This window comes from Streptomyces sp. NBC_01571 (assembly GCF_026339875.1).
Classification (GTDB): Bacteria; Actinomycetota; Actinomycetes; order Streptomycetales; family Streptomycetaceae; genus Streptomyces.
Map to the genome: position 1 here is coordinate 7,023,386 of NZ_JAPEPZ010000001.1, position 57,671 is coordinate 7,081,056.

Sequence of the window (57,671 nt, forward strand, 5' to 3'; positions counted from 1 at the left end):
CCCCGCCAGGGACGCGGGGAACTGCGCGCTCAGCCACGGCCGGTCCGCAGGTTTTTCACGGTGGGGTTGGCGTCCCCGCCAGGGGCGCGGGGAACTGCGCGCTCAGCCACGGCCGGTCCGCAGGTTTTTCACGGTGGGGTTGGCGTCCCCGCCAGGGGCGCGGGGAACTGCGCGCTCAGCCACGGCCGGTCCGCGGCTTCTTCGCGGCGTGGTAGGCGTCCCCGCCATGGGCGCGCTCAGCCACGGCCGGTCCGCGGCTTCTTCCCGGCGGGGGGCGCGGCTCCGCGACGGCGGTGTGGGGCCCCGCCGGCGACTCCCCCCTCGTATACGAACCGTCACCGTCCGCACGTGCGGGAAGGCCCCCCGGGCAAACCCGGGCGCGGGCATCGGCCCCGGCCCCATAGGATTGGGCCAAACCACACACTCTCACCCAGAGGATCGCTGCATGCCTGGCATCACGCGCGAGGAGGTCGCCCACCTCGCACGGCTGGCGCGTCTGGAGCTGAAGGCGGAAGAGCTCGACCACTTCGCCGGCCAGCTCGACGACATCATCGGCGCGGTCGCCCGCGTCAGCGAGGTCGCCGACCAAGACGTACCGCCGACCTCCCACCCGCTGCCGCTGACGAACGTCATGCGCGCGGACGAGGTCCGCCCGTCGCTCACCCCCGAGCAGGCGCTCTCCGGCGCCCCGGCCCAGGAGCAGCAGCGTTTCAAGGTGCCGCAGATCCTGGGGGAGGACTAATCACCATGACGGACACCAACGTCAACATCATCAGGCTGACGGCGGCCGAGATCGCCGCGCGGATCGCCGCCGGCGAGCTCACGGCCGTCGAGGTCACCGAGGCCCACCTCGCCCGTATCGAGGCCGTCGACGAGAAGGTGCACGCCTTCCTGCACGTCGACCGCGAGGGCGCCCTCGCGCAGGCCCGCGCCGTCGACGCGAAGCGGGAGCGCGGCGAGAAGCTCGGACCGCTCGCCGGCGTGCCCCTCGCGCTCAAGGACATCTTCACCACCGAGGGGGTCCCGACCACCGTCGGTTCCAAGATCCTCGAAGGCTGGATCCCGCCCTACGACGCCACGGTCACCAAGCGCCTGAAGGCCGCCGACGTCGTCATCCTCGGCAAGACCAACATGGACGAGTTCGCCATGGGGTCCTCCACCGAGAACAGCGCGTACGGACCCACGGGCAACCCCTGGGACCTCAGCCGCATCCCCGGCGGCTCGGGTGGCGGCTCGTCCGCCGCGCTCGCCTCCTTCGAGGCGCCGCTCGCCATCGGCACCGACACGGGCGGCTCCATCCGCCAGCCCGCGGCCGTCACCGGCACGGTCGGCGTCAAGCCCACCTACGGCGGCGTCTCCCGCTACGGCATGGTGGCGTTCTCCTCCTCCCTCGACCAGGGCGGCCCCTGCGCCCGTACGGTCCTGGACGCGGCGCTGCTGCACGAGGTCATCGCCGGTCACGACCCGCTCGACTCGACCTCCATCGACGCGCCGGTCCCCCCGGTCGTCGAGGCCGCCCGCAACGGCTCCGTCGCGGGCATGCGCGTCGGTGTCGTCAAGCAGTTCCGCGGCGAGGGCTACCAGGCCGGTGTCGTGCAGCGCTTCGACGAGGCCGTCGCCCTGCTCAAGGACCTCGGCGCCGAGATCGTCGAGCTGGACTGCCCGTCCTTCGACCTGGCGCTCTCCGCGTACTACCTGATCGCGCCGTCCGAGTGCTCGTCCAACCTCGCCCGCTTCGACGCCATGCGCTACGGCCTGCGCGTCGGGGACGACGGCACGCGCTCCGCCGAGGAGGTCACCTCCCTCACCCGCGAGGCCGGCTTCGGGGACGAGGTCAAGCGCCGCATCATGCTCGGCACGTACGCCCTCAGCTCCGGCTACTACGACGCGTACTACGGCTCGGCGCAGAAGGTCCGCACGCTCATCACCCGCGACTTCGAGAAGTCGTTCGAGCAGGTGGACGTGATCGTCTCGCCGACCACGCCCACCACCGCCTTCCCGATCGGCGAGCGCGCCGACGACCCGATGGCGATGTACCTCGCGGACCTGTGCACCATCCCGACCAACCTGGCGGGCAACTCGGCCATGTCGCTGCCCTGCGGTCTCGCGCCGGAGGACAACCTCCCGGTCGGCCTGCAGATCATCGCCCCCGCGATGAAGGACGACAGGCTGTACAAGGTCGGCGCCGCCGTCGAGGCCGCCTTCGTGGAAAAGTGGGGGCACCCGCTGATCGAGGAGGCTCCGTCGTTGTGAGTAAGGCTCTGACCAAGGCCAAGGGCTTCAAGAAGTCCAAGTCCGGCACGTACCTGTCCATCGCGACCACCGCGTTCGGTGCCCTCGGCGTCGCCAAGCAGGCCAAGAAGGCCCGCACGGAGCACGACACGCTGCGCCTGATCGACGCGGCCGTGTCCGCCGCCGCCATCGTCACCGGCCTCGCCATCCTCTACCGGGAGCTCAAGCGCCTGGGCGACGACGACGTCCTGCTGGGCTGAGAGGGAAGTTTTCACCGTGACCACCACGACCGACGAGCTGGTGTCGTACGAGGACGCCCTGGCGACGTACGACCCCGTCATGGGCCTCGAAGTCCATGTCGAGCTCGGCACCAAGACCAAGATGTTCTGCGGGTGCTCCACCGAGCTGGGCGCCGAGCCCAACTCGCAGACCTGCCCCACCTGCCTCGGCATGCCCGGCTCGCTGCCCGTCGTCAACGCGACCGGCGTCGAGTCCGCCATCAAGATCGGTCTCGCACTGCACTGCGAGATCGCCGAGTGGTGCCGCTTCGCCCGGAAGAACTACTTCTATCCGGACATGCCGAAGAACTTCCAGACCTCCCAGTACGACGAGCCGATCGCCTTCAACGGCTACCTCGACGTACAGCTGGAGGACGGCGAGGTCTTCCGCGTGGAGATCGAGCGCGCCCACATGGAGGAGGACACCGGCAAGTCCACGCACGTCGGTGGCGCGACCGGCCGTATCCACGGCGCCTCGCACTCCCTGCTCGACTACAACCGCGCGGGCATCCCCCTCATCGAGATCGTCACCAAGCCGATCGAGGGCGCGGGCGAACGCGCTCCCGAGGTCGCCAAGGCGTACGTCGCCGAACTGCGCGAGCTCATCAAGGCGCTCGGCGTCTCGGAAGCCCGCATGGAGATGGGGCAGATGCGCTGCGACGTGAACCTGTCGCTGCGCCCGCACGGCCGGGAGAAGTTCGGCACGCGCTCCGAGACGAAGAACGTCAACTCGCTTCGCTCGGTGGAGCGCGCCGCCCGCTTCGAGATCCAGCGGCACGCCGCGGTCCTCGACAGCGGCGGCACGATCATCCAGGAGACGCGCCACTTCCACGAGGACACCGGGTCCACGACCTCGGGCCGCGTGAAGGAGGAGGCCGAGGACTACCGGTACTTCCCGGAGCCCGACCTCGTCCCCGTCGCTCCGTCCCGCGACTGGGTCGAGGAGCTGCGCGCGGGTCTGCCCGAGCAGCCGCTGGCCCGCCGCAACCGGCTGCGCGAGGAGTGGGGCGTCAGTGCCCACGACATGCAGTCGATCCTCAACGCCGGTGCCATCGACGCGATCGTCGCCACGATCGAGGCCGGCGCGGACGCCACGTCCGCCCGCAAGTGGTGGATGGGCGAACTGGCCCGCAGCGCCAACGAGTCGGGCAAGGCCCTCGAGGACCTGCCCATCACCCCGGCGCAGGTCGCCCGGGTGGCGCAGCTCGTGGCCTCCGGTGACCTGAACGACAAGCTCGCCCGTCAGGTCATCGAGGGCGTGCTCGCGGGCGAGGGCACCCCGGACGAGGTCGTCGACAAGCGCGGCCTCAAGGTCGTCTCGGACGAGGGCGCGCTGACCGCCGCCGTCGACGAGGCCATCGCCGGCAACCCGGGCGTCGCGGACAAGATCCGCGGCGGCAAGGTGGCCGCCGCCGGCGCCCTGGTCGGCGCGGTCATGAAGGCCACCCGGGGCCAGGCCGACGCGGCCCGCGTCAAGGAGCTCATCCTGGAGAAGCTGGGCGTCAGCGAGGGCTGAGCCGTCCACCACCCACCTGGGGGGACGCACCGGGACCGGTGCGTCCCCCCAGGCCTGTCGCGGGCACCCCGTTGCGACCGGGGCCCACCGGCCCGGCCGGCGCCCGCCCCCGTAGGCATCCCGAGCCGCCGGAGTGCCCATGAGAGGTCGGCCTCCACAAGAGGCCGGCCGCCGCGACGGACACAGAGCCGGCGGACGCAACGGAGAAGGAGCAGCAGCAGGATGTACGCGATATCCCTGGGTGACGACGGCGCGGAACTGCGCCCCCTGGAGCCCTGGCACGCCGAGGAGTTCCTCGCGCATCTGGACCGGGGGCGGGAGTTCATCGGGCAGTACATCCCGTTCGGTTCGGGCGCCACGGACGTGGCGTCCGCGCGGGAGCTGCTCCAGCGGTACGCCGACAACCGGGCCGCCGACACCGGATCCCTGCACGGCCTGTGGCTGGAGGGAAGGCTCGTCGGCGGGGTGCTCTTCCTGAACTTCGACGCGGCCCGGGGCAACTGCGAGGTCGGCTGCTGGCTGGAACCCGCCGGTACCGGACGGGGCCTGGTCACGCGCGCGATGCGACTGCTCATCGACTGGGCCGTCGAGGAACGCGGGATCCACCGGGTCGAGTGGATCGCCGCCTCGGCGAACGAACCGAGTGTGAACGGCGCCCGTCGGCTGGGGATGACCCGGGACGCGGTACTGCGGGAGAGCTTCCCCCACCGGGGCGTACGCCTCGACATGGAGGTCTGGTCGGTGCTCGCGCGGGACTGGCGGGCAACGCGCGCGCGGACGAGCGACTGAGCGTTGCCCGACGGTCACGCACGCGTACGCCGATCGTTACCCGCGGGCACAGGGATCATTAAGAGACTTCTCAGACTCCGTCCGTACGGTGCGGGACATGGGAACCAAGACAGTTGACGAAGCCGTGGACGCGAACGGCACCGAGGCGAAGAGCGACGAGGAGACCGTGGACGGCACCGGTACCGAGGAGAAGCCGGACGGCGCGGCCGTGACCGAGGCCGAGACGGAGACCGCGGCCGAGGCCGAGGAGCAGGACGACACCGAGGACGACGCCCCGGTGGACGAGGACCTCCCCGCGGCCGGGGAGAAGAACGCCCCCGGCGTCGGTCAGGGCGCCGCCGCCGTCGTCTCCGCCGGACTCGGCATCGTGTCGCTCACCGGCAGCTGGGTCGCCACCGTGGCCGCCGCCCGCGAGACCCTTGTCGGACAGCTGCAGACCTCGTCGTCCGCGAGCGTCGCCACGCAGGTCAAGGAGGTGTACGGCGACGCCTGGGCGACCACCGCGCTCGTCGGCGGCCTCTTCGCGCTGGCCGCGCTGATCGTCGGCGTCGTGGTCCTGGCCCGGCCCGCCTTCGGGGCGCCCGGCAGGCCGCAGGCCGCCTGGATCAAGTCCGTCGCCTGGGCGGGCGTCTCGCTCGGCGTCGTCGGCCTCGTGCTCGCGGTCGCCAAGTACTCCGACCTCCTGCTCGGACTGCCCTCCACCAAGTGAACCTCCGTACCTCTGAGGGGCCTTAGAGCCGGCGCAGGTGATGTGCCGCCGCTCTAAGGCCCTTCGCGTGCGCAAGATGCGGCACTCTCCCGATGTGACGCACCCCCCTGGGAGACGAAGGTTGAGGCATCGCACAGAGCGAGGCCGAAACCGGCTCTTCACGAGGGGTACGACATGTTCGAGTACGAGCTCCACCAGATCCGATCCGCCGAGCTGATCCGCGAGGCGCAGAACCACCGACTGGTACGAGACGCCCTCCGCGGCCGCCGTGCCGACCGCCGCACCGCCGCGCGCGAGTCCGGCCAGAACGACACGGAGGGGCAGGCGCATAGCCCGCGTCCCCGCCGGCACCGGTTCGCCCGCGCCGCGTGAGCGCCGGGCCCGAGGGGGCCGCCCGCCCCGCGGGCGGCCCCCTTCCGACGCCGGGGGAGGCCGGCCGCACGGGGGTCGGCCGGCCTCCCGGGAGAGCGCCCGCCGCTCTCCCGGCACCCGGCCCGGCACTGATGGCCATCCGCCCGATAACCAGTGCCGCTCCCACGGACCGTTGTGCGATGCTCGGGCCCGTGGAGACCAGATCCGTCAGCCCCGTGTTCGTCGGCCGCGCGGACGAACTGGGCGTCCTGCGCGAGGCGCTCGCCCGCGCCGCCGGCGGTGGCGCCCAGGCGTCGAGCACCGGGGGCGAACCGCAGGCGCTGCTCCTCGGAGGCGAGGCCGGGGTCGGGAAGACGCGCCTGATCGAGGAGTTCGCCGCCGTGGCCGGCCGCGAGGGCGCCGTCTTCGCGTGCGGAGGCTGTGTCGAGATCGGCGCCGACGGACTGCCCTTCGCCCCGTTCTCCACCGCTCTGCGCGCCCTGCGCCGCCTGCTCCCGGACGAGTTCGCCGCGGCCGCCGCCGGACAGGAGGACGAGCTGGCCCGGCTGCTGCCCGAGCTGGGCGAGACCGACCGTGGCCGGCGCCCCGACGAGGAGGGCATGGCCCGCCTCTTCGAACTCACCGCCCGCCTCCTGGAGCGCGTCGCCGCGGACCGTACGGTCGTCGTGGCCCTGGAGGACCTGCACTGGGCCGACGCCTCCACCCGCCACCTGCTGGCCTACCTCTTCCGTACGCTGCGCAGCGGACGCCTCGTCGTCGTCGCCACGTACCGCGCCGACGACATCCACCGCCGCCACCCGCTGCGCCCCCTCCTCGCCGAGCTGGACCGCCTGCGCACCGTCCGCCGCATCGAACTCGGCCGCTTCACACGCGCCGAGGTCGGCCGCCAGATCGCCGGAATCCTCGCCCACGAACCCGAACCGGCCCAGGTCGACGACATCTTCGAACGCTCCGACGGCAACGCGTTCTTCGTGGAGGAGCTCGCAGTCGCCGCCCGCCAGGGCTGCCGCACGGGCCTCACGGACTCGCTGCGCGACCTGCTCCTCGTACGCGTCGAGGGGCTGCCCGAGAGCGCCCAGCGCATCGCCCGGATCGTCGCCGAAGGCGGCTCCACCGTCGAGTACCGACTGCTCGCCGCCGTGGCCCGGCTCGCCGAGGACGACCTCATCGACGCGCTGCGCGCCACCGTCGGCGCCAACATCCTGCTCGCCTCACCCGGCGGCGACGGCTACCGCTTCCGCCACTCCCTGGTCCGCGAGGCCGTCAGTGACGACCTGCTGCCCGGCGAGCGCTCCCGCTTCAGCCGGCGCTACGCCGAAGCCCTGGAGGCCGACCCCACACTCGTACCGGCCGACGAGCGCGCCACGCGCCTGGCCAGCTACTGGTACCACGCGCACGACGCCGCCAAGGCTCTGCCCGCCGTCCTGGACGCCTCCGTCGAGGCCCGCTGCCGGCACGCCCACTCCGAACAGCTCCGGCTCCTGGAACGGGCGATGGAGCTGTGGGAGGTCGCCCCGGAAGCCGTACGGGCCGCACTGCGCCCCATCGACTACGTGGAGGTGTTCCCGCCCTGCGGCCACGACCCGGCAGCCCAGGGACCCCCGGACGTCCCGGCGCCCCTGCGCTATCTCGACCTGATGGCCGAGGCCGCCGTCGCCGGCCGGCTGTCGGGGGAGCGCGAGAGGGCCCTGAAGATCACCAAACGGGCGCTGCACGTCCTGGAGGACGGGAGCGATCCGCTGCGCGCCGCCTGGTTCTGGGTCCAGCGCTCGCGTCTGATCACGGCCCAGGCCCGCGGCGACGGGTGGCAGGAACTCGCCACCGCCCGGGACCTGGTGCGCGGCCTGCCCCCGTCGGCGGTCCACGCCGAGGTGCTGTCGCTGGTCGCCGCCTGGTGCATGCTGCACGAACCGGGCCCCGGCGCCCTCTTCGCCGCCGAGCGCGCCGTGGAGTACGCGCGCATGGTCGGCGCCCGGGACATCGAGCTGAACGCCCGGCTCACCCTCGGCGGCCTCATGGTCGACGCGGGGGACATCGAGGCGGGCATCACGGAGATGTACGAGGTCAAGGAGCAGGTGCCGCCGCACGGCGCGTCCCTCGTCGCGGGACGCCTCCACATCAACCTGCCGTCCCACCTGGAGTCGGTCGGACGCTCCCGCGAGGCCGTCCCGATCCTGCGGCAGGGCACCGAACTCGCCCGGAAGAACAGCCTGCTGGACACCGAGGCCTGGGTGTGGGGCAACCTCGCCGAGTCGCTCTGCTCACTCGGCCAGTGGGACGAAGCCGTCGAGGCGGCACGGAACGCGCTGGGTCGGCCTCAGCGGCAAACCGTCCGGCAGCGGGGCCATGCGCCTGGCCGACCTCGCCCTCGACCGCGGCGACCTCGCCGAAGCGGCACGTCAACTGGCCGCCGCCCGCGGCCACTTCGGCACGCACGACCCCATGCCGCAGCACGCCCTGCCGCTGGCGCGCAGCACGATCCGCATCGCCGCGGGAGAGGGCCGCCTCCTCGACGCCCGCACCGTGCTGGAACAGGCACTGGACACGGGCTTCCCGCCCGGCACCCAGCGCTACGGCTGGCCCCTGCTGCTCGCCGCCGCCACCGCGGAGGCCGACGCCCGCGGACTGCCCGCCGCCGAGGCAGGGCGCGACCAGATCGTGCGCGGCCTCCGGGAGGCGGCCAGGAAGCTGGCCACCGGAGCGCCGGTCTGGCACGCGCACGAGCGGTGGGTGCGCGCCGAACTCCGCCGGGCCGAGGGCGTGTCCGACCCGCACGAGTGGGCCGAGGTGGTCTCGTCCTTCGAATGCCTGGAACGCCCCTACGACCTCGCCCGCGTCCGCCACCGCCTCGCCGACTCCCTGTTGACCACGGGCGCCGACGAGGACGAGCGGGCCCGCGCCACCGAGCTCCTGCGGCTGGCCCGGGCGGCGGCCGACCACCTCGGCGCCCGCCCGCTCGCCGACGCCGTCGCGCTGCTCGCCCAGCGGGCCCGCCTCGCCCTGGGCAGGGCCCCCGGGCCGTACGCCCCGACCCCGGTCGACCCGGCCCAGGCCCTCGGCCTCACCAGCCGTGAGCGCGACGTGCTGCGCCTGGTCGCGGCCGGCCGCAGCAACCGCCAGATCGCCGAGGAACTCTTCATCTCCCCGAAGACCGCCAGCGTCCATGTGTCGAACATCCTGGCCAAGCTCGACGTCTCGGGAAGGGGAGAGGCGGCGGCACTGGCCCATCGGCTCCGGCTGTTCCCCCAGGAGACCCCCACTGCCAGGACCGCGGGCTGAGGCATACGCTGGCAGGGATCCGGGCCGAGGGAGGCGCCGTGTTCAACATGTTCGAGGAGATTTTCGCTCCAGGCCGCAAGCACACCGACGACGAACGCAAACGGCTCGAACTGAGCCGCGTGGACCTGAACGACGGTGATCCGGGACGCGGCCCCATAGATCTGTCCTCGGGCAAGGTGGTCGTACGGCCGCCGGGACGGGAACGCGGTGGGGCGGACCCTGCGGAGGAACCCGTGTCCGAGCCGGACGAACCCTGAGGCCGCGGACCTACTTCACCTCCAGCTCCAGGATCCGGTCGTCCCCCTTCCCGGGGCTGCCCCGCCCGTCCGTCTCGCTGGTGACCAGCCAGAGCTTGTCGCCGCCCGCCGAGACCACCGTGCGCAGCCGCCCGTACCTGCCGTTCAGGAAGGACTGCGGAGCGGCGGCGGCCCGTGTGCCCTTCAGCGGCACCCGCCACAGACGCTCGCCCTTGAGCCCCGCCATCCAGACGGAACCCTCGGCGTAGGCGATGCCGCTGGGCGAGGCGTCGTCGGTGTGCCACTGGGCGACCGGGTTGTGGTACTTCGGGTCGTCGCTCCTGCCCTCGACCACCGGCCAGCCGTAGTTGTCGCCCGGCTTGATCTGGTTCAGCTCGTCCCAGGTGTCCTGCCCGAACTCGGAGGCCCACAGGCGCTGTCTGTCGTCCCAGGCGAGCCCCTGCACGTTGCGGTGCCCGTACGAGTACACGACCGAGTCGCCGAAGGGGTTGCCCGGCGCCGGGTCGCCGTCCGGCGTCATCCGCAGGATCTTGCCGCCCAGCGCCTTCTTGTCCTGGGCCAGACCCCGGGTGCCCGTCTCGCCCGCTCCCGCGTACAGCATCCCGTCCGGACCGAAGGCGATCCGGCCGCCGTTGTGGATCACTCCCTTGGGGATGCCCTTGAAGATCGTGTCAGGCGCGCCCAGCTGCTCGCCGGGCGGCTTCTTCGCGTCGTACAACATACGGACGATCCGGTTGTCCGACGCCGTCGTGAAGTACGCGTAGACCATGTGGTCCGAGGCGTAGGCGGGGGAGAGCGCGATACCGAGCAGGCCGCCCTCCCCGGCGGGGGCCACCCCCGGCACCTGGCCCAGCTCCGTCGTCCTCCCGGTCCTCTCGTCCACCCGGGTGATCGTCCCCTCGTCCCGCGAGGAGACCAGCAGACCGCCCTCCGGCAGCGGCGCCAGGCCCCAGGGCGACTTGAGGCCCTCGGCGAGGGTGCGCACCACCCTCACCGAACCCTTGGCGGGCGCGGCCGTCCCGGTCGACCGTCCCGAGGACGCCGGCCCCGTCACCGGACCGCTCGACGACGGGTTCAGACCGTCCTTCGGCGATCCGCCTCCCGAGCCGCCGGAGGAACAGCCGGCCGTCACAACCAGCGCTGCCGCGGCCAACGCGGCCTTCACCACTCGACGTTGCACGATCAGAGGTCCCTTCGACGTGGCGGTCCTACTGTTCATACACCGCTCGCGTCCCGCGGGTTCCCGATCAGGAACACCCGATGCGCGAGCGCCGGCCGCGGGAGGCGTCAGTCCCACGACCCCTGAGCCCCGGGCAGCCCCGCCACCTCCGCCAGATCCTCCGCCGTCAGCAGCAGCCCGGCCGCTCCCGCGTTCTCCGCCGCCCAGCGCGCCCGCTTGGCCCCCGGCACCGGAACCACGTGCCGGCCCTGGGACAGCACCCAGGCCAGCGCCACCTGCGCCGGAGTGACCCCGTCCCCGTGCCGTCGGGCCACCCGCCGCAACCCGGCGACGATCGGCTGGTTGGCGGCCATCATCTCGGCGGTGAAGCGGGGATGGCGGGCCCGCACGTCGTCGGGCTCGAAGCCCCCGCCCGGCGTCAGCGTGCCGGTCAGGAAGCCGTTGCCGAGCGGCATCGCCGCCAGGAAACCCACGCCGCGCGCGGCGCACCACGGCAGCAGCGCGTCCAGGGCCTCCGTCGACCACACCGACAGCTCGGCCTCCACCGCGCTCACCGGGAAGACCTGCTGCACCCGCTCCAACTGCCGGATCGTTCCGTCATGCAGCCGCCCGGCGTGCGAGCGCGCCCCCGGCCGGCGGGCGGAACGGGCGCCGACCGCGCACAGCCCGAGCGAACGCACCTTTCCGGCCGCCACCAGATCGGCCATCGCGCCCCAGGTCTCCTCGACCGGCACCTCGGGGTCCGCGCGGTGCAGCTGGTAGAGGTCGATCACGTCGGTCTGCAGCCGGCGCAGCGAGGCGTCGCAGGCCCGCCGCACATAACCGGGACGCCCGTTGGCCACGATGTGCTGCTCGCCCACCAGCAGCCCCACCTTCGTCGACACGAAGGCCTCCGGACGCCGTTCCCGCAGCGCCCGGCCCACCAGCAGCTCATTGGTGAAGGGTCCGTACATGTCGGCCGTGTCGAGCAGCGTCGACCCCAGGTCGAGGGCCGCGTGCACCGTGCGCAGCGACTCCTCGCCGCGCTGCCGTGACCCGGTGTACGCCCAGCTCATCGGCATGCACCCGAGCCCGATCGCCCCCACATCGAGCGTTGCCGCGCCGATCGTCCTGCGCTCCACCTGGCCGTGACCCTCCCTCTCCTGCAACCCCAACCTAACCTCTGTACGTCCCGCTGCCTGACATAGCCTCCCGAGCATGACTTCCGATGTGTGGCTCCCCTTTCATGCCGACGAGATCAAGGGTCTGCCCGAAGGCCTCGACTACCGCTTCTGGGACGGCGGCCAGGAGTTTCCCGCGGACCCGGCCGACTGCGTGTTCTACGTCGTGCCCTACATGAAGCCGCCCGCCGTCGCCCAGCGGCCGATGGCCGAAATGACCTCCCTGCAGGCCGTGCAGACCCTCTCCGCCGGAGTCGACCACGTCCAGCCGAGCCTGAAGTCCCTGCGCCCGGGGGTGCAGTTGTGCAACGCCAGGGGGGTGCACGAGGCGAGCACCGGTGAGCTCGCCCTCGCCCTGATCCTCGCCTCGCTGCGGGGCATCCCCGACTTCGTGCGCGCGCAGGACAAGGGGGAGTGGCGCTCCGGGTTCCGTCCGGCGCTGGCCGACAAGTCCGTTCTGATCGTGGGGTACGGGTCGATCGGGTCCGCGATCGAGGACCGGCTCGTGCCCTTCGAGGTGGCGCGGGTGGCGCGCGTCGCGCGCTCTGAGCGCACCACGGCGCGCGGTCCGGTGCACCCATTCACGGAACTGCCCGCGTTGCTCCCCGAGGCCGACATCGTGGTGCTCTCCACCCCCCTCACCGACAGCACGCGCGGCATGGTGGACGCCGACTTCCTGGCCCGCATGAAGGACGGCGCGCTCCTGGTCAACGTCGCCCGCGGCCCCGTCGTCGACACCAAGGCCCTGCTCGCCGAGCTGGACGGCGGACGCCTCACCGCGGCCCTCGACGTCACCGATCCCGAGCCGCTGCCTCTGGGGCATCCCTTGTGGCAGGCGCCCGGCGTGCTCATCAGCCCCCACGTCGGCGGCCCCACGTCGGCGTTCCTGCCCCGTGCCGAGCGGTTGCTGGTCACGCAGTTGAATCGTTTCGTGAACCGGGAGCCGCTCGGCAACGTGGTCCTCACCACAGGCACGTAATCCGCTGCCGTCCGCGGCCGCGCCCGGGAAGGGGACACTCTCCGCATTCCCCCGGATGCGGGTCGTGTCCGCATCCCCGCTGGTCGTCACGGAGCGTAGAGGAACTATGTCCCTGAGTGACGAGACTGGTGTATCGTCCCGACAGGGGCTGCGCCGCGCACCGTTCGGCGCCGGGGATGGACATTCGGACTGCGAGGGGGGCGACGGGCGATGCACGGCCTATGGACGAACGATCCGACGCGGCGGGGCCGCCGACGACCCTGGCGCGCGGCCACGCGCAGCCGAGCCCACGGCGGACATCACCACCGCAGGCACGGCGCCCGCAGGAGGCATGCGCACCCAGCGTGCCCGGAGCAGCGGGACCCCGCTGTGCGGACCTGGTGGGACCGGTGAGTTCCCCCGGGGCGCTGCTGACCCGCCGTCCGGTACTCGGTGGCGGGACGGGTATGGTCTCGCAGCTCGTGCTGGCCACGGTGTGCGCGGGATACGCGGTCGGTTCCGCCTTCGGCTGGGGATCGGCGAACCTGGCGCTGATCATGGGCGACTTCGGGCTGAGCGCCGCCGCGGGCACCGCGGCCGTCTCCTGCTTCCTCTACGCCCACCACCGGCGCAGCCCCTTTCGACCCGCGTGGATGCTCTTCGCGGTCTCCTCCGCCATGGCCTCGCTGGGCAACGGCGTCTGGGGGTGGTACGAGATCGTCCTCGAGCGTCAGGTCCCGAGCCCCAGTGTCGCCGACATCTTCTTCCTGTGCTTCGCGCCGCCGGCCATCGTTGGACTGCTGGTGCTCGCCAAGAGGCCGGTGACCAAGGCCGGTTGGATGTGCCTGGCGCTCGACTCCTGGCTGATCGGCGGTTCCCTGCTCACGCTGTCCTGGAGTCTCGCGCTCGCCCAGGCGGCGAAGTTCGACGGTCCGAGCGTCGCGCACACCGCGCTCTCCCTGGCGTACCCCCTGCTGGACATCGCCCTGGTGAGCATGGTGCTGGCGCTGCACTTCAGGCGCTCCTCGCTGAACCGCTCGGCGGTGAACACCGCGATCGGCGCACTCGCCCTGACCGTCATGTGCGACGCCTTGTTCACGTCGCCCCTCCTGCACAACAACTACCACTCGGGGCAGCTTCTCGACGCGGGCTGGTTCGCCGGCTCGCTGCTCCTCGCCTACGCTCCCTGGGCCGGCACCCGGCACGGACAGCCGGACGCCGACGAACACGAAGGGAACGGGCCGCGCGGGCAAGGGCACGAACGGAGCGGGCACGGAAGGGACGGCTACCGCGAGGACGGGTACGCGCGCGTGGTGCACGAACACATCCCGGGCCGGCGGCCGGACGGCGGACACCCCGTCCCGCAGGGCGCGGACCACCACCGGTACGCGGCGCCCCGCCCGATCGCCGGATCCCTCGGCGCGCTCACGCCCTACCTGGCCGCCGCGGTCTGCACGCTGGGGATTCTCTACAACGTGCTCAACGGCCGCAGCGTCGACCGCGTGGTGCTCCTCACCGCGGGCCTGGTCGTGCTGGCCCTCGTGGTGCGCCAGGGCATCATGCTCCTCGACAACATCACCCTCACCCAGGAGCTGGCCCAGAAGGAGAACCACTTCCGCTCCCTGGTGCAGGGCTCCAGCGACGTCATCATGATCGCGGCGCCCAACGGCATCCTGAAGTACGTCAGCCCGGCAGCCGCCGGGGTCTACGGCCGCAGTGCGGAGGACCTCGTCGGCTCCGAGCTCGCCTCGCTCATCCACCCCGAGGACCTCGGCTGCGTGGTGCACGAGGTGCGCCGCTTCCTGGCCGCCAGTCATCTGCAGGAGCCCACCACGCGCATCGAGTGCCGCTTCAAGTCCGGCGAGGGCGGCTGGCTCAACGTGGAGTCCACCGTCAACCGGCACCACGGCGGCCTCATCTTCAACAGCCGGGACGTGACGGAGCGCGTGCGTCTACAGGCGCAACTGCAGCACAACGCCGAGCACGACCCGCTCACCGACCTGCCCAACCGCGCCCTGTTCACGCGGCGCGTCCAGCAGGCACTGTCCGGCCGCCGCTCCACCGACCGCGGCGCGGCCGTTCTCTTCATCGACCTCGACGGCTTCAAGGCGGTCAACGACACCATCGGGCACCAGGCCGGTGACGAGCTCCTCGTCCAGGCCGCCCGCAGACTCCAGGACTCGGTACGGCACGGCGACACCGCCGCCCGGCTCGGCGGAGACGAGTTCGCGGCCCTGATCGTCGGCGACGGCAACCGCGACCGTGCCGCGCGTGAGCAACAGATCATGGAACTGGCCGACCGGCTGCGGATCAAGCTCTCGCAGCCCTACGCCATCGACGGCAACGATGTCCGGGTGGCCGCGTCCATCGGCGTCGGCTTCGCCGAACCGGGGCTGGGCGCGGGCGAGTTGCTGCGCAACGCCGACCTGGCCATGTACCGCGCCAAGGCGGCGGGCAAGGGGCGCGTCGAGCTGTACGCACCCCAGATGCAGCAGGATGTCGTACGCAAGGCGGAGCTGGCGACGCGGCTGCGCTCCGCTCTTCAGGACGGCGAGTTCGCGCTGCTGCACCAGCCCGTGGTCTGCCTGGAGAACGGCCGGATCGCGACCGTCACCGCCCAGGCCCGCTGGCGTTCCTCCCAAGGGGTGCTCTTCACGCCCGCCGAGTTCCTGCGCGTCGCCGAGGACAGCGACCGGACCGCCGAGCTGGGCCGCTGGATCCTGGAGGAGGCGGTCGAGCAGGCCGCCGAGCGGGCCGCCGCGGGGGTCACGGTGCCCGTCGCCGTCCGGATGAGCGCCCGGCGCCTGCTGGACCGCTCGGCACCCCTCGGCTCCGTGGAGGCCCTCCTGACCCGGCACGGGCTCTCCTCGGGTGCCCTGATCGTCGAGCTGTCCGACGCCGATCCGCGGGTCCCCCTGGACGAGCTGGAGCGCCGGCTGAACGCGCTGCGGAGGGTCGGGGTCCGGATCGCCCTGGACGGCTTCGGGGGCGGCTGCGCCGCCATCACGGCACTCAGAAGGCTGCCCGTCGACTTCCTCAGGCTCGACCGGGGCCTGGTCGAGGGCGTCGTCGAGTCCGCCCGGTTGCACAAGATCACCAGCGGGCTGCTGCGGATCGCCACGGACCTCGGGCTGCAGTCCGTGGCCGACGGAGTGGACCTTCCCGAGCAGGTCGTGGCCCTGCGCGCGATGGGCTGTACGCACGGCCAGGGGATGGCTTTCTCCGGGCCCCTCGACGAGTACCGGCTGCGCAGAGCGCTCTCCTCCGGCCACTACCCGGTCCCCCACGGGCCGGCCGAGCCCGCGTTCGCGGGCGGCGGCGCGGGGGTGTATACGAGTGGTGTGCGCGCTGTTCTCGGGGGTGGTACCGCCCTCCGTTCACATAATGAGACTCCCGTCCCACCTACTTGACAGTCGATGCGTGCCGGGGGGAGGGTCAATGCCATGCGCACCCGAATTCTCGTACTTGGAAAGCGCGTCGGCTCAAGCTGGTGATCACCGGACCGACCCGGAACACCCAGCGACCGCACCCGGCGCGCTCCCCTCGCTTGCCTCACGGCACGAGGGGTTTTTTGTTGCACAGGTGACTGTCGACCAACAACCGCACACCGCACAAACCTCGCAAAAACCCTCAGCATCGAGAAGAGAATGACGATGACCGAGCAGGCCACCGGGGCCCATCATCCGCAGCCGCGGCCCCGTTCCGGAGGACAGCAGTCCGCGCCCGAACAGGTGACGGGTGCCAAGTCCCTCATCCGTTCTCTCGAGGAGGTAGGGGCCGACACGGTGTTCGGCATTCCCGGCGGCGCGATCCTTCCGGCCTACGACCCGCTGATGGACTCCCAGCGCGTGCGGCACGTGCTCGTCCGTCACGAGCAGGGCGCGGGTCACGCGGCCACGGGTTACGCACAGGCCACCGGCCGGGTCGGCGTCTGCATGGCGACCAGCGGCCCGGGTGCCACCAACCTGGTGACCCCGATCGCCGACGCGCACATGGACTCGGTGCCGCTCGTCGCGATCACCGGGCAGGTCGCGTCCAAGGCGATCGGCACGGACGCCTTCCAGGAGGCGGACATCGTCGGCATCACCATGCCGGTCACCAAGCACAACTTCCTGGTCACCAAGGCCGAGGACATCCCGAAGACGATCGCGGAGGCCTTCCACATCGCCTCCACCGGCCGCCCCGGCCCGGTCCTCGTCGACATCGCCAAGGACGCCCTCCAGGCGCAGACCACCTTCCAGTGGCCGCCCGCCATGGACCTCCCCGGCTACCGGCCGGTGACCAAGCCGCACGCCAAGCAGATCCGCGAGGCCGCCAAGCTGATCACGCAGGCGAAGCGGCCCGTCCTCTACGTCGGCGGCGGTGTCCTCAAGGCCCGTGCCACCGCCGAGCTGAAGGTCCTCGCCGAACTCACCGGAGCGCCCGTCACCACCACCCTGATGGCGCTCGGCGCATTCCCCGACAGTCACGAACTGCACGTGGGAATGCCGGGCATGCACGGTGCGGTCACCGCCGTCACCGCGCTGCAGAAGGCCGACCTGATCGTCGCCCTCGGAGCCCGCTTCGACGACCGTGTCACCGGCAAGCTGGACAGCTTCGCGCCGTACGCCAAGATCGTGCACGCCGACATCGACCCGGCCGAGATCGGCAAGAACCGCGCGGCCGACGTGCCGATCGTCGGGGACGCCCGCGAGGTCATCGCCGATCTGGTCCAGGCCGTGCAGAAGGAGCACAGCGAGGGGCACCGCGGCGACTACAGCGCCTGGTGGAAGGACCTCAACCGCTGGCGCGAGACGTACCCGCTGGGTTACGAGCAGCCCGACAACGGCTCGCTGTCGCCGCAGCAGGTCATCGAGCGCATCGGGCAGCTCGCGCCGGAGGGCACGATCTTCGCCGCGGGCGTCGGCCAGCACCAGATGTGGGCCGCGCACTACATCCAGTACGAGACCCCCGCGACCTGGCTGAACTCCGGCGGCGCCGGGACGATGGGCTACGCGGTGCCGGCCGCGATGGGCGCCAAGGCGGGGCAGCCGGACCGCACGGTCTGGGCGGTCGACGGCGACGGCTGCTTCCAGATGACCAACCAGGAACTCACCACCTGCGCCCTGAACAACATCCCGATCAAGGTCGCCATCATCAACAACGGCGCCCTCGGGATGGTCCGCCAGTGGCAGACCCTCTTCTACAACCAGCGCTACTCCAACACCGTGCTGCACAGCGGCCCGGGCGCGGACGGCAAGCAGCCGAGCGCGGGCACCCGCGTCCCGGACTTCGTGAAGCTGTCGGAGGCGATGGGCTGCTACGCCATCCGCTGCGAGTCCCCGGACGACCTCGACAAGGTCATCGAAGAGGCGAACTCGATCAACGACCGCCCCGTCGTGGTCGACTTCATCGTCCACGAGGACGCCATGGTGTGGCCGATGGTCGCCGCCGGCACCTCGAACGACGAGATCATGGCAGCCCGGGACGTCCGCCCCGACTTCGGCGACAACGAAGACGACTGAGAGAGAGCCGAGTCCGAACCATGAGCACCAAGCACACCCTCTCCGTCCTCGTCGAGAACAAGCCCGGTGTCCTCGCCCGGATCACCGCCCTGTTCTCGCGCCGCGGCTTCAACATCGACTCGCTCGCCGTCGGCATCACCGAGCACCCGGACATCTCCCGCATCACCATCGTGGTGAACGTGATCGAGGCACTGCCGCTCGAACAGGTCACCAAGCAGCTCAACAAGCTCGTCAACGTCCTGAAGATCGTCGAGCTGGAGCCCGGCGCGGCGGTGCAGCGCGAACTCGTTCTGGTGAAGGTGCGTGCCGACAACGAGACGCGCTCCCAGATCGTCGAGATCGTCCAGCTGTTCCGCGCCAAGACCGTGGACGTCTCCCCGGAGGCCGTCACCATCGAGGCCACCGGTGGCAGCGACAAGCTGGAGGCCATGCTCAAGATGCTGGAGCCGTTCGGCATCAAGGAGCTCGTCCAGTCCGGCACGATCGCGATCGGACGCGGGGCGCGTTCGATCACGGACCGGTCGCTGCGCGCGCTCGACCGATCAGCCTGAGTCCTGGAACGGGCGGCCGGTGACCGCCGACCGCCCGTATGCCGAGACCCGGAAACTTTCCCTCCCCCGCCCGCCGTACGGTGGGACGCGACACCGCACACCAAGGAGAACCCCAGTGGCCGAGCTGTTCTACGACGACGACGCCGACCTGTCCATCATCCAGGGCCGCAAGGTCGCGGTCATCGGCTACGGCAGCCAGGGCCACGCCCACGCGCTGTCGCTGCGCGACTCGGGTGTCGACGTCCGCGTCGGTCTGCACGAGGGCTCCAAGTCCAAGGCGAAGGCCGAGGAGCAGGGCCTTCGCGTGGTGACGCCGTCGGAGGCCGCCGCCGAGGCCGACGTCATCATGATCCTGGTGCCGGACCCGATCCAGGCCCAGGTCTACGAGGAGTCCATCAAGGACAACCTCAAGGACGGCGACGCGCTGTTCTTCGGTCACGGCCTGAACATCCGCTTCGACTTCATCAAGCCGCCGGCCGGCGTCGACGTCTGCATGGTCGCCCCGAAGGGCCCGGGCCACCTGGTCCGCCGCCAGTACGAGGAGGGCCGCGGCGTGCCCTGCATCGCGGCCGTCGAGCAGGACGCGACCGGCAACGGCTTCGAGCTGGCGCTGTCGTACGCGAAGGGCATCGGCGGCACCCGCGCCGGCGTCATCAAGACGACCTTCACCGAGGAGACCGAGACCGACCTGTTCGGTGAGCAGGCCGTCCTCTGCGGTGGTACCGCGGCGCTGGTCAAGGCGGGCTTCGAGACCCTGACCGAGGCCGGCTACCAGCCGGAGATCGCGTACTTCGAGTGCCTCCACGAGCTGAAGCTCATCGTCGACCTCATGTACGAGGGCGGCCTGGAGAAGATGCGCTGGTCGATCTCCGAGACCGCGGAGTGGGGCGACTACGTCACCGGCCCGCGCATCATCACCGACGCCACCAAGGCCGAGATGAAGCAGATCCTCGCCGAGATCCAGGACGGCACGTTCGCCAGGAACTGGATGGAGGAGTACCACTCCGGTCTGAAGAAGTACAACGAGTACAAGACCCAGGACCAGAACCACCTCCTGGAGACCACCGGCAAGGAGCTCCGCAAGCTCATGTCGTGGGTCAACGACGACGAGGCGTAAGCCGAACGGCCGAACGGGCCGGAGCGGACCTGCTCCGGCCCTTCGGTCTGACCCTGGGTAATGCCCGTGAGCGCGACGTTGTACACACCGTCCAGCCACGGACGAGTGATCCTTCCACAGAGGCGCAAGAAGACCCCTGTTACGGCACTACACTGCTGCACAACATACGCGTCAGGCCCACAGCGTCGTGCGTCTTCCACGCGGCTCGAGCGACCCCGAAGATCTGCAGGCACGCCCCCGCGCCGCCCGGCACGCACTCTCGCCGCACCGGTCACAGGCCCGAGTAGCTTCCGCTACGAGAGCCCCGTCCGGCAGACCGAGAGCACGCACCGGACGACGCGAGAACGCACCCGCACCTCCCCGAGGCCGCTACATCCCTCCACTCGCCCGCGGCCGTCGGGACGGCCGTCCGCATTGGACTTGTGAGGACTCACGTGAGCTCGAAACCTGTCGTACTCATCGCTGAAGAGCTGTCGCCCGCGACTGTTGACGCCCTTGGCCCGGACTTCGAGATCCGGCACTGCAACGGCGCGGACCGTGCCGAGCTGCTGCCCGCGATCGCCGACGTCGACGCGATCCTGATCCGTTCGGCCACCAAGGTCGACGCCGAGGCGGTCGCCGCCGCGAAGAAGCTGAAGGTCGTCGCACGAGCCGGCGTCGGCCTGGACAACGTCGACGTCTCCGCCGCCACCAAGGCCGGCGTGATGGTCGTCAACGCCCCCACCTCCAACATCGTGACCGCCGCCGAGCTGGCCTGCGGTCTGCTGCTGGCCACCGCGCGGCACATTCCGCAGGCCAACTCGGCGCTGAAGAACGGCGAGTGGAAGCGCTCGAAGTACACCGGCGTCGAGCTGGCCGAGAAGACCCTCGGCGTCGTCGGCCTCGGCCGCATCGGCGCGCTGGTCGCCCAGCGCATGTCGGCGTTCGGCATGAAGGTCGTCGCCTACGACCCCTACGTCCAGCCTGCCCGGGCCGCGCAGATGGGCGTCAAGGTCCTGTCGCTGGACGAGCTGCTCGAGGTCGCGGACTTCATCACCGTGCACCTGCCCAAGACCCCCGAGACGGTCGGTCTCATCGGCGACGAGGCGCTGCACAAGGTCAAGCCGTCGGTGCGGATCGTCAACGCCGCGCGCGGCGGCATCGTCGACGAGGAGGCGCTGTACTCGGCGCTCAAGGAGGGCCGCGTCGCGGGCGCGGGCCTGGACGTGTACGCGAAGGAGCCCTGCACGGACTCCCCCCTCTTCGAGCTCGACGAGGTCGTCTGCACCCCGCACCTCGGCGCCTCCACGGACGAGGCGCAGGAGAAGGCCGGTGTCTCCGTCGCACGTTCGGTGCGTCTGGCGCTCGCCGGTGAGCTGGTCCCGGACGCGGTGAACGTGCAGGGCGGTGTCATCGCCGAGGACGTCAAGCCGGGTCTGCCGCTCGCCGAGAAGCTCGGCCGCATCTTCACCGCGCTGGCGGGCGAGGTCGCGGTCCGCCTCGACGTCGAGGTGTACGGCGAGATCACCCAGCACGATGTGAAGGTGCTCGAACTCTCCGCGCTCAAGGGTGTGTTCGAGGACGTCGTCGCGGAGACGGTGTCGTACGTCAACGCCCCGCTCTTCGCTCAGGAGCGCGGTGTCGAGGTGCGCCTGACGACCAGCTCGGAGTCCCCGGACCACCGCAACGTCGTCACCGTGCGCGGCACGCTCGGCGACGGCCAGGAGGTCGCGGTCTCCGGCACGCTGGCCGGCCCGAAGCACCTGCAGAAGATCGTCGCCGTCGGTGAGTACGACGTGGACCTCGCCCTCGCCGACCACATGGTCGTGCTGCGCTACGAGGACCGTCCCGGTGTCGTCGGCACCGTCGGCCGCGTCTTCGGCGAGGCGGGCATCAACATCGCGGGCATGCAGGTGTCCCGCGCGGCCGCGGGCGGCGAGGCCCTCGCGGTCCTCACCGTCGACGACACGGTCCCGCAGGGTGTCCTCAACGAGGTGGCCGAGGAGATCGGCGCCACGTCGGCCCGGTCGGTGAACCTCGTCTGACGTCCGCCATCGAGGGCCGGGCCACCTTCGGGGGCCCGGCCCTCGCTCGTGCGCCGGTGGCGGCCGGTGGACGGATGGCCCGTCGGCCGGCGGCGGACGAGCTGCGGCAGATCGACATCGGCCGGGCGCGGACGGGGGACCGGCGGGGGCGGATCGGGCGGGGCTGACCCGCGGGTGCGGAGCCGGGGCCTCAGGCGGACGCGGTGGGCTCCGGTTCGATCAGGCCCTCGCGGTAGGCGATGGCCACCGCCTCCGTGCGGCCGGCGGCGCCCAACTTGCCGAGGATGTTGGAGACATGGACGCTCGCCGTCTTGCCGCTGATGAACAGCTCCTCGCCGATCTGGCGGTTGGTGCGGCCACGCGCGAGCAGCCGCAGGACGTCGCTCTCGCGGGCGGTCAGGGCGGCGATGCGGTCCGCGGCGGACGGTGAGCCGGCGAGACGGCCGCGCCGGATCAGGGCGTCCACCTCCTCGCGCAGCGGTACGGCACCGAGCCGGTCGGCGGTGTCACGGGCGGCGCGGGCCTGCGCGGCGGCCTCCTCGCGCCGGTCCGCGGCGACCAACGCCTCGGCGAACCGCCGTCTGGAGCGGGCCAGTTCGTACGGATCGCCGTAGCCGAACGCGCTGACGGCCGATTCCCACGCGGTGACGGCCCGTTCCCGCGCGGCGGCGTCCGTCTGCGGGTGCGCGCGCAGCCACTCCGCCTCGGCGCGGGCCAGCCAGGCGAGCCCTTCCGGGCCCTGCCGCGTCCCGTCCTCGCCCTTGGCGGCGGTGCTCCGGGCGACCTCCACCAGTTCGGACGCGGTGGCCGCCCAGCGCAGGGCTCCGGCCTCGTCGCCGGTCAGACGCAGCCGTACGGCCGCGTCGGCGACCGCGGAGAGCGCGAGCGCGGCGAGCCGCACCCCGACGTCGGGCCGCTCGCTTCCGGCACCGTCGCTGAGTGCCGCGAGGCTCTCCCGTGTTGCCGCGACGGCACCCTCCGCGTCCCCGCGCAGCGCCGCGGCGTCGGTCAGCACGATGCCCGCGACGAGTGAGGCCATCCAGTCGAACGGTCCGTCGAGCAGGGCGCGGGCCCGTTCGACGGCCCCCTGCTCGCCACGAGCCAGCGCGACGTACAGCGCGGGACCGGTGGCGAACCCGCCTGCCGGCGGCAGCCGTTCGGTGTCGGCGGCGGCCGCCCGGGCGCACTCGTCCCAGCGGCCCAGGGTGTAGAGGATCAGGGACTGGAGGTAGCGCAGCTCCAGCGCGTACGGCGAGGACAGGAGTCCCGAGCGGCCCGCACGCTCCAGCCCCTCGGAGAGCCAGGTCAGGCACTCGTCCAGAGCTCCGGACTCGTAGCACCCGATCGCCAGGTTGAAGAGCGCGCGCATCTCGACGGAGACGTTGCCCGCCTGCCGGGCCAGGTCACGGGCCCGCCGCAGCCGCTCCCGGCCCCGCGGGGTCCGCCGGTTGCCGCCGTCCAGACCGACGAGGGAGATGATCAGGTCGGCCTGGGCGTCGGGCAGCCGGAGTTCCTCGGCGGTGCGCAGGGCCTGCCGGGCGACACGCTGGGCGTCCTCGTCGTGGCCCATGTACCGCGCGGCCATGACATGGGTGGCCGCGGCCCACACCCAGGTGTGCGAAGGGGGCTCGGCCGGGATCATGGCCAGCGCCTCACTGCTGTACGTGTAGGCGGCCTTGGTGCTGTCGACGCGCATCAGATTGCCCGCGAGGGTGTAGCGGACGCGGGCGGCGAGCTCCGAGTCGGCGTCCGAGCCCGCCCGGGCGAGTGCGGCGCGGGTGAGGGAGACCGCCCGGTGGGCGTCGCCGGCGTGCGCGGCGGCCGCGGAGGCGCGCAGCGTGAGCGTCACGGGGCCGGAGGTCCGTGGGCGGGCGGCGGGGTCGACCGCGGACCACAGTTCGAGCACGGTCTCCAGGTGACGCAGCTCCTCGGCGGGCGCGCCGAGGACCTGGGCGTGGTCGGCGGCTTCCAGGGAGGCGGTGAGCGCCTCCGCCAGGTCGTGGCTCTCGCGCGAGTGGTGGGCGCGCTCGGCCGAACGGGCCTGCCCGCCAAGGAGTCCGGCGAACGTACCGTGCAGCCGGACTCGTTCGCCCGGCAGGAGATCGGCGTAGACGGCCTCTCGGGTCAGGGCGTGCCGGAAGGAGTACGTGCCGTCCTCGCCGGGGACCAGCAGCTGTCGTCCGACGGCCTCGCGCAGCGCCGACTCCAGGACGTCCTGCGGCAGTTGGAGGGCGTCGTGCAGCAGGTCGTGCTCGACGCGCCGTCCGGCGACCGCGGCCGTGCGCAGCACCTGCTGGGCGGTGTCGGACAGTTGCTCGATGCGGATGAGGAGTACGTCGGCGAGGCCGCTCGGCATGGCGGGGGCGGCCGGATCGACGTCGCCGGGCAGCGCGGCGAGCAGTTCCTCCGCGTAGAAGGCGTTGCCCTCGGCGCGTTCGACGATACGGCGGACGGTGGTGTCGGAGAGGACCTCCGCCCGCAGGGCGCGCACCAGGCGGGCCACCTCGGCGTCGGCCATCGGGCGCAGTTCGAGACGGTCCACGGAGGGCAGCCGGACCAGCTCGGCGAGCAGGGGGCGCAGGGGGTGGCGGCGGTGCAGGTCGTCCGCGCGGTAGGAGGCGAAGACGGCCAGGCGGTGGGCCGGGGCGCCGGGCGCCGCGTTCTGCAGGAGCCCGCGGCTGAGGAGGAAGCGGAGGAGGTCGCGGGATGACTGGTCGGCCCAGTGGAGGTCTTCGAGGACCAGGAGGAGGGGGGTGATGTCGGCGACGGCGGCCAGCAGGGCGGCCACCCCCTCGAAGAGCCGCAGGCGGCTGCCCGCGTCCGCGGTGCCGTCGGGGGTGCCGGGTCCGGTTCCGCCGCCGGTTCCGGTGCCGAGCAGTCGGTCGACCGCCGGGTGGGCGGCGAACGCGGCCGCGAACCGCTCGTCCGCGGCGAGTACGCCGAGGATCTCCGTGAACGGGAGGTAGGGCAGGCCCACGTCGCCGAGGTCCACGCAGTGGCCGGTCAGCACCGTCATGTCCGTGCGGGTGGCGTGGGCGGCGGCCTCCGTGAGGACGCGGGTCTTGCCGACGCCGGCGTCTCCGGAGACGAGCACCGCACGGGGGGTGCCGTTCCTGGCTCGGTCCAGCACGTCGGTGAGCCGGGCGAGTTCGCTGCCGCGGCCTATGAGCGGCGTACCGAATGTCTGTGCCACGACCACCATCCTGGCACGCGTCCCGTCCCTGGGGGGGGTCCGCCCAGGGACGGGACGCGTGCCAGGGGCGCTGCGCCCCCTGGATCCCCGCTTCGCCCGAAGGGCTCGTCCTCAAACTCCGGACGGGCTGAAATGCATGACCGCGGGCGCCGGCTTTCGTGGGCGACCCATCAGCGCGGGCTCGCACCCTCAGCCCGTCCGGAGTTTGAGGACGAGACCGTTCAGGCCGAAGCGGGGGTCTGGGGGCGGCAGCCCCCAGGGACGGGTAGGGGCGGTGGGGCGAGAACCCCGGGTGCCTAGGACGCGCGGCGCGCGCGTGTCAGACGGAAGCCTGCTCCCGCTGCGGCGCCCCGACCGCGTCCTCCCGCACCCGCACCCGCCGAAGCGTCGCCGAGGCGAGCACCGCCGCCCCCAGCAACAGCACCGCACCCGTGATCGCCGCCGCGTGCATCCCGTCGGTGAAGGCCTCGCGGGCCGCCCGGACCAGCGCCCCGCCCGTGTCGCCGGGCAGTCGGTGGGCCACCGCGAGGGCGCCGCCCAGGGTCTCGCGGGCCGCGTCCGGGGCGTCGGACGGAATCCCGTGCCGATAGACCGCCGTGCCGATCGAGCCCAGGACGGCCATGCCCAGCGCACCCCCGAACTCCGCGCCGGTCTCCAGCAGGGAGGAGGCGACGCCCGCGTTGGCGGCGGGGACCGTGCTCAGCGCGAGGTCCATCATCTGGGACATGACGACGACGATGCCGGCGGCGAGGACACCGGCTCCGGCGAGTGCCCACCACAGCGAGTCCGTGCCGGTGAGCGCCAGCAGCCCGTAGCCGCAGGCGCCGAGGACGAACCCGCCGGAGACGACATGGGCGCGGTGCACGCCCTTCTGCACCAACTGCGCGGCCACCGGCGCGGCGACGCCGACCAGGACCGTCGGGAGCAGCGCCCACAAGGCGGCCTCCATGGAGCTCTTGCCGAGCACCGACTGCAGGTACTGGGTGGTGAAGTACGCCGAACCCATCATCCCGAACGAGGAGACGAGGTTGAGGGCGACGGCGGGCGCGAAGCCGCGGCCGCGGAACAACTCGGGGGAGATCAGCGGGGATCCGGCGGTGCGCTGGCGCCGGACGAAGAGGGCGGTGAAGAGGAGGCCGACGGCGATGGAGAGGACGTACCCGAACTTCCAGCCCTCGGAGGGGATTTCCTTGATGCCGTAGATGACGGGCAGCACGGCCGCCATCGACAGCGGGACGCTCGGCAGGTCGAAGCGGCCGGGCCGCGGGTTCCTGGACTCGGTGAGCAGGACCGGGCCGAGGACCAGCAGCAGGGCCATCGCGGGCAGGTTGACCAGGAAGACGGAGCCCCACCAGAAGTACTGCACCAGGATTCCGCTCATCACCGAGCCGAGCGCGACGCCACCGGTCATGACGCCGGACCACAGGCCGATGGCCTTGGCACGCTGACCGGGGTCCGTGAACATCGTGCGGATGATCGCCATCGTCGACGGCATCAGGGTGGCGCCGCCGACGCCGAGGAGAGCGCGGGCCGCGATCAGTGTTCCCGCGCTGTCGGCGTAGGCGGCGAGGGCCGACGCCCCACCGAACGCGGCGGCGCCGAACAGGAGGAGCCTGCGGCGGCCGATGCGGTCGCCGAGCGATCCCATCGTCATCAGCAGGCCGGCGAGCACGAACGCGTAGATGTCGAAGATCCACAGCTGCTGGGTGCCGCTCGGTTCCAGGTCCGCACTGATCGCGGGGATCGCGAAGTAGAGGACCGACACGTCCATGGAGACGAGGAGCAGCGGAAGCATCAGGACACCGAGGGCGGTCCATTCGCGGCGGCCGGCGCGTGCGCCGGGTGCGGGAGTCGTGCGCGTCTGGTTCGTCATGACAGGGACTGTACGGACGTCTTAAACGCCTGTCTAGTACGTACGTTTAAGACGTCTGTGTGTGACGTGCGTCTGGGACGTCTGTATGAATCGAGGGTAGGGTGACCCGCATGGGACACCGTGAGGATCTGCTCGAAGGCGCCAAGCGCTGCCTGCTGGAGAAGGGGTTCGTGCGCACGACCGCGCGCGACATCGTGAAGGAGTCGGGGACGAACCTGGCGTCCATCGGCTACCACTACGGGTCGAAGGACGCCTTGCTCACCCAGGCCTTCGTGGAACTCGTGCAGGAGTGGGGCGAGAAGTCGGGCCATCATCCGGAGCGGGAGGACACCGCCGGGGGTTCCGTGGAGCGCTTCCACAGCGTGTGGGCGCGGATGCTGGATTCCTTCGAGGAGTACCGGCCCGTGTGGGCGGCCAGCATGGAGGTCGTGACGCAGGGGGAGCGGGTGCCGCAGCTGCGCGACCTGCTGGCGCAGACGCAGACCCAGGGGCGGGCCGGGCTGGCCGCGATGCTGCTGGGCCTGGACGAGGAGACCCTCGACGAGCGGACCGTGAAGTCCGTCGGCGGCTTCTACCAGGCGCTCCTCAACGGGCTGATGGTGCAGTGGCTCTTCGACCCGGCGAGCGCGTCGACCGCGGACGACCTCACGGACGGGCTGCGCCGCGTGATCGAGGCGGCGGAGGCGGCGCGACGGGACGGGACAGTGTCCCCGTGACCGTCCCCGGCGGCCCGTTCACCCTCCCGGGCGACTCCGGCCGGGCGGAGGAGCTGGTGCCCCGCGCTCCTCACAGCCGTGCCGCCTTGAGCGCCATGTGCAGCAGCAGGCGGTCCTCGCCGTCGTCCAGGTCGAGGCCCGTCAGCTGCTCGACGCGGGAGAGGCGGTAGTAGAGCGTCTGCCGGTGGATGCCCAGTTCGGCCGCGGTGCGCCCCGCCTGGCCCGCGCAGTCGAGGAACACCTCGGCGGTGCGCGCGAGTTCGTGGTGGGCGGGGGAGAGGAGGGCGTGGACGGCGGGGTCCCGGGCGGCCTCCGGAGGAAGAGCGGTGAGGAGGCGGTACGGGCCGATCGACGACCACTCGGCGACCGGGCCGAGGCGGGGCTCGGCGAGGACCGCGCGGGCGGCGGCGGACGCCTCCCGCCAGCCGGCCCCCAGCTCCGCGAGCCCCACCCGTGCCCCGGCGACCCCGGCCGCCGCCCGTGCTCCCGGGGCTCCGGTGCCTCCCGCGCGTTCCCCCTCCGCCTCCCGTACGAACCGGGCCGCCGCCGTCAGCGCCGGCGTCAGCACCTCGGCCGAGCGCAGCCGGACCAGCAGCGCCAGGCTCCAGCCGGGCTCCGTCCCTTCGCCGCCGGCAGCGGAGGAACCGCCGCTCCACGGCACCGTGCACAGGGCGGTGGCCCCCGGCACCGTACGGGCCGACGGGGCGTCGTCCGGGTCGGCCGAGGGCCAGGGCGCGACGCACACCAGCGTGTGCAGACCCTCACCGCGCGGGCCGAGCGCCGTCCGCAGTTCGGCCACGGCCATGTCCCGCTGCCAGCCCCGTTCGGCGGTGAGCACGGCCCGCAGTTCGCGGGTCAGGTCCGCGCCCGCCTGTGCCTCGTCCGCGAGCAGCGCCCCGATGCGGGAGGCCACCTCCATGGCGGCGGACAGCCGCTCCTGCGCCGGCCCGGGGTCGTCGTCCAGGAGCCACACGTATCCCAGCACGACGCCCCGATGGCGTACGGGGAGACAGACGCGTCCCCGGTAGACGCCCGCCTCCGGGGTCGGCGGAATACGGACCGGGGCCGTGGCCCGTGCGATGCCGAAGCCCTCGAACCAGGCGCGGACCGCCGGAGTGGAGCGGCGGGTGAGGATCGAGCGGGTACGGACGGGGTCGAGGGCTGCCGCGTCGAAATCGTCGTCGCCGTCACTCCCGTACGCGGCGAAGGCGATCAGCTCGAAGTCCCGGTTCTCCAGGGTCGCGGGGGCGTCGAGCAGCGCCGAGATCTCGTCGACCAGCTCCTGGTACTCACCACCGCCGGCCGTTCTGCCCGCCTTGAAATCGCCCGTCACACGGGCATTCTCCCCCATCTCCGGTAACCCTTCATACAGATGTCTGAGATCCAGGGCACGGATGCGTGACAGCTGTCGATGGCCGAGGATCAGGGGGATCCTTAGGTTTCACGGTGGTTCCCCGTGCCGTCCCCGCGTGTTGTCCGCGAGGGTTCGCGGCCGTCCGTACTTTCCGTGGAGGTGCCCGTGCTGGGTCCCGTGATTCTCGCCGCGTCGCGCAGCGACCGCATGCGCCGTTTCGTGTCGGCGGCCCCCGGCACCAAGCAGGTGGTGGCCCGCTTCATCGCCGGTGAGAGCGTCGACCAGGTCGTCCCGGTCGTCCAGGACGCCGTAGCCAAGGGCCTCGCGGTCACCCTGGACGTGGTCGGCGAGGACATCACCACGCGCGATCAGGCCTTCGCCGCCCGCGACGCCTACCTGGAGCTCATCGAGCACCTCAGGGAACTGGACCTCGGCACCAAGGCCGAGATGTCCGTCAAGCTCTCGATGTTCGGCCAGGCGCTGGACGGCGGCCACGAGCTGGCTCTCGCCAACGTCCGCCCGGTCGTCGAGGCCGCGGCCGCGATCGGCACCACCGTCACGCTGGACGCCGAGGACCACACCACCCTCGACTCGATGTTCGCCATCCACGAGGAGCTGCGGAAGGACTTCCCCGCGACGGGCTGCGTCATCCAGGCCTACCTGTTCCGCACCGAGGCCGACGCCCGGCGCCTCGCCGCCAGCGGCAGCCGCGTACGCCTCGTGAAGGGCGCCTACAAGGAGCCCGCCGAGGTCGCCTACCAGGACAAGGCCGAGACCGACAAGGCGTACGTCCGGGTCCTGCGCATCCTGATGGAGGGCGAGGGCTACCCGATGATCGGGTCCCACGACCCGCGGCTGATCTCCATCGCCCAGGAACTGGCCCGCAAGGCCGGCCGCAAGCTCGACGAGTACGAGTTCCAGATGCTGTACGGCATCCGCGGCGAGGAGCACCTGCGGCTCGCCGCCGAGGGCCACCGCATGCGGGTCTACACCGCGTACGGCACCGACTGGTACGGCTACTTCATGCGCCGCCTCGCGGAGAAGCCCGCCAACCTGCTCTTCTTCGCCCGCTCGATCCTCACCAAGGGCTGAGTCCGAACCACCGCTCACTAAGGAGTACGGAACACATGGACGCTGTGACCCAGGTCCCCACCCCCGTCAACGAGCCGGTGCACGGCTACGCCCCCGGCTCGCCGGAGCGCGCCCGTCTGGAGGCCAAGCTCAAGGAGCTGGCCGAGAACCCGATCGAGCTGTCGATGACCATCGGCGGCGAGAAGCGGCTCGGTGGCGGTGAGCGCTTCGAGGTCGTGCAGCCGCACAACCACAAGGCCGTCATCGGCACCGGTGCGCACGCCACCCGGGCCGACGCCCAGGACGCCATCGACGCGGCCCTCGCCGCCGCGCCCGCCTGGCGCGCGATGTCCTTCGACGACCGCGCCGCGATCATCCTGCGCGCGGCCGAGCTGCTGGCCGGCCCCTGGCGCGAGACCCTCGCGGCCTCCACGATGCTCGGCCAGTCGAAGACGGCCCAGCAGGCCGAGATCGACTGCCCGTGCGAACTTGTCGACTTCTGGCGCTTCAACGTCGCCTACGCCCGCCAGATCCTCGCCGAGCAGCCCCCGGCCAACTCGCCGGGCGTCTGGAACCGCCTCGACCACCGCCCGCTCGAAGGCTTCGTCTACGCGATCACGCCCTTCAACTTCACGGCGATCGCGGGCAACCTGCCGACGGCTCCCGCGCTGATGGGCAACGTCGTCGTCTGGAAGCCGTCCCCGACCCAGACCCACGCCGCCGTGCTGCTGATGCAGCTCCTGGAGGAGGCCGGTCTGCCCAAGGGCGTCATCAACCTCGTCACCGGTGACGGCATCGAGGTCTCCGAGGTGGCGCTGGAGCACCGCGATCTCGCGGGGATCCACTTCACCGGGTCGACCAAGACCTTCCAGTACCTGTGGAAGACGGTCGGCAACAACATCGAGAAGTACCGCTCCTACCCGCGCCTGGTGGGTGAGACCGGAGGCAAGGACTTCGTGGTCGCCCACCCGTCGGCCGACCGCGCGATCCTCAAGACGGCCCTGACCCGCGGTGCCTTCGAGTACCAGGGCCAGAAGTGCTCCGCGACCTCCCGCGCCTACATCCCGGCGTCGATCTGGAACTCCGGGTTCAAGGAGGAGTTCGCGGCCGAGATCGACCAGCTGACCATGGGTGACGTCACCGACCTGTCGAACTTCATCGGCGCGGTCATCGACGAGCGGTCCTTCGCCAAGAACAAGGCGGCGATCGACCGGGCGAAGTCCGACCCGGCCTGCACGGTCGTCGCGGGCGGCTCGTACGACGACTCGGTCGGCTACTTCGTGCGTCCCACGGTCGTCGAGTGCTCGGACCCGGAGAACGAGGTCTTCAAGACGGAGTACTTCGGTCCGTTCCTCGCCGTGCACGTCTACGCGGACGACGAGTACGACGCGATGCTGACCCAGATGGAGTCGGCCTCCGACTACGCGCTGACCGGCTCGGTCGTCTCGGGCGACCGCGCGGCCGCCGCGTACACGATGGAGAAGCTCCGCTACGCCGCAGGCAACTTCTACATCAACGACAAGTCGACCGGCGCCGTCGTCGGCCAGCAGCCCTTCGGCGGCGGCCGTGCCTCCGGCACGAACGACAAGGCGGGCGCCCCGCAGAACCTGATGCGCTGGACGCTGACCCGCGCCATCAAGGAGACGCTGGTCCCGCCGACCGACTACACGTACCCCCACATGGGCTGACCCCCACGGGATGTCCGACGCGGGCCGGGCGTTCCCGGGGCCGTCGCCGCACCGGCCGTTCCCTGCGGGGCCCGTGCCGGCCGTTCCCTGCGGGGCCCGTGCCGGCCGTTCCCTGCGGCGCCTGCACCGGCCGTTCCCTGCGGGGCCCGTGCCGGCCGTTCCCTGCGACGCCTGCACCGGCCGTTCCCCGCGACGCCCGTGCCGGCCGCACCACCGCGCCGCCACGGCCGGCGGTCCGGCGTGCGAGGCGATCGACGGCCGTGGAGGGCGCCGGGATACTGGGCGGATGGCCACCCGACTGCGGACCGCCCACACCGCGGACCTCGCGCCCGCCGAACTCCACGCGGTCCGCGCCTTCCTGGACGACGCCTTCGGCGGGGACTTCGGTGACGAGGACTGGGACCACGGCCTCGGTGGCATCCACGCGCTCGTGCACGACGACGAGGGCCTCGCGGGCCACGGCTCCGTGATCCAGCGCCGGGTGCTGCACCGCGGACGCTCACTGCGGGTCGGCTACGTGGAGGCCGTGGGCGTCCGGGCCGACGTGCGCAGACGGGGGCTGGGCGGCCGGGTCATGGCGGCCCTGGAGCGGGTGATCGAGGGCTCGTACGCGTTGGGCGCGCTCTCCGCGAGCGAGGAGGGCGGCCCCCTGTACGCCGCCCGTGGCTGGCAGCGCTGGCCGGGCCGGATCTGCGCCCTGGGGCCGGGAGGCGTCGTGCGCCTGCCGGACGAGGAGGGCAGCACCTTCGTACGGCCCGTCGTCACCGCGGTTTCCCCCGGCCGCCCCCTGCACGGTGCCCTCGACCCGGCTCACGAACTGGTCTTCGACTGGCGGGAGGGCGACGTCCTGTGACCGGCACCCCGACGCGCCCCGCGAGGCCGGGTCTCGTCCCGACGACATCCTCGTAGTGGTACGCAGCCGGGGGCGCGGCGCGCCTGCCCTCCTGACCGAGCCCGCCGATCCGCACCGACGTCCGCGCGGACCAGCGCCGGCGGGAGGTGTCGACCGGAGCTTCCGACGGTGCCGACCCCTGCCGTCCGGCCCGTGCCGATCCGTGTCTTCGGGGCAGGCGCGCGACGTCGCCGGTCACGATCGCCTTCAGCGAGACCGCGCCGGAGCGGCTGCGCGACGCCAACGCGCTCTTCGCGACCTCCCACCAGTTGGCCGTGGGCCTGGGGATGACCGTCGCCTCGGTCGCGCTGCGCGGGGGAGCGGCGCTGACGGACGCGCCGCGTTCGGCGTACGCCGTCGCGTTCGTGGCGCTCGGCGCGCTCTGACTGCTGCCGACCCCGGGCGCCCTGCGGCTGCACCCCGCGGCGGGTGATGCCGCGCGGAGCGTCGGTGCTGGTCAGGCCGGGGTGACCCGATCCGCCGTCTCAGATAGTAGGAAGTCCGAGTAATTGTGGAGACAGATGCTCCGTCCTCGCTTAGCTTGGTAGGAGCCGAACGTCTCGCTAGACCAAGCGAATGGCGGTCGTGAGCCGGCGCCCCTGGCAGGCAACCCCTGCGGCACCGCTCCCCGCCCCTTCCGGCGTCTCGTAATCCCTCACCGCACTTCCGGCCGCCCGTTCCGGGTCCTCCGGAGGCTAAGGAGTCGATTCATCATGGCCGAGACGACCGTCCGCCGAGTCCGTCACGTTTCCCGTTCGAGCGAGTCCGACCGCAAGAACGCGGCCGCCGCCCTCCAGCGAGCCCTGGACCGCAGGGACAACGGCGGTGAGACGGGCCACTGAGGCCCGCCCCCCCGTCCGCGCCGCGCGCCGGGCCCGTAGCCGGGTCCCGCGCGGTCCTGTGAGTTCGTCCGTCCCACGAGCCGGGAGCCGCACCCGAACGAGGTGCGGCGCGGGGTCACGCTCCGCGCCGCACCTCGAAGTAGTCGATCCGCCTGCCGTTCTGGGCGAGCGCCGACACCTTGAGCTTCGGTGTCGCGCCGGTCTCCGCCTCCACCGAGAGGAAGGAGTACCCGGTGTAGCGCACGCGCGACCACTCCACGGTGTCGTGCTGCTGCTGCCGCGCCTTCGTCCAGTGGAAGGTCTTGACCGGCTCGTGGCGCGTGGTCTTCCCCTCGTAGCTGTCCTCCACCCCGGCGGGGAAGCGGTACAGGCTCTTGCCCGCCCCGCCCGCCGTGACGTACACGATCCCGTCCCGAGTCGGATCGGTCGACGCGCCGACCGGCACCGGCCTGCCCACCCTGCCGTCCTTGACGGCGTCGGTGCGCTCGTACACGTGGTTGTGCCCGTTGATCACCAGGTCCACCTGGTGCTTTGTGAACAGCGGGAGCCAGGCGTCCCGCACGCCGCCGTCGGAGGCGTGGGTCGAGGTCGAGTAGGCACAGTGGTGGAAGAAGACCACCACGAAGTCGACGCTCCCGCGCAGTTCACCGAGCCGCCGGTCGAGCCACGCCGTCTGCCGGCCGTCCGTGTAGCCCTTGTTGGCGGGGATCTCGTACGACACGTCGTTCGCGTCCAGTGCCACGATCCCGACGTTGCCGTAGGTGAAGGAGTACACGCCCGGCGCCCGGCGCGCGTCGAAGCCGTTGTCCGGGAGGGACCAGCGCGCCGACTGGCCGCCGTACCCGTTCGGCGAGTACCAGGCCTCCATGTCGTGGTTGCCGGTCGTCACCATCCACGGCACCGATCCCGCCACCGACTCGGTCTGCTTGAGGAACAGGTCCCAGGCGCTGGGGTCGTAGATGTCGGACTTCGCGCCGAGGCCCACCGAGTCCGCGTAGCAGATGTCGCCCGCGTGCAGATGGAAGGCCGGGTGCCGGCCGAGGAGCACCTTGTCGTTGGCGAGCGCGTCGGGGGTGACGCCCTGGTCGCCGAAGGCGGTGAAGACGAACTTCTCCGGACTCGCGGGCGCGGTACGGAAGGAGCCGACCGTGGAGTGCCGCTCCCGGGACGCCGGGTCGAACCCCTCGTGGCCGACTCCGTAGTAGTACGTCGTGCCGGGCCGCAGGTTGTCCAGCGCCGCGTGCAGGTAGTACTGGTCCAGCGCGAACCGCTGACCGGTGAGGCCCGGCGTGTGCAGGTCACGGACCTCCGCCTCGATCCGCCGGCTCAGCCCCCAGGGCGTCAGCCCCACCCGTACGTAGGGCTTCCGGACCGCCAGGGGCACCTGCCAGGAGATCCGCATCTGGGTCTTCGGGTCCGCGCCGAAGGCGAGATGGCGTCCGAAGGGCGTGACGGCGGAACCGTGCGCCTGCCCGGTGGCGGAGCCCGCCCTCGGGGCGGACACGCGCGCCGGGCTCTTCGGACCGGACGCGCAGCCGGCCAGCAGCCCACCGCCGGCGAAGGCGCCCGCCGCGGTCAGCGCGCGGCGCCGGGTGAGCTTCGTCCGCAGGTACTCGTGCTGCTCGGCCATGCTCATACGGCGCGCGAGCTGCTCGGGAATGCCGACGTCGGGAGTGTCCATGTTTGAGAACTTCCCAGCGAGGTCCAACGGGGGCCCTACATACGGGTGAACGGAGGGCGTCGGGTTGGCGTGCGGCGGCACCGACTCGTCCGTATGGCGGACACGTCGTGTCATCCCATGGGACAGGGAGTACGGTGCCTTCATGTCTCGCAGCATCAATCTCGCAGTGATCCCCGGTGACGGCATCGGCCAGGAGGTCGTGGCCCAGGGGCTGAAGGTGCTCTCCGCCGTCCTTCCGCAGGATGTGAAGCTGGAGACCAAGGACTTCGACTTCGGCGCCCGGCGGTACCACGCGACCGGGGAGACCCTCACCGAGGCCGACCTCGACGCCCTGAAGCAGCACGACGCGATCCTGCTCGGCGCGATCGGCGACCCCTCGGTCCCGTCCGGCGTCCTGGAGCGGGGCTTCCTGCTCAAACTGCGCTTCGCCTTCGACCACCACGTCAACCTGCGTCCCTCGAAGCTGCTCCCCGGGGTCGCCACCCCGCTGGCCGGCCAGCCCGAGATCGACTTCGTGGTGGTCCGCGAGGGCACCGAGGGCCCCTACACCGGCAACGGCGGCACCATCCGCAAGGGCACCGAGCACGAGGTCGCCACCGAGGTCTCCGTCAACACGGCCTTCGGCGTCGAGCGTGTCGTCCGCGACGCCTTCGCCCGCGCCCAGGCCCGCCCGCGCAAGAAGCTGGCGCTCATCCACAAGAACAACGTGCTGACCTTCGCCGGTCACCTGTGGACGAACGTCTTCAACAAGGTGGCCGAGGAGTTCCCCGAGGTCACCACCGAGTACATGCACGTGGACGCGGCGACGATCTACCTCGTCACGCAGCCCGAGCGCTTCGACGTGATCGTCACCGACAACCTCTTCGGCGACATCATCACCGACCTCGCCGCGGCCGTCTCCGGCGGCATCGGCGTCGCCGCCTCCGGCAACATCAACCCGAGCGGCGAGTTCCCCTCGATGTTCGAGCCCGTGCACGGCTCGGCGCCCGACATCGCGGGCCAGGGCAAGGCCGACCCCAGCGCCACCGTCCTGTCCGTCGCCCTCCTGCTGCGCCACCTCGGCTACGAGCCCGAGGCCGCCCGCATCGAGGACGCCGTCTCCGCCGACCTCGCCGAGCGCGTCGGGCAGCCCGCCCGCAGCACCGAGGAGATCGGCGACGCGCTCGCCGTACGAGTAGCCGGCTGACCCCGCGCGCTCACCCCAACGAAGCAGCCGCCGGGTCGCAACAGCGCCCGGCGGCTTTTCTTCTGCCCTCGCCGGGTGCCACCATCAACCCCTGGGCAACCCCATGGGCCGCATTCACCCCGTTTTCGTCCACGGCCCCGACCGCGCGATACTCGCGCGATAATCGAACGCGGAGCCGCCGAATGAGGGAATGCTCGGACGTCCTAGCACTGGCCACTGGCAGTACAGGCGTGAGCGCGGCCCGTCACACACAACCGGTGAAGGACAACCACTCATGACGACGCCCACGATCGAGCTCAAGCCCTCTTCGCAGCCCCGCTCGGATGCGGAGCGCGAGGCCCTGCTCACCAGCCCCGGGTTCGGCCGCCACTTCACCGACCACATGGTGACGATCAAGTGGACCGAGGGCCGCGGCTGGCACGACGGTCAGCTCGTTCCGTACGGCCCGCTCTCCCTCGACCCGGCGAACATGACCCTGCACTACGCGCAGGAGATCTTCGAGGGCCTCAAGGCCTACCGTCAGCCCGACGGCTCCGTCGCCACCTTCCGCCCGGACAAGAACGCCCGCCGCTTCCAGGCCTCCGCCCGCCGCCTCGGCATGCCGGAGCTGCCGGTGGAGACGTTCATCGAGGCCTGTGACGTGCTGGTCCAGCAGGACAGGGCCTGGGTCCCGGCGCACGGCGGCGAGGAGTCCCTCTACCTCCGCCCGTTCATGATCGCGACCGAGGTCGGGCTCGGGGTGAAGCCCGCCAACGAGTACCTGTTCCTCGTCATCGCCTCCCCGGCCGGCGCCTACTTCCCCGGCGGCGTGAAGCCCGTGTCCATCTGGCTCTCCGAGGACCGCGTGCGCGCCGTCCCCGGCGGCATGGGCGACGCCAAGACCGGCGGCAACTACGCCGCCTCGCTGCTCGCGCAGGCCGAGGCCGCCGCCAAGGGCTGCGACCAGGTCTGCTACCTCGACGCGGTCGAGCACCAGTGGATCGAGGAGCTCGGCGGCATGAACCTGTACTTCGTGTACGGCGGCGCGTCCGGTGAGAAGCCGGTGATCGTCACCCCTTCGCTCACCGGTTCCATCCTGGAGGGCGTCACCCGCGACTCCCTGCTCACCGTGGCCCGCGACCTCGGCTACGAGTCCCGTGAGGGACGTGTCTCCATCGACCAGTGGCAGCGCGACGCCGAGAACGGCACGCTGACCGAGGTCTTCGCCTGCGGCACCGCGGCGGTCATCACCCCCGTCGGCACGGTCAAGCGCACGGGCGCCGAGTGGAAGCAGTCCGGCGGCGAGCCCGGCGAGGTCACCATGAAGCTGCGCGAGGCCCTCCTCGACATCCAGCGCGGCATCAGCACGGACCAGCACGGCTGGATGCACCCGCTGGGCTAGGCCGGCTCTCTCCCCGGGCCCTCGCGTCCCTCGCGTCCGTCGTTCCCCGGCGATCCACGCGTCCCACCGGTCCCCGTCTCCTCGACAGGAGTGCGGGGACCGGCTGTTCGTTCGACGCGTAGCGGCTCCGCGACACGGGTATCCAGAGATTCCACGGGGGAGCGTGCCGTCCTCCCGTGTGCCCGCACGGCCACGGAGGGAGCGCAGGTGAGCGCAGGGTCGCCGATGCCACGACTGCGCTGGCTGCTGCGCACCTTACGCACCCCGCGCCGTCCCCAGAGCCTCACGGTCCTCGTCCTGCTCGCCGGCGTCGCCGGGCTCCTCCTCTGGAGCAGCTCGCGGATGGACAACTACGAGGAGAACCTCACCCTCAACCTCGGCACGGACATCGTCGGCGTCGTCGTCACCGTCTTCGTGATCGGCCCGCTGATCAGCCGCGCCCAGGAGGGCCGGGTCCGTGAGCACACCCGGCTGGACTACGAGTGGTTCAGCGCCCAGGTCTACGGGTCGACCTCGAACGTGAAGGTCCTCGACACCTTCTCCAACGTGTTCGGCCCGCAGTTCTCCGAGCGTCTCTTCCGCGGCATCAAGGCGGCCACCGGGCACGGCGCCCGCGTGCAGATCCTCCTTCTCGACCCCGATTCCCTCGCGGTCATCCTGCGCGGCCGTGAACTGGGCGAGCGGAGCGCCGACATCCGCCGGGACATCATGCGCAACCTGCGCACGCTGGACCGGTTCGCGCTCCGGCTCGACGAGAACTCCCGGCAGCTCCTCGAAGTACGCCTGTGCTCCACGTCCCCGGGTGTGACCCTCTACCGCTGGGACGAACGCTCCCTGGTCTCCTTCCTCACCGTCGGCCGTCTCTCCGGCGAGGGAGTCCAGCTGGAGGTCGCCGTGCACTCACCGCTCGGCACCTTCGTCGAACAACGCTTCGACGAACTGTGGCAGCAGAGCAAGCCGATGGAACGGTTCACTCATCTGCCGCTGACCCTGGTCGACGCGACCGACGGACGCCGGGAGTTCAGCTGCCGCTTCGTCCACGTGGACGAGTGCTCGTACGTCGCCGGACACGACCTGGTGTCGTACATGGCCCGCCACCGACTCGACCAACTCTCCGCCTACAGCGAGGCCCTGAGCGTCTCCGGGGCGCATGAGCTGATGGTCGTGGACGACGAGAGCGAGCTGCACAGGCTGCTCATGGAGCGGTTCGCGGAGAAGTACGATGCGTCGGCGGGCGCCTTCGTCGAGTTGCGGCCGTCGATCCTGGTCAGGGAATAGAGGCAGGAAATAGAGGCCCGGCACACATGAGTTCAGCGCTCCACCCCGCCCGGCCTGCGAGACCCGGCTCCGCGCACCCGAGCCCTCGCTTCCGCGCCTTCACGCCCCGTGACCTGGACGGCCTGCTGCGACGCGTGCCCCTGCCGGCCGCCGAGCGACTCGCCCTGCGGGCCGTGGCGGCCGTCCTGCCGTTCCGTACGAACTCCTACGTGGTCGACGAGCTGATCGACTGGGCGGCCGTGCCCGACGACCCGCTCTTCCGGCTGACGTTCCCGCAGGCCGAGATGCTGCCCGAGCCCGACCTCAAGCAGATGAGGGACCTGCTCGCGCAGGACGCCCCGAAGGCGGACGTGCTGCGCGCGGCCCACGAGATCCGGATGAGGCTCAACCCGCATCCCTCCGGCCAGCTCGACGCCAACGTCCCCGTGCACGAGGGGCGGCGCCTCACCGGCCTCCAGCACAAGTACCCCGAAACGGTGCTGATCTTCCCGCGCCAGGGCCAGACCTGCCACGCCTACTGCACGTACTGCTTCCGCTGGCCCCAGTTCGTCGGCGAGTCCGACCTGCGCATCGCCACCGACGACATCGCCGCCACCTCCGCCTATCTGCGCGCCCACCCGGAGGTCACCAGCACGCTCATCACGGGCGGCGACCCGATGGTGATGAGCACCGAGGTGCTGCGCCGCTACGTCGAGCCGCTCCTGGAGATCGAGTCCGTCCAGTCGATCCGCGTCGGCACCAAGTCGCTCGCCTTCTGGCCCCACCGCTTCCTCACCGACCGTGACGCCGACGACGTGCTGCGCCTGTTCGAGAAGGTGGTCGCGAGCGGTCGCCACCTCGCGCTGATGGCCCACTTCACCCATCCCCAGGAGCTGCGGCCCCCGGTGGTGCGGGAGGCGATGCGCCGGGTATGTGACACGGGTGCCGTGATCCGCTGCCAGGGGCCGCTGGTCAGGGGCATCAACGACAGCGCCGAGGCGTGGGCCGGGCTGTGGAACGAGACGACCGCGCTGGGGGCGGTGCCGTACTACCAGTTCGTGGAGCGGGACACCGGCCCGCAGGGCTACTTCGGGGTGCCGCTCGCGCGTGGTCACCAGATCTTCCGTGACGCCTACGCCCAGGTGTCCGGCCTCGCGCGGACCGTGCGTGGCCCGGTCATGTCGGCGATGCCGGGCAAGGTGTGCGTGGACGGCGTCACGGAGGTGGCAGGCGAGAAGGTGTTCGTGCTCCACCTCATCCAGGCCCGCGACCCGGAGTTGGTGGGCCGCCCGTTCTTCGCCGCGTACGACGAGAACGCCACCTGGTTCAGCGACCTGAAGCCCGCTTTCGGCATGAGCCGGTTCCTGCCCGGCCTGGACGCGGGCTGAGCGAGGATCGCCTCGGCCTTCTCATCCGGCGACAGGGCCTCATTTGTCCTGCCCGCGTGCCAACTGACTTGATCCCACGACCTCCCGGAAGGACGCCGCCGTGAACACCTCGCCATCCCAGGCCGGAGAAACCGTCGCCTGGCTCCTTGTGGCCATCCAGTTCTCCCTCCTCGTGGCATTTAGTGCGGTACTGCTGAAGATTAAGGAGAAAGCAACACCCACCGCCGCCGTCACCTCCGCGGCGGTGGCCTTCGCGGGCACGCTGGCGCTTCTTCTGCCGATGTTCAGTACCGTGGGCCTGCTGTAACGCTGATCCCTTCCCGAGCGGACTCCGAGCCGCCCGCCCCCGAGGCCGCGCCCGGGGACAGCGTCAGGTACGCGAGCCCGCCCACCAGTCCCGACAGGACGAAGCTGCAGTCCACCCCGCCGGTGAGGGACAGCAGCGGCCCCTCGTAGGAGGGCAGTGACACGGCGAGCAGGCCGACGGACGCGCCGAGCACCCAGGAGAGCGTGGCCCGGACGTTCCAGCCGGCGCGGTACCAGTAGATCCCGCCCCGGGAGCGGCGGTTGAAGACCTGGAGGGCGTCCGGGTCGTAGATCCCGCGGCTGCGGGCGAAGCCGATGAGGGTGATGACCGCCCACGGGGTGCCGATGGCCGTCAGGAGAAGGACGAAGGACGTCATCGCGGACTGCGCGTTCCAGGCGTAGTGGCCGACGAAGACACAGACGGTGGCGACGACGGCGACCGTGAGGGTCGCCCGGGCGCGCGAGGCCCGCGGCAGGATCGCGTCCAGGTCCAGGCCCATCGAGTAGAGCATCAGTCCCGCGTTGCCGACCGAGCCCGCGGAGGCGGCGAGCAGGAGCGGGACCAGGTACCAGGCGGGGGAGGCGGAGACCAGCGGTCCCGCGTAGTCGAGGGCGGCGCGGGCCGCGTACGCCGTGAAGGTCCCGAAGAGCTGGGGGACGAGCAGACCGGCGATCAGGCCCAGCCAGGTGGCGTGCAGGACCTTGCGCGAGGAGTGCCGGGACGGGGAGATGTACCGGGTGTAGTCGCCGAGCAGGGTGATGAACGCGATGGGTCCGGACAGGCCCGCCGCGACCGCCGCCAGCAGCCAGGTCGGCCAGAACGAGCCGAGCAGATAGCCGCCCGCCCCGGGGAGCGCGGCGGTGGTGAAGTGCGGCGCGTACGCGAGGACACCGAGGGCGAGCAGCGCGGTCATGCCCACGGCGAGGACGCGGGACATGGCGAGGAGCACCCGGTAGCCGTAGACCGCGCCCGTGACGGTGGCGGCGGCGAGGAGCGCGTACACGACGGCGTAGGCGAGACCGTCCACCGGCAGGCCGAACAGCCGGTGCAGGACGCCGATCATCACATCGCCGCCGATCCACACGGTCAGCGCGGTGTAGCCGAGGGCGAGCAGCAGCCCGACGACCGAGCCGACCAGCCGCCCGCGCACACCGAACTGGGCGCCGGAGGAGGTGGAGAGGTTGGTCGCCGTGCGCAGGGAGACCAGTGCCAGGGGAGCGGTGAGCGCCGTGCCGATCACCGTGCCGGCCACGATCGAGCTCACCGAGGACCACCAGTCGAGCCCGAAGGACGGCGGCAGCCAGCCGAAGATGATCACGCCGAGACAGAGGTTGGAGCCGAGCAGGATCGACACGAGGTCGCGCGGGCCGCTGGTCCGTTCCTCGTCGGGGATGGTGTCGACTCCGCGCTGTTCTATCGGCATGGCTGGTCTCCTTCGATCCGCCGCCCGGTGTTTAGAGCGACGTTCAATGTGTCGCTTCCCGGGTGCGCACGTCAATGCCCCTCTCCCTGTCAATGTTTCCCTCTTGACCATCCTTTGTTTAGAGTGTTGTTCTAATCAGTGGAACGCAAGGAGGTGCCGCGTCGTGAGACTGACCCCCACGGAACGTGACCGGCTGCTGCTCTTCGGCGCGGCCGAGCTGGCCCGGGCCCGCCGGGCCCGCGGTCTCCGGCTGAACGTCCCCGAGGCGACCGCGCTCATCGCGGACACCGTGTGCGAGGCGGCCCGGGACGGGCGCCGGCTCGCGGAGGCCATCGAGGCGGCCCGGTCCGTGCTCGGCCCGGACGACGTGCTGCCGGGCGTCGCGGACATCGTCACCGAGGTGCACGTCGAGGCCGTCTTCGACGACGGGTCCCGGCTCGCCGTGGTGAGCGACCCCCTCGGCCCGGGACTGGGGGAGGCGGGACCGGGTGCCCTGCTGCCGGGGCCCGCGCACGCCGAGCCGGAGGCCGCCGTGCGCCTGACGGTCACCAACACCGCCACCGTGCCCGTCTCCGTCACCTCGCACTTCCACTTCTTCGAGGCCAACCCGCGGCTCGACTTCCCACGGGCGACGGCCTACGGGATGCGGCTCGCGGTCCCCGCCGGTTCGTCGGTCCGCTTCGGGCCCGGGGAGAGCGTCGAGGTCGGCCTCCGCCCGATCGGCGGTGCACGCGTCGCGATCGGGTTCGCCGGGCTCGTGGACGGCCCGCTGGACGCGCCCGGAGCCCGGGAGGAAGCCCTGCGCAGGGCGGCCGCCTGCGGATACCTCGGAGCCGGAGCCGGTGCCGGGGAAGCCGAAGGGAACGAACGATGAATCCGTACGAGTACGCCGCCACCCACGGCCCCCGCGCGGGCGACCGTGTCCGCCTCGGCGACTCGGGGCTGACCGTCCGCGTCGAGTCGGACGCCCAGCGGCACGGCGACGAGTTCCTCGCCGGTTTCGGCAAGACCGCCCGTGACGGACTGCACCTCAAGGCCGCCGCCGTCCGCGACACCTGCGACGTGGTGATCAGCAACGTGGTGGTGATCGACGCGGCGCAGGGGATCCGGAAGGTCTCCATCGGCATCCGAGAGGGGCGGATCTGCTCGATCGGCCGGGCCGGGAACCCCGACACCCTCGACGGGGTCGACGTCGTGGTGGGCACGGGTACGTCCATCGTGTCCGGCGAGGGCCTGATCGCCACCGCCGGAGCCGTCGACACCCACGTCCACCTGTTGTCGCCGCGCATCATGGAGGCGTCGCTCGCCTCCGGCGTCACCACCGTCATCGGCCAGGAGTTCGGGCCGGTGTGGGGAGTCGGCGTCAACTCGCCCTGGGCGCTGCGCCATGCCTTCGCCGCGTTCGACGCGTGGCCGGTCAACATCGGCTTCCTGGGCCGGGGTTCGTCCTCCTCCGCCGCGCCCCTGGTCGAGGCCCTCGCCGAGGGCGGCGCGAGCGGCTTCAAGGTCCACGAGGACATGGGCGCCCACACCCGCGCCCTGGACACCGCACTGCGCGTCGCCGAGGAGCACGACGTGCAGGTCGCCCTGCACAGCGACGGGCTGAACGAATGCCTCTCGGTCGAGGACACCCTGCGGGTGCTGGACGGCCGGACCATCCACGCCTTCCACATCGAGGGCTGCGGCGGCGGCCATGTGCCGAACGTCCTGAAGATGGCGGGTGTCCCGAACGTCATCGGCTCCTCCACCAACCCCACCCTGCCCTTCGGCCGGGACGCGGTCGCCGAGCACTACGGCATGATCGTCTCCGTCCACGACCTCAAGACCGACCTGCCCGGCGACGCCGCCATGGCCCGCGACCGGATCCGTGCCGGGACCATGGGCGCCGAGGACGTGCTGCACGACCTGGGCGCGATCGGCATCACGTCGTCGGACGCGCAGGGCATGGGCCGCGCGGGCGAGACCGTACGCCGGACCTTCGCGATGGCCGGAAAGATGAAGAGCGAGTTCGGCGCCCCGGAGGACCACGACAACGAACGCGTCCTGCGGTACATGGCCAAGCTCACCATCAACCCGGCCATCGCCCACGGGCTCGCGCACGAGGTCGGCTCCATCGAGGTCGGCAAGCTCGCCGACATCGTGCTGTGGCGCCCCGAGTTCTTCGGCGCCAAGCCGCAACTGGTCCTGAAGTCCGGCTTCCCGGCGTACGGCGTCGTCGGCGACCCGAACGCCGCCACCGACACCTGCGAACCCCTCGTCCTGGGCCCGCAGTTCGGCGCGCACGGTGCGACACCCGCCGAGATCTCGGTGGCCTTCGTCGCACAGGCGGCCCTCGATCAGGGCAACGACCGGATGCCGACGCGCCGGCGCAGGGTCGCCGTGCGCGGCACGCGCGGGATCGGCCCCGCCGACCTGCGCCTCAACTCCCGTACCGGAGCCGTCGACGTCGACCAGCGCACCGGACTGGTCACCCTCGACGGTGAGCCGCTGCGCTCCGAGGCCGCCGACTCCGTATCCCTCAACCGCCTCTACTTCCTGTGAAGGTGCACGTCATGACCCCTGCCTCCGACGGTTTCCGGATGCCCGCCGAGTGGGACGCGCACGAGCGCACCTGGATGGCGTGGCCGGGCCCGAACCCCACCTTCGACGACCCGGACGACCTCGCGCGGGCGCGGGCCGCCTGGGCGTCGGTGGCGCGCGCGGTCCGCCGCTTCGAACCGGTCACCGTCGTGTGCGGGCCGGGGCAGTCCCGGGAGGCCGCCGAGCTCCTCGGCCCCGGCGTCGACACCGTCGAGCGGGAACTCGACGACGCCTGGATGCGTGACATCGGCCCCACCTTCCTGACCGACGGGAAGGGCGGACTCGCCGCCGTGGACTGGACGTTCAACGGCTGGGGCGCCCAGGACTGGGCGCGCTGGGAGCACGACGCCAAGATCGGCGCGTATGTCTCGGACCTCGCGGGCGCGCGGACGTACGCCTCACGGCTGGTCAACGAGGGCGGCGCGATCCACGTGGACGGCGAGGGGACCGTTCTGCTCACCGAGACCGTCCAGCTGGGTCCGGAGCGCAACCCGGACTGGACGCGCGAGCGGGTCGAGGCGGAGATCCACGCCCATCTCGGCACCCGCAAGGCGATCTGGCTGCCGCGCGGGCTGACCGGCGACTACCCCCCGTACGGCTTCGGCACGCTCGGACACGTCGACATCGTGGCGGCCTTCGCCCGCCCCGGAGTCGTCGTCGCCCACCACCAGCCGGATCCCGCGCACCCCGACCACGAGGTGACGAAGGAGGCCATCGGGCTGCTGAGGGCGCAGACCGACGCGCGCGGGCGCCCCCTGGAGGTCGTCGAGGTCCCGGCCCCGACCGTCCTGGAGGCGGACGGGCACTGGGCGGACTACTCGTACATCAACCACTACCTCTGCAACGGCGGTGTCGTGCTGTGCGGCTTCGACGACCCGCGTGACGAGACCGCGGCCGGTATCTTCCGCGGACTGTTCCCCGAGCGGACGGTGACCCTGGTGGACGCCCGTACGATCTTCGCCGGCGGGGGCGGTATCCACTGCATCACCCAGCAGCAGCCGAAGGCCTGAGGCCAGGGGGCCGAGGTCCGGGGTCCGCCGACACCCGCGCGAGCGGGGGTCGGGTAGAACGTACGGGTGAACGTACTGCTCAGTGCCGTGTGCCCGCGCCGCCCTCGCCGGGCCGAGGTGACCACCGGGGCCGACCTGGCCCCCGGCGGTACGGAGACCGTGGAGGCCGCCCCGTGACCCGTCGCCGCAACACCGCACCGCCCCGCGAGGAGGTCCTCGGGGTGGCGATGGGCATGATCGCCGAGCGCGGTCTGGAGAAGCTCACCATGGCGGCGCTCGGCCGCGAGGTCGGGATGAGCAGCGGCCACCTCCTCTACTACTTCCGCTCCAAGGACGAACTGCTGCTGCAGACACTGGAGTGGAGCGAGGGCCGGCTCGGCGCCGAGCGCGGCCGGCTGCTCGCCGCGCGGGGCAGCGCCCGCGGCCGCCTGGACGCGTACGTCGACCTGTACGTCCCCGACGGCCACCGCGACCCCCACTGGACGCTCTGGCTGGAGGTCTGGAACCACTCGCAGAACGCCGGCGAGGACGCCCGTGAACGGCAGGTCGCCATCGAGGGGGCCTGGCACCGGGACCTGGTGGCGCTGATCGCCGAGGGTGTCTCGCGCGGCGAGTTCCGGCAGGTCGACCCGGACCGCTTCGCCGCCCGGCTGCGGGCCCTGCTCGACGGTTTCTCCATCCACGTGGCGATCGGCCTGCGCGGCACCGACCGGGAGCGGACCCTCGGCCACGTCAAGGAGTTCCTGGACGAATCGCTCGGCTGACCCCGGTGCCCGGGCGCGGACCGTCGACCCGTCCCGGAGGGGGACGCCCTGGTCATGCCCGGCTCGCGCACCGGTGAGCCGCACACCGCGCCCCCGTCCGGGACGGCCGTGGCCGGAAGCCGCCCCCGGAATCGGACGAACCGCCCGCATCCTGAGACGATCTGGGACAGGGGGCGGCGCTGTGCCAGACTGCCCCCGTGCTCTCGTTCGCCATGATTATGGGCAGCAGGCGCGCCGGTCCGCAGTGACCGCCACGTACCACCACGTACGGGCGGGCACCGTCGTCCTCGACCCGCGCGCAGACCTCTCGCACCCGCGAGAGGTTTTTCGTTTTCCTGGCCCACCACAAGCCGGGAAGGGAGCGCGAGGGATCATTGGGGGACGGTGGAGCCGGTCATTCCGGTACAGACCGAGATCCAACACAGGAGCCAGACACCATGACCGAAACCAGCGAGCTCGACGATTCGTTCCACGTCTTCGACACGACCCTGCGCGACGGCGCGCAGCGTGAGGGCATCAACCTCACCGTGGCGGACAAGCTGGCCATCGCACGGCACCTGGACGACTTCGGGGTGGGCTTCATCGAGGGCGGCTGGCCCGGCGCCAACCCGCGTGACACCGAGTTCTTCGCCCGCGCCCGGCAGGAGATCGACTTCAAGCACGCCCAGCTCGTGGCCTTCGGCGCCACCCGCCGGGCGGGAGCGAAGGCGAGCGAGGACCAGCAGGTCAAGGCGCTCCTGGACTCCGGCGCCCCGGTGATCACGCTGGTGGCCAAGTCCCACGACCGCCATGTCGAGCTCGCGCTGCGCACGACCCTGGACGAGAACCTGGAGATGGTCCGCGACACCGTCTCCTACCTCCGTTCGCAGGGCCGGCGCGTCTTCGTCGACTGCGAGCACTTCTTCGACGGCTACCGCGCGAACCCCGCGTACGCGAAGGCGGTCGTCCGGGCCGCCTCCGAGGCGGGCGCCGACGTGGTCGTGCTCTGCGACACCAACGGCGGCATGCTGCCGGCCCAGGTCCAGGCGGTCGTGGCCACCGTCCTCGCCGACACCGGCGCCCGGCTCGGCATGCACGCCCAGGACGACACGGGCTGCGCGGTCGCCAACACGCTGGCCGCCGTCGACGCGGGCGCGACGCACGTGCAGTGCACGGCGAACGGCTACGGCGAGCGCGTCGGAAACTCGAACCTGTTCCCGGTGGTGGCGGCCCTGGAGCTGAAGTACGGCAAGCAGGTGCTGCCCGAGGGCGCGCTGCGGGAGATGACGAGGATCTCGCACGCGATCGCGGAGGTGGTCAACCTGACGCCCTCGACGCACCAGCCCTATGTGGGTGTTTCCGCGTTCGCGCACAAGGCCGGCCTGCACGCTTCCGCGATCAAGGTCGACCCGGACCTCTACCAGCACATCGACCCCGAGCAGGTCGGCAACACCATGCGGATGCTGGTCTCCGACATGGCGGGCCGCGCGTCGATCGAGCTCAAGGGCAAGGAACTCGGCATCGACCTCGGCGGTGACCGCGAACTGGTGGGCCGGGTCGTCGAGCGGGTCAAGGAACGCGAGCTCAGGGGCTACACGTACGAGGCCGCCGACGCTTCCTTCGAGCTCCTGCTGCGCGCGGAGGCCGAGGGCAAGGCCCGCAAGTACTTCGAGGTCGAGTCCTGGCGGGCCATCGTCGAGGACCGCCCCGACGGCACCCACGCCAACGAGGCCACGGTCAAGCTCTTCGCCAAGGGCGAGCGCATCGTCGCCACCGCCGAGGGCAACGGTCCCGTCAACGCCCTCGACCGCGCGCTGCGGGTCGCGCTCGAGAAGATCTACCCCCAGCTCGCCACGCTGGAACTCGTCGACTACAAGGTGCGCATCCTGGAGGGCAAGCACGGCACGTCCTCCACGACCCGCGTGCTCATCTCCACCTCCGACGGCGCGGGCGAGTGGTCCACGGTCGGCGTCGGCGAGAACGTCATCGCCGCGTCCTGGCAGGCACTGGAGGACGCGTGCACGTACGGGCTGCTGCGGGCGGGAGTGGAACCGGCCGCGTAGCCCGCACGGCCCGCACGGGTCCCCGGCGAGGCGCGAAGACCTCGCCGGGGACCCGTGCCGGGCCTCCGCGGCCTACTGCAGGTGCCACTTCTGGTTGGCGGCGCCCGTGCACGTCCAGATCTGCGCCCGCGCCCCGTTCGCCGAGGAGTTGTCGGTCACGTCGAGGCACTTGTTCGCCGCGGTGTTGACCACGTCACCCGTCGAGGCGTTGTACGACCACCGCTGGGCACCGCTCCCGTTGCAGTCGTACAGCTGGACCTTGGCGCCGTTCGCCGTCGAGGCCGAGGTCACGTCCAGGCACTTGCCGAGCGTCTGCACCGAGCCGTCCGCCTGCACGGCCCACTTCTGGGCCGCGCTGCCGTTGCAGTCGTAGAGCTGCACCGCCGCGCCGTTGGCGCTCGAACCGCCCGCCACGTCCAGGCACTTGCCCGCGAGCCCGACGAAGGAGCCGGACTGGCCGCCGCCCCCGCCCGACTGCGTGCCGGACCAGGTGAAGGTGGCCGAGGTCTTGCCCGGCAACGAGTAAGTGGCGTGCTGTGAGCCCCAGTTGACAGTGATCGTCTTCGCGGCGGACGCGTCGTTGTACGCGATCAGCGCCTTCGACCCGTCGGGGTTGCGCCACGCCACGTTCGGCACCGACGCGGACGCCGTCGACGCGATCCGCTGGGCACCCGGCCGGACGAACTTCGTCAGGTGGCCCATCGTGTAGTACTCGACCGTGTAGTCGACGCTCCCGCTCGCGCCGTCTCCGTTGTGGACGGTGATCAGCCCGGAGCAGGTCCCGCAGCCGCCGTTGTGCGGCCCCCGGTTCTGGTCCACGGCCAGCGACCACTTCGTCACCGACTTCGCCCAGTTGCGCGTGTAGTCGACGATGTTGAGCATGTCCTCGCGCTGCTGGTTGGCGATCCAGGTGCCGCCGGAGTGCTCGGTCCCGAAGGCGTCCAGGCCCGGGTACTGGTTGTGCACACTCGTCTGCTTGTTCACGTCCCCGCCGTACCCGTGCCAGGCGATCCCGCCGAAGTTCGGGTGGGAGCGCACCGCCGCGTCGTCGACGGTCTGGGCGGCGTACGAGTCGTACACGTCCCAGTTCCAGTCGTGGGCGAGGACCTTCGTGGACAGGCCCGCCGCCTGCAGCTTCGGCAGCAGCTCACTCTTGGTGAAGTAGGCGAGCCCGGAGCCGTTCCAGCTCATCGAGGGATACCCCGAGCAGCACGTCGGCTCGTTCTGCGCGGTGACGTACGAGACCGGCACACCCTGGTCCCGGTAGGCCTGGAGGTACTTCACGAAGTACGAGGCGTACGCCCCGTAGTCCTCCGACTTCAGCCAGCCGCCGTTGAGCTGCCCGCTGTCCTTCATCCAGGCCGGAGCCGTCCACGGCGAGGCCATCACCGTCAGTGACGGGTTCAGCTGGAGCGCCTGCTTCGTCAGCGGCACCACGTCGGCCAGATCGTGCGCGATCGAGAACTGCGCCAGGTTCGGGTCGCTCTGCCCGGCCGGCACGTCGTCGTAGGTGTAGCCGTACCGCGCGAGATCCGACGCGCCCATCGGATTGCGCAGGAAGGACAGTCCGATGCCGTCCGTCGGCGAGAACAGCTTGCGCATCGTGGCGTCCCGCGTGGACTGCGAGAGCGCGCCGCTGCTGTTCATCAGCCAGGCGGCGGTGTCGGTGAAGGAGGCTCCGCCGCCGGTGAAGGTCTGGTACCGGGTGTTCTCGTCGACGGTGATGTTCTCGCCGCTTCCGCCGCTGCCGGACTGGAAGGCGAACGGCGCCTGGGCCTGGAGCCCGCGTACGACATGACGGCCGCCGTCGTCGTCGGTCGTGGTCAGCCAGGCGGTGACCTGTTCGCCCGCGGCGTGCGCGGGCGCGGCCGCGGTGAACCCGGCCGTGGTGAGCAGCCCGGCGAGAAGCAGCCGGACCGCTCGAGTGGATCCCCTCATGGGGCGCCGCCCTTCTGGAGGTGGGGGTGGGGAGGCGTGCGAGGCGTGAGTAAATGACGGCTTCCCGGGCGCGTCAAGGGGGTGCGCGTTCACACTTTGAAGGAACAACAGCCCTGATCCGGCCGGGGGTTGAGTCTGTACCGGTTCTGGCGTGAAGCCTTGACGGCCCCCCGTGGCGTCAGTTAACTCACGCCGTGATCTAAGTCGTAAGTGAACTAAGAGAGCCGAGGGAAGGTACATGCGAAGAACCGCCCTGCTCGCCTCCGCCGCCCTGCTTGTCGGGCTGCTGCCCCTGGCCGCGGCCGGTACGGTCGCCGCGGCCGACGACCCCGCGCCCGTCCCGGTCGACCGTTTCGAGGGGGAAGTGCCCTTCGCGAACCCGCCCGCCGAAGGCGTCTTCACCTGGGGCGGCGACGCCGACGACCCGCCCGCGCTCGCCCTGACCGCACGGTCCGACGCCCCCGAGGGCGGCAAGGTCCTCAGCGGCGACTACGACATCAGCGGCTACGGCGGCTTCACCCATGACTTCGCCTTCGACCAGCCGGCCCACGACTGGTCCGCCCACAAGGGCATCCGTTTCTGGTGGGACGGCCAGAACAACGCCAAGAAGGTCAGCTTCGAGATCAAGGACGGCGGCGCCAACGGCGAGGCCTCCGAGCTGTGGACGACGTCCTTCACCGACGACTTCACCGGCTGGAAGCAGATCGAGATCCCCTTCACCGACTTCGTCTACCGCACGGACTACCAGCCCGTCGGCGGCATCGACCAGGTCCTCGGCCTCACCCAGATGTGGGGGTACGCCGTCACGCTCCCGGTCGGCGTGAAGGGCCGGTTCGCCATGGACGACGTCGAGCTGTACGGCAAGGGGGACCAGTCCCTGCGGGCCTCCGTGAGCGCCGACTCGGCCGTCCATCCGGTGAAGGAGGGCGGGACGGCGACGGTGAAACTCTCCGTCGCCACCACCGGATCCGCCCCGATCGACGAACCGGTGACGGTCGCCTACGAGAGCGCGGGCGGCACCGCCGAGTCCGGCAAGGACTACACCCCGGTCAAGGGCGAGATCACCTTCCCGGCGGGCACGGCCTCCGGAACCTCGCGCACGATCCGGGTGTCCACCCTGAAGGACAAGTCGGCCGAAGCCGCGGAGACGATCCCCCTCAAGCTGACGGTCACCGGCGCGAAGGCTCCCACCGAGACCCCGCAGGTGGTCATCGACGCCCACGGGCTGCCGTACCTGGACCCGAAGCTGCCGGTGCGCAAGCGCGTCGCCGACCTGGTCTCCCGGATGTCCCTGGAGGAGAAGGCCGGGCAGATGACCCAGGCCGAGCGCGGCGCGATCGGCGCGGGCGGCGACATCGCCTCGTACGACCTCGGGTCGCTGCTCTCCGGCGGCGGTTCCACGCCGACGCCCAACACCCCCGCGGCCTGGGCGAAGATGATCGACGGCTACCAGCTCCGGGCCCAGGCCACGCGGTTCCAGATCCCGCTGATCTACGGCGTGGACGCGGTGCACGGCCACAACAACCTCACCGGCGCGACGATCATGCCGCACAACATCGGCATCGGCGCGACCCGTGACCCGGGTCTGGCGGAGAAGGCGGGCGCCGTGACGGCCGCCGAGGTCCGCGCCACCGGCATCCCGTGGGACTTCGCCCCGTGCCTGTGCGTGACCCGCGACGAACGGTGGGGCCGTTCGTACGAGTCCTTCGGTGAGGACCCGGCTCTCGTGAAGTCCATGGAGACGGTCATCCAGGGTCTCCAGGGCGCCCGCGACGGCAAGGACCTGAAGGACGACGACAAGGTGCTGGCGACCGCGAAGCACTTCGTGGGCGACGGCGGCACGGAGTACGGCTCCTCCACGACCGGCTCCTACACCATCGACCAGGGCGTCACGAAGGTCACCCGGCAGCAGCTGGAGGCCGTGCACCTGGCCCCGTACCAGACGGCGGTCGACCGCGGCATCGGCTCGGTCATGCCCTCGTACTCCTCGCTCGACATCCTGGGCGACGGCCAGGGGCCGGTGAAGATGCACGCCCGCGCGGACATGATCAACGGCGTGCTCAAGGGCCGGATGGGCTTCGACGGCTTCGTGATCAGCGACTGGAACGCCATCGACCAGCTCCCCGGCGACTACGCCTCCCACGTCCGCACCTCGGTCAACGCGGGCGTCGACATGATGATGGTGCCGTACTCGTACAAGGACTTCCGTACGACGCTCATCGACGAGGCGAACGCCGGCCGCGTCAGCGCGAAGCGGATCGACGACGCCGTGTCGCGCATCCTGACGCAGAAGTTCAAGCTCGGCCTCTTCGAGAAGCCGTACGCCGACACCAGCGGCGCGTCGCGGATCGGTTCGCCCGCGCACCGGGCGGTGGCCCGCGAGGCGGCGGCCGAGTCGCAGGTCCTGCTGAAGAACTCGGCGGGCGTCCTGCCCCTGAAGAAGTCCCAGAAGGTATACGTCGCCGGTTCGAACGCCGACGACCTCGGCAACCAGACCGGCGGCTGGACCATCACCTGGCAGGGCTCCTCCGGAAAGATCACGGACGGCACCACGATCCTGGACGGGATGAAACGCGCGGGCGGTGACGTCACCTACTCGAAGGACGCCTCCGCGCCCACCAGCGGTTACGACGTGGGGGTGGTCGTCGTCGGCGAGACCCCGTACGCCGAGGGTGTCGGCGATGTCGGCAACGGCAACGACCTGGAGCTGACCGCCGCCGACAAGGCCGCCGTGGACAAGGTGTGCGCCGCCATGAAGTGCGCGGTCCTGATCGTCTCCGGCCGCCCGCAGCTCATCGGCGACCGCCTCGGTGACATCGACGCGCTGGTCGCCTCCTGGCTGCCGGGTACCGAGGGCGACGGTGTCGCGGACGTCCTCTACGGCAAGCGGCCCTTCACCGGACAGCTCCCCGTCACCTGGCCGAAGTCGGAGGCCCAGCTGCCGATCAACGTCGGTGACACGGCCTACGATCCGCAGTTCCCGTACGGCTGGGGGCTGACCACGCTCACCAAGGTCCCCGAGGGCGGCTCCGCGACCCTCAGGGCCCTCGCCCTGGTGGCCGCGGGCGCGGACCGGACCGGCGCCGACGCGCTCGGCCGGGCCGCCGTCTCCAAGGCCCGCCTGCTGGTCCAGCAGAAAGTGTCCCCGGCCCTCACGCCGGCCACCAGCAAGCCCTTCGCCGACGCCGACCACCTCCTCCTGACCGGCCACTACGCCGAGGCGGTGAGCAAGCTGACGGAGGCGTACCGCGCCGCGTGACGTCCAGCGCGCGGCCCGCGAGCACGGAGCGGGTGGGAGCGGGTGGGCCGGTGGGGCGGGGGTGATCCCTCGCCACCTCCGTCCCACCCGCTCCCGATGTACCGTTCAGCGCACGTTCGAGCAGGTTTCGGGTAGCTTCGGAGATATGAAGGCCGCACTGATCCGGGGGCTCCCCGGACTGCTGATCGCGCTGATCCTCGCCGCCTTCGCGGCCCTCCCTCCCGGCGCGTCCCCCGCGTACGCGGCCACCGACGTCGGAACGGTGGCGGCGGCCCTGCGCAAGAGCCCGGTCTACGTCGACCCCGCGGCCTCCGCCCAGCTGTCCACGGCGGACGCCCGGGCCCTCGCAGCGAAGATCAAGAAGGCGGACAAGCCCGTCTTCGTGGCGGTCCTCCCCGACGGCTTCCCCACCCAGAACCTCTTCCGGAACCTCCGCACGGACACCGGTGTCACCGGGCTGTACGCCATCAGGCTCGGCACCCGATTCGACGCCCGCGCGGACTCCGCCGTGCTGGCCCGCACCGCCGTGCAGAACCTCGTCACCAGCGTCCAGGGGGAACCCGCCGGAACCCAGCTGAACGACTTCACGGACCGCGCGCTCGACAGCGTCAAGGGCTCGGCCCCCGCCAGCTGGGGGGCCCACGCGGACAGCGGCGTCTCCACGACCGCGCTGATCGCCGTCGGCGCGGTGATCGTGGCCGGCGCCGCGGGCGCGTTCGCGGTCGTCCGCCGCAACCGGCGCCGCAGGTCGCAGGAGCAGCGGGCCGCGCTGGACAAGCTCCGCGTCGTTGTCGACGAGGACATCACCGCCTTCGGCGAGGAACTCGACCGGCTCGACTTCCACCCCGCGGAGGTCGGCGCGGACGACGCGATGCGCGCCGACTACGAACGCGCGCTCGACGCGTATGAACGGGCGAAGTCGTCCATGGCGGCCGCGCGGCGCCCGGAGGACGTACGCGCCGTCACCGAGGCGCTGGAGGACGGCCGCTTCTCCCTCGCGCTGCTGGCCGCCCGCCGGGAGGGGCGCCCGCTGCCGGAGCGCCGCGCACCCTGCTTCTTCGACCCGCGGCACGGTCCCTCGGTCGCCGACGCGACCTGGACCCCGGCGGGCGGCGCGGCCCGCGAGGTCCCCGTCTGCGCGGCGGACCGGGCCCGGCTGGCCGACGGCGAGGACCCGGCGGTGCGCGAGGTCGACACCGACCAGGGCCGCCGTCCGTACTGGGACGCGGGCCCGGCCTACGGTCCCTGGGCGGGCGGCTACTTCGGCGGCGGCCTCCTCCCCGGTCTCCTCGTCGGCACCCTGCTCGGCGGCGCGATGGCCACCCCCTCCTACGCGGCCGACTACGGCACCGGGTACGGGGACTTCGGTGGCTACGACGGTGGCGACGTCTCGGGTGCCTCCTTCGACCCCGGCGACTTCGGCGGCGGATTCGGAGACGGCGGGGACGGCGGGGGCGGCGACTTCGGTGGCGGGGGAGACTTCGGCGGCGGCTTCTGAGACCCGGCCTCGGTATCGGTGAGCCGGTCCGAGGACACGCGTCGGGGACCGGGGCCGCTGCCGTGCGGCCGCCGCGATCCCACCGGTGGGGAGCCCGGACGGACCCCGTCCGTCGACCGCGACGGAGGGCTGACGCCAGTGGCGTCGGCAAGGCTCGGACCCGGCCAGATCCAGATGGGCTCTCGTCAGGCGTCGGCGCCGGCCGTCAGACGCGGGCGTCGGGCAGGGCGAGCCACTCCCGCCACGAGAGGTCACGGCCGATGAACCGCGGCCGTGCGAAGGGCCAGTCCTCGGCGATCCACCGGGGCACCAGCGAGTCCAGCTCACGCTCCAGACCGGTGCCGGCCCTGTCGTCCGTCACCCACCAGGAGATCTCGGCGTCGGCCCCGGCCTTCTCCGGCGGGTCGATGTAGACACACCCGGACTCGACGGTCCCGGTCTCGTCGAGCAGGACGTAGTTGAACGACTCATGAGCGGCGATCTCGGCCTCGTGCCGCTCCAGATCCTTCTGGTTCGCCTCGTACGTCATCGTCTCGGCGGGCCAGCCCCAGGCCTCCCCGAACAGGGACCAGAGCCGCTCGCGCGAGCCCATGACCACCGGATAGTCCATGGCCGCGTCGGCACCCGTGATGGGCCTGAGGTGATGGCCACCGGGCAGTTCGACACGAAGCGGGTGCGCGAAGTCGGCAGGCAACCAGGTCATGGCCGGAGGCTAGCGGCCGGAAGGCGGTCGCCGCACCGGGATATCGCCCGGCCCCGGCGGACGGCCGTCGCGGACCGGCACCGGCACGTGGGGCGACCCCGTGTGCGCGGACGCGCCGGAGCGCCCGCCCTCCCGGTACCGGGGGGAGTAGAGGGCGGGCGCGCTCAGGATGGCGTGCGGCGGCAGATCAGGCGTTCTTGATCGCCGAGATGTCGAAGTTCAGCTTGATCTTGTCGGAGACGAGGACGCCACCGGTCTCCAGGGCCGCGTTCCAGGTGAGGCCCCACTCGGAGCGCAGGATCTCCGCCTTGCCCTCGAAGCCGACGCGCTCGTTGCCGAACGGGTCCTTCGCCGAGCCGTTGAACTCCAGGTCGATGGCGAGCGGCTTGGTGGTGCCGAGGATCGACAGCTCACCGGTGATCCGGTAGTCGTCTCCGCCGAGGGCCTCGGCCTTGGTGGAGCGGAAGGTCATCGTCGGGAACTCGTCGGTCTTGAAGAAGTCCGAGCTCTTGAGGTGGGTGTCGCGGTCCGCGGAGCCCGTCTCGATGCTGTCCATCTTGACGTCGATCGTGGCGGTGGACCGGGACGGGTCGGCGCCGTCCAGGTGCAGCGCACCCTCGAAGTCGTTGAAGGAGCCCTTGACGTTCGTGACCATGGCGTGACGGGCGACGAAGCCGATCGTCGAGTGCGCCGGGTCGATCGTGTAGTCGCCGGTGAGCGCCGCGAGGTCGGGGTTCACGGCGGAGGCTGCCGCGCCGGCGGCGGGGGTGTCGGTGGTCTTGCGGCCGAAGATGCCCATGACGTGCTCCTAAGGGGACGGGGTCGCGGGTCGAGGAATCGGAACCGCGAGGATGATTTTGTTAAACATTCAACGAGGTGAACAGGAGTGACGGTAGACCTATTCCATTCAAGTTTCAACATCATCCGCTGTGTGTTCCCGACGTTACTGTGCGTCTTGGTGCGGCGCTTCCCGGAACGCGTTCCCGGGTGGCCGAGCCGCCGCGCATCGCCGCTGGTGGGGGCTCTGCGGGCCGGTCGTCGCCGCTGTGCGGGCGGGTGTGCGGCACGGCGGCGCTCCGCTAACCTGTTCGCGGGGAGGCCGTGCTCGGGGGAGTCGCCGGGGGCCGTCCGGGACCGGCAGGTGCGGCAGGTGCGTCCGGGCGGATGTGGCGGTCCTCGTGCTCGGCACAGACCGCCGTCCGAGGGGCCGTGTCACTCCGGGGATGGTATGCGTCACCCGTGAATGTGAGGTGACTCTCAGCTGTCGGCTTTGTGTGACCTCTACAAGCCACATGCCCCCTGAGCAGTCAGATCGCCTGCATGTCGTCGAGGTTCTGTTCAGGGGTACCAGGAAAACAGGCCGGAGACTGTACGGAGTCGACGGCTCGCTTTTCTTGTTCGACTTCGTAAGGTCGCTACATGACCGTTTTGGACGAGGCCGCACCCTCAGGCGAACCCACGGACGCACGCGGGCGCGTGGCCGAACTGCACGCGATTCGTGCGGAGGCACTGCGCGGCCCCAGCGAGAGGGCGACCGAGGCCCAGCACGCCAAGGGCAAGCTGACCGCTCGGGAGCGGATCGAGCTGCTCCTCGACCCCGGGTCCTTCCAGGAGGTCGAGCAGCTGCGCCGGCACCGGGCGACCGGCTTCGGCCTGGAGGCCAAGAAGCCGTACACGGACGGTGTGATCACCGGCTGGG

General features: G+C 71.5%; 43 protein-coding genes and 1 pseudogene (1 of these 44 cut by a window edge). 34 read left to right on the forward strand and 10 right to left on the reverse strand.

Annotation, left to right across the window (positions count from 1 at the left end; genetic code table 11):
- Positions 1-445: 445 nt before the first annotated feature.
- The 9 genes and pseudogenes from gatC (at position 446) to OHB41_RS31780 (ending at position 9,432) form a co-directional block, all read left to right on the forward strand.
- A complete protein-coding gene (gene gatC / locus OHB41_RS31740; RefSeq protein ID WP_010984178.1) occupies positions 446-742 on the forward strand; it encodes an Asp-tRNA(Asn)/Glu-tRNA(Gln) amidotransferase subunit GatC in 297 nt (98 codons plus the stop codon).
- 5 nt (positions 743-747) lie between these two features.
- Complete coding sequence (gene gatA / locus OHB41_RS31745) at positions 748-2,253, forward strand: Asp-tRNA(Asn)/Glu-tRNA(Gln) amidotransferase subunit GatA (RefSeq protein WP_266701506.1); 1,506 nt, start codon at positions 748-750, stop codon at positions 2,251-2,253.
- Complete coding sequence (locus OHB41_RS31750) at positions 2,250-2,492, forward strand: hypothetical protein (protein ID WP_153288465.1); 243 nt, start codon at positions 2,250-2,252, stop codon at positions 2,490-2,492. The genes gatA and OHB41_RS31750 overlap by 4 nt, the downstream gene beginning before the upstream one ends.
- A 16-nt stretch (positions 2,493-2,508) precedes the next feature.
- Positions 2,509-4,026: an Asp-tRNA(Asn)/Glu-tRNA(Gln) amidotransferase subunit GatB gene (gene gatB / locus OHB41_RS31755; RefSeq protein WP_266701511.1), complete on the forward strand. Its 1,518-nt coding sequence runs from the start codon at positions 2,509-2,511 to the stop codon at positions 4,024-4,026.
- A 222-nt stretch (positions 4,027-4,248) separates the two neighbouring features.
- The gene (locus tag OHB41_RS31760) at positions 4,249-4,815 is read left to right on the forward strand and encodes a GNAT family N-acetyltransferase (protein ID WP_266701513.1); all 567 of its coding nucleotides are present in this window, start codon (positions 4,249-4,251) and stop codon (positions 4,813-4,815) included.
- Between the two features lie 97 nt (positions 4,816-4,912).
- Positions 4,913-5,524: a hypothetical protein gene (locus tag OHB41_RS31765; protein ID WP_266701515.1), complete on the forward strand. Its 612-nt coding sequence runs from the start codon at positions 4,913-4,915 to the stop codon at positions 5,522-5,524.
- Between the two features lie 174 nt (positions 5,525-5,698).
- Positions 5,699-5,896, forward strand: a complete 198-nt coding sequence (locus tag OHB41_RS31770) for a hypothetical protein (RefSeq protein WP_266701517.1) — start codon at positions 5,699-5,701, stop codon at positions 5,894-5,896.
- A gap of 179 nt (positions 5,897-6,075) precedes the next feature.
- Positions 6,076-9,175 (forward strand): annotated as a pseudogene (locus OHB41_RS31775) (helix-turn-helix transcriptional regulator).
- Positions 9,176-9,222: 47 nt separating this feature from the next.
- Positions 9,223-9,432 carry a DUF6191 domain-containing protein gene (locus OHB41_RS31780; protein WP_526025070.1) on the forward strand — a complete coding sequence of 70 codons (210 nt, stop codon included), beginning with the start codon at positions 9,223-9,225 and terminating at the stop codon, positions 9,430-9,432.
- A gap of 10 nt (positions 9,433-9,442) precedes the next feature.
- Here the strand turns inward: OHB41_RS31780 and OHB41_RS31785 are convergent, their stop codons facing one another.
- Both OHB41_RS31785 and OHB41_RS31790 read right to left on the reverse strand, forming a co-directional pair.
- Positions 9,443-10,651: a PQQ-dependent sugar dehydrogenase gene (locus tag OHB41_RS31785; protein WP_266701525.1), complete on the reverse strand. Its 1,209-nt coding sequence runs from the start codon at positions 10,649-10,651 to the stop codon at positions 9,443-9,445.
- A 68-nt stretch (positions 10,652-10,719) separates the two neighbouring features.
- Positions 10,720-11,733, reverse strand: coding sequence for an aldo/keto reductase (locus OHB41_RS31790; RefSeq protein ID WP_266701527.1), 1,014 nt, complete (start codon positions 11,731-11,733; stop codon positions 10,720-10,722).
- Positions 11,734-11,809: 76 nt separating this feature from the next.
- Here OHB41_RS31790 and OHB41_RS31795 point away from each other — a divergent pair, with 76 nt between their 5' ends.
- The 6 genes from OHB41_RS31795 to serA all read left to right on the forward strand — a co-directional run bounded on the left by OHB41_RS31795 (position 11,810) and on the right by serA (position 21,926).
- The gene (locus OHB41_RS31795; RefSeq protein ID WP_266701529.1) at positions 11,810-12,751 is read left to right on the forward strand and encodes a 2-hydroxyacid dehydrogenase; all 942 of its coding nucleotides are present in this window, start codon (positions 11,810-11,812) and stop codon (positions 12,749-12,751) included.
- Positions 12,752-13,197: 446 nt separating this feature from the next.
- Complete coding sequence (locus OHB41_RS31800) at positions 13,198-16,140, forward strand: putative bifunctional diguanylate cyclase/phosphodiesterase (protein WP_266706290.1); 2,943 nt, start codon at positions 13,198-13,200, stop codon at positions 16,138-16,140.
- A gap of 237 nt (positions 16,141-16,377) precedes the next feature.
- Entirely contained in the window at positions 16,378-18,234 is a 1,857-nt protein-coding gene (locus OHB41_RS31805) for an acetolactate synthase large subunit (RefSeq protein WP_266701531.1), read from the forward strand.
- Positions 18,235-18,254: 20 nt separating this feature from the next.
- A complete protein-coding gene (gene ilvN / locus OHB41_RS31810; RefSeq protein WP_148010603.1) occupies positions 18,255-18,785 on the forward strand; it encodes an acetolactate synthase small subunit in 531 nt (176 codons plus the stop codon).
- Positions 18,786-18,900: 115 nt separating this feature from the next.
- Entirely contained in the window at positions 18,901-19,902 is a 1,002-nt protein-coding gene (gene ilvC / locus OHB41_RS31815) for a ketol-acid reductoisomerase (protein WP_266701535.1), read from the forward strand.
- Positions 19,903-20,336: 434 nt separating this feature from the next.
- Positions 20,337-21,926, forward strand: a complete 1,590-nt coding sequence (gene serA, locus OHB41_RS31820) for a phosphoglycerate dehydrogenase (protein WP_266701537.1) — start codon at positions 20,337-20,339, stop codon at positions 21,924-21,926.
- A 190-nt stretch (positions 21,927-22,116) separates the two neighbouring features.
- On the opposite strand, the gene OHB41_RS31825 is transcribed toward serA, so the two are convergent.
- Both OHB41_RS31825 and OHB41_RS31830 read right to left on the reverse strand, forming a co-directional pair.
- Positions 22,117-25,128 carry a helix-turn-helix transcriptional regulator gene (locus OHB41_RS31825; RefSeq protein WP_526024986.1) on the reverse strand — a complete coding sequence of 1,004 codons (3,012 nt, stop codon included), beginning with the start codon at positions 25,126-25,128 and terminating at the stop codon, positions 22,117-22,119.
- Positions 25,129-25,438: 310 nt separating this feature from the next.
- Positions 25,439-26,992 (reverse strand): MFS transporter, encoded by a 1,554-nt coding sequence (locus OHB41_RS31830; RefSeq protein ID WP_266701541.1) that lies wholly within the window; start codon positions 26,990-26,992, stop codon positions 25,439-25,441.
- A gap of 110 nt (positions 26,993-27,102) precedes the next feature.
- Here OHB41_RS31830 and OHB41_RS31835 point away from each other — a divergent pair, with 110 nt between their 5' ends.
- Entirely contained in the window at positions 27,103-27,708 is a 606-nt protein-coding gene (locus OHB41_RS31835; protein ID WP_266701543.1) for a TetR/AcrR family transcriptional regulator, read from the forward strand.
- A gap of 70 nt (positions 27,709-27,778) precedes the next feature.
- On the opposite strand, the gene OHB41_RS31840 is transcribed toward OHB41_RS31835, so the two are convergent.
- On the reverse strand, positions 27,779-29,059 hold the full coding sequence (locus OHB41_RS31840; protein WP_266701545.1) for a helix-turn-helix domain-containing protein: 1,281 nt from the start codon (positions 29,057-29,059) through the stop codon (positions 27,779-27,781).
- Between the two features lie 168 nt (positions 29,060-29,227).
- Here OHB41_RS31840 and OHB41_RS31845 point away from each other — a divergent pair, with 168 nt between their 5' ends.
- The 5 genes from OHB41_RS31845 (at position 29,228) to OHB41_RS31865 (ending at position 33,555) form a co-directional block, all read left to right on the forward strand.
- Positions 29,228-30,154 carry a proline dehydrogenase family protein gene (locus OHB41_RS31845; protein ID WP_266701547.1) on the forward strand — a complete coding sequence of 309 codons (927 nt, stop codon included), beginning with the start codon at positions 29,228-29,230 and terminating at the stop codon, positions 30,152-30,154.
- 35 nt (positions 30,155-30,189) lie between these two features.
- Positions 30,190-31,821, forward strand: a complete 1,632-nt coding sequence (pruA, locus tag OHB41_RS31850; protein WP_266701549.1) for an L-glutamate gamma-semialdehyde dehydrogenase — start codon at positions 30,190-30,192, stop codon at positions 31,819-31,821.
- Positions 31,822-32,107: 286 nt separating this feature from the next.
- A complete protein-coding gene (locus OHB41_RS31855; protein WP_266701551.1) occupies positions 32,108-32,674 on the forward strand; it encodes a GNAT family N-acetyltransferase in 567 nt (188 codons plus the stop codon).
- Between the two features lie 146 nt (positions 32,675-32,820).
- Positions 32,821-33,099: a hypothetical protein gene (locus OHB41_RS31860; RefSeq protein WP_266701553.1), complete on the forward strand. Its 279-nt coding sequence runs from the start codon at positions 32,821-32,823 to the stop codon at positions 33,097-33,099.
- A gap of 327 nt (positions 33,100-33,426) precedes the next feature.
- Positions 33,427-33,555: a hypothetical protein gene (locus tag OHB41_RS31865; protein ID WP_095852449.1), complete on the forward strand. Its 129-nt coding sequence runs from the start codon at positions 33,427-33,429 to the stop codon at positions 33,553-33,555.
- A gap of 115 nt (positions 33,556-33,670) precedes the next feature.
- Here OHB41_RS31865 and OHB41_RS31870 read toward each other — a convergent pair whose 3' ends face one another.
- Positions 33,671-35,236 (reverse strand): purple acid phosphatase family protein, encoded by a 1,566-nt coding sequence (locus tag OHB41_RS31870; RefSeq protein WP_266701555.1) that lies wholly within the window; start codon positions 35,234-35,236, stop codon positions 33,671-33,673.
- Between the two features lie 142 nt (positions 35,237-35,378).
- Here OHB41_RS31870 and OHB41_RS31875 point away from each other — a divergent pair, with 142 nt between their 5' ends.
- The 5 genes from OHB41_RS31875 (at position 35,379) to OHB41_RS31895 (ending at position 40,755) form a co-directional block, all read left to right on the forward strand.
- Complete coding sequence (locus tag OHB41_RS31875; protein WP_266701557.1) at positions 35,379-36,422, forward strand: 3-isopropylmalate dehydrogenase; 1,044 nt, start codon at positions 35,379-35,381, stop codon at positions 36,420-36,422.
- A gap of 274 nt (positions 36,423-36,696) precedes the next feature.
- A complete protein-coding gene (locus OHB41_RS31880; RefSeq protein ID WP_266701559.1) occupies positions 36,697-37,803 on the forward strand; it encodes a branched-chain amino acid aminotransferase in 1,107 nt (368 codons plus the stop codon).
- Between the two features lie 207 nt (positions 37,804-38,010).
- Positions 38,011-39,081 carry a hypothetical protein gene (locus OHB41_RS31885; protein WP_266701561.1) on the forward strand — a complete coding sequence of 357 codons (1,071 nt, stop codon included), beginning with the start codon at positions 38,011-38,013 and terminating at the stop codon, positions 39,079-39,081.
- Between the two features lie 26 nt (positions 39,082-39,107).
- Positions 39,108-40,448: a KamA family radical SAM protein gene (locus tag OHB41_RS31890; RefSeq protein WP_266701563.1), complete on the forward strand. Its 1,341-nt coding sequence runs from the start codon at positions 39,108-39,110 to the stop codon at positions 40,446-40,448.
- A 100-nt stretch (positions 40,449-40,548) separates the two neighbouring features.
- On the forward strand, positions 40,549-40,755 hold the full coding sequence (locus OHB41_RS31895; protein ID WP_266701565.1) for a hypothetical protein: 207 nt from the start codon (positions 40,549-40,551) through the stop codon (positions 40,753-40,755).
- Here OHB41_RS31895 and OHB41_RS31900 read toward each other — a convergent pair.
- Positions 40,733-42,178: a cytosine permease gene (locus OHB41_RS31900; RefSeq protein ID WP_266701567.1), complete on the reverse strand. Its 1,446-nt coding sequence runs from the start codon at positions 42,176-42,178 to the stop codon at positions 40,733-40,735. The genes OHB41_RS31895 and OHB41_RS31900 overlap by 23 nt on opposite strands.
- Positions 42,179-42,341: 163 nt before the next feature.
- Here OHB41_RS31900 and ureA point away from each other — a divergent pair, with 163 nt between their 5' ends.
- From ureA to cimA, 5 genes are all read left to right on the forward strand, one after another.
- Positions 42,342-43,052, forward strand: a complete 711-nt coding sequence (gene ureA / locus OHB41_RS31905; protein WP_266701569.1) for an urease subunit gamma — start codon at positions 42,342-42,344, stop codon at positions 43,050-43,052.
- Positions 43,049-44,719 carry an urease subunit alpha gene (locus OHB41_RS31910; RefSeq protein WP_266701571.1) on the forward strand — a complete coding sequence of 557 codons (1,671 nt, stop codon included), beginning with the start codon at positions 43,049-43,051 and terminating at the stop codon, positions 44,717-44,719. Before ureA ends, OHB41_RS31910 begins: the two co-directional genes overlap by 4 nt.
- Positions 44,720-44,730: 11 nt before the next feature.
- Entirely contained in the window at positions 44,731-45,768 is a 1,038-nt protein-coding gene (locus OHB41_RS31915; protein ID WP_266701573.1) for an agmatine deiminase family protein, read from the forward strand.
- 227 nt (positions 45,769-45,995) lie between these two features.
- On the forward strand, positions 45,996-46,532 hold the full coding sequence (locus OHB41_RS31920) for a TetR/AcrR family transcriptional regulator (protein ID WP_266706292.1): 537 nt from the start codon (positions 45,996-45,998) through the stop codon (positions 46,530-46,532).
- Positions 46,533-46,969: 437 nt separating this feature from the next.
- Complete coding sequence (gene cimA, locus OHB41_RS31925) at positions 46,970-48,574, forward strand: citramalate synthase (protein WP_266701575.1); 1,605 nt, start codon at positions 46,970-46,972, stop codon at positions 48,572-48,574.
- A 72-nt stretch (positions 48,575-48,646) separates the two neighbouring features.
- Here the strand turns inward: cimA and OHB41_RS31930 are convergent, their stop codons facing one another.
- Complete coding sequence (locus OHB41_RS31930) at positions 48,647-50,512, reverse strand: ricin-type beta-trefoil lectin domain protein (RefSeq protein WP_266701577.1); 1,866 nt, start codon at positions 50,510-50,512, stop codon at positions 48,647-48,649.
- 238 nt (positions 50,513-50,750) lie between these two features.
- Here OHB41_RS31930 and OHB41_RS31935 point away from each other — a divergent pair, with 238 nt between their 5' ends.
- Positions 50,751-53,771 (forward strand): glycoside hydrolase family 3 protein, encoded by a 3,021-nt coding sequence (locus OHB41_RS31935; protein WP_266701579.1) that lies wholly within the window; start codon positions 50,751-50,753, stop codon positions 53,769-53,771.
- A gap of 145 nt (positions 53,772-53,916) precedes the next feature.
- Entirely contained in the window at positions 53,917-55,269 is a 1,353-nt protein-coding gene (locus OHB41_RS31940; RefSeq protein ID WP_266701581.1) for a hypothetical protein, read from the forward strand.
- A 205-nt stretch (positions 55,270-55,474) separates the two neighbouring features.
- Here the strand turns inward: OHB41_RS31940 and OHB41_RS31945 are convergent, their stop codons facing one another.
- Together OHB41_RS31945 and OHB41_RS31950 are read right to left on the reverse strand one after the other, a co-directional pair.
- A complete protein-coding gene (locus OHB41_RS31945) occupies positions 55,475-55,972 on the reverse strand; it encodes a GNAT family N-acetyltransferase (RefSeq protein WP_266701583.1) in 498 nt (165 codons plus the stop codon).
- Between the two features lie 187 nt (positions 55,973-56,159).
- Positions 56,160-56,771: a YceI family protein gene (locus tag OHB41_RS31950; RefSeq protein ID WP_266701585.1), complete on the reverse strand. Its 612-nt coding sequence runs from the start codon at positions 56,769-56,771 to the stop codon at positions 56,160-56,162.
- A gap of 620 nt (positions 56,772-57,391) precedes the next feature.
- Between OHB41_RS31950 and OHB41_RS31955 the strand changes: the two genes are divergently transcribed.
- Positions 57,392-57,671: the 5' end (the start) of an acyl-CoA carboxylase subunit beta gene (locus OHB41_RS31955; RefSeq protein ID WP_266701587.1), read on the forward strand. 1,310 nt of this gene lie beyond the right edge of the window; the window shows 280 of its 1,590 coding nt (coding positions 1-280); its start codon is at positions 57,392-57,394; its stop codon lies beyond the right edge, outside the window.

Coding starts and splice junctions, on each gene's coding strand:
- gatC (WP_010984178.1), top strand. CDS start 446: ATGCCTGGCATCACGCGCGAGGAGGTCGCCCACCTCGCACGGCTGGCG.
- gatA (WP_266701506.1), top strand. CDS start 748: ATGACGGACACCAACGTCAACATCATCAGGCTGACGGCGGCCGAGATC.
- OHB41_RS31760 (WP_266701513.1), top strand. CDS start 4,249: ATGTACGCGATATCCCTGGGTGACGACGGCGCGGAACTGCGCCCCCTG.
- OHB41_RS31765 (WP_266701515.1), top strand. CDS start 4,913: ATGGGAACCAAGACAGTTGACGAAGCCGTGGACGCGAACGGCACCGAG.
- OHB41_RS31770 (WP_266701517.1), top strand. CDS start 5,699: ATGTTCGAGTACGAGCTCCACCAGATCCGATCCGCCGAGCTGATCCGC.
- OHB41_RS31780 (WP_526025070.1), top strand. CDS start 9,223: ATGTTCGAGGAGATTTTCGCTCCAGGCCGCAAGCACACCGACGACGAA.
- OHB41_RS31785 (WP_266701525.1), bottom strand. CDS start 10,651: ATGAACAGTAGGACCGCCACGTCGAAGGGACCTCTGATCGTGCAACGT.
- OHB41_RS31795 (WP_266701529.1), top strand. CDS start 11,810: ATGACTTCCGATGTGTGGCTCCCCTTTCATGCCGACGAGATCAAGGGT.
- OHB41_RS31800 (WP_266706290.1), top strand. CDS start 13,198: ATGGTCTCGCAGCTCGTGCTGGCCACGGTGTGCGCGGGATACGCGGTC.
- OHB41_RS31805 (WP_266701531.1), top strand. CDS start 16,378: ATGACGATGACCGAGCAGGCCACCGGGGCCCATCATCCGCAGCCGCGG.
- ilvN (WP_148010603.1), top strand. CDS start 18,255: ATGAGCACCAAGCACACCCTCTCCGTCCTCGTCGAGAACAAGCCCGGT.
- OHB41_RS31825 (WP_526024986.1), bottom strand. CDS start 25,128: ATGGTGGTCGTGGCACAGACATTCGGTACGCCGCTCATAGGCCGCGGC.
- OHB41_RS31830 (WP_266701541.1), bottom strand. CDS start 26,992: ATGACGAACCAGACGCGCACGACTCCCGCACCCGGCGCACGCGCCGGC.
- OHB41_RS31835 (WP_266701543.1), top strand. CDS start 27,103: ATGGGACACCGTGAGGATCTGCTCGAAGGCGCCAAGCGCTGCCTGCTG.
- OHB41_RS31840 (WP_266701545.1), bottom strand. CDS start 29,059: ATGGGGGAGAATGCCCGTGTGACGGGCGATTTCAAGGCGGGCAGAACG.
- pruA (WP_266701549.1), top strand. CDS start 30,190: ATGGACGCTGTGACCCAGGTCCCCACCCCCGTCAACGAGCCGGTGCAC.
- OHB41_RS31855 (WP_266701551.1), top strand. CDS start 32,108: ATGGCCACCCGACTGCGGACCGCCCACACCGCGGACCTCGCGCCCGCC.
- OHB41_RS31865 (WP_095852449.1), top strand. CDS start 33,427: ATGGCCGAGACGACCGTCCGCCGAGTCCGTCACGTTTCCCGTTCGAGC.
- OHB41_RS31870 (WP_266701555.1), bottom strand. CDS start 35,236: ATGGACACTCCCGACGTCGGCATTCCCGAGCAGCTCGCGCGCCGTATG.
- OHB41_RS31875 (WP_266701557.1), top strand. CDS start 35,379: ATGTCTCGCAGCATCAATCTCGCAGTGATCCCCGGTGACGGCATCGGC.
- OHB41_RS31880 (WP_266701559.1), top strand. CDS start 36,697: ATGACGACGCCCACGATCGAGCTCAAGCCCTCTTCGCAGCCCCGCTCG.
- OHB41_RS31890 (WP_266701563.1), top strand. CDS start 39,108: ATGAGTTCAGCGCTCCACCCCGCCCGGCCTGCGAGACCCGGCTCCGCG.
- OHB41_RS31900 (WP_266701567.1), bottom strand. CDS start 42,178: ATGCCGATAGAACAGCGCGGAGTCGACACCATCCCCGACGAGGAACGG.
- OHB41_RS31910 (WP_266701571.1), top strand. CDS start 43,049: ATGAATCCGTACGAGTACGCCGCCACCCACGGCCCCCGCGCGGGCGAC.
- OHB41_RS31915 (WP_266701573.1), top strand. CDS start 44,731: ATGACCCCTGCCTCCGACGGTTTCCGGATGCCCGCCGAGTGGGACGCG.
- OHB41_RS31920 (WP_266706292.1), top strand. CDS start 45,996: ATGGGCATGATCGCCGAGCGCGGTCTGGAGAAGCTCACCATGGCGGCG.
- cimA (WP_266701575.1), top strand. CDS start 46,970: ATGACCGAAACCAGCGAGCTCGACGATTCGTTCCACGTCTTCGACACG.
- OHB41_RS31930 (WP_266701577.1), bottom strand. CDS start 50,512: ATGAGGGGATCCACTCGAGCGGTCCGGCTGCTTCTCGCCGGGCTGCTC.
- OHB41_RS31935 (WP_266701579.1), top strand. CDS start 50,751: ATGCGAAGAACCGCCCTGCTCGCCTCCGCCGCCCTGCTTGTCGGGCTG.
- OHB41_RS31940 (WP_266701581.1), top strand. CDS start 53,917: ATGAAGGCCGCACTGATCCGGGGGCTCCCCGGACTGCTGATCGCGCTG.
- OHB41_RS31945 (WP_266701583.1), bottom strand. CDS start 55,972: ATGACCTGGTTGCCTGCCGACTTCGCGCACCCGCTTCGTGTCGAACTG.
- OHB41_RS31950 (WP_266701585.1), bottom strand. CDS start 56,771: ATGGGCATCTTCGGCCGCAAGACCACCGACACCCCCGCCGCCGGCGCG.